Annotated in this window: 51 protein-coding genes (2 of these 51 only partly in view); 22 read left to right on the forward strand and 29 right to left on the reverse strand. The window is 64.0% G+C overall.

Features of this window, described 5'->3' with window-relative positions:
* Together IGS61_RS17880 and IGS61_RS17885 are read right to left on the reverse strand one after the other, a co-directional pair.
* A protein-coding gene (locus tag IGS61_RS17880; RefSeq protein ID WP_442908079.1) for a patatin-like phospholipase family protein crosses the window boundary here: on the reverse strand, positions 1-237 show its 5' end (the start). It extends 879 nt beyond the left edge of the window; only the first 237 of its 1,116 coding nucleotides appear in the window; the start codon lies at positions 235-237; the stop codon falls past the left edge of the window.
* Between the two features lie 311 nt (positions 238-548).
* Positions 549-1,460, reverse strand: a complete 912-nt coding sequence (locus IGS61_RS17885; RefSeq protein ID WP_230540909.1) for a LysR family transcriptional regulator — start codon at positions 1,458-1,460, stop codon at positions 549-551.
* 107 nt (positions 1,461-1,567) lie between these two features.
* Between IGS61_RS17885 and IGS61_RS17890 the strand changes: the two genes are divergently transcribed.
* The 12 genes from IGS61_RS17890 (at position 1,568) to IGS61_RS17945 (ending at position 20,024) form a co-directional block, all read left to right on the forward strand.
* On the forward strand, positions 1,568-3,133 hold the full coding sequence (locus IGS61_RS17890; protein WP_230540910.1) for an MFS transporter: 1,566 nt from the start codon (positions 1,568-1,570) through the stop codon (positions 3,131-3,133).
* 221 nt (positions 3,134-3,354) lie between these two features.
* A complete protein-coding gene (locus IGS61_RS17895; protein WP_230540911.1) occupies positions 3,355-4,575 on the forward strand; it encodes a maltoporin in 1,221 nt (406 codons plus the stop codon).
* Between the two features lie 313 nt (positions 4,576-4,888).
* Positions 4,889-5,899: a substrate-binding domain-containing protein gene (locus IGS61_RS17900; protein ID WP_230540912.1), complete on the forward strand. Its 1,011-nt coding sequence runs from the start codon at positions 4,889-4,891 to the stop codon at positions 5,897-5,899.
* Positions 5,900-6,137: 238 nt separating this feature from the next.
* The gene (locus tag IGS61_RS17905) at positions 6,138-7,775 is read left to right on the forward strand and encodes an alpha-amylase family glycosyl hydrolase (protein WP_230540913.1); all 1,638 of its coding nucleotides are present in this window, start codon (positions 6,138-6,140) and stop codon (positions 7,773-7,775) included.
* An 84-nt stretch (positions 7,776-7,859) separates the two neighbouring features.
* A complete protein-coding gene (locus tag IGS61_RS17910; protein ID WP_230540914.1) occupies positions 7,860-8,945 on the forward strand; it encodes an ABC transporter ATP-binding protein in 1,086 nt (361 codons plus the stop codon).
* A 110-nt stretch (positions 8,946-9,055) separates the two neighbouring features.
* Positions 9,056-10,276 (forward strand): maltose/maltodextrin ABC transporter substrate-binding protein MalE, encoded by a 1,221-nt coding sequence (gene malE / locus IGS61_RS17915; protein WP_230540915.1) that lies wholly within the window; start codon positions 9,056-9,058, stop codon positions 10,274-10,276.
* A 129-nt stretch (positions 10,277-10,405) separates the two neighbouring features.
* Complete coding sequence (gene malF / locus IGS61_RS17920) at positions 10,406-11,917, forward strand: maltose ABC transporter permease MalF (protein WP_230540916.1); 1,512 nt, start codon at positions 10,406-10,408, stop codon at positions 11,915-11,917.
* A gap of 10 nt (positions 11,918-11,927) precedes the next feature.
* Positions 11,928-12,818: a maltose ABC transporter permease MalG gene (gene malG / locus IGS61_RS17925; RefSeq protein WP_230540917.1), complete on the forward strand. Its 891-nt coding sequence runs from the start codon at positions 11,928-11,930 to the stop codon at positions 12,816-12,818.
* Positions 12,819-12,820: 2 nt separating this feature from the next.
* Positions 12,821-14,467, forward strand: a complete 1,647-nt coding sequence (locus tag IGS61_RS17930) for an alpha-amylase family glycosyl hydrolase (RefSeq protein ID WP_230540918.1) — start codon at positions 12,821-12,823, stop codon at positions 14,465-14,467.
* Positions 14,464-15,375 carry a carbohydrate kinase family protein gene (locus tag IGS61_RS17935; RefSeq protein ID WP_230540919.1) on the forward strand — a complete coding sequence of 304 codons (912 nt, stop codon included), beginning with the start codon at positions 14,464-14,466 and terminating at the stop codon, positions 15,373-15,375. The genes IGS61_RS17930 and IGS61_RS17935 overlap by 4 nt, the downstream gene beginning before the upstream one ends.
* A gap of 101 nt (positions 15,376-15,476) precedes the next feature.
* Positions 15,477-16,763, forward strand: coding sequence for an O-acetylhomoserine aminocarboxypropyltransferase/cysteine synthase family protein (locus tag IGS61_RS17940; RefSeq protein ID WP_070259189.1), 1,287 nt, complete (start codon positions 15,477-15,479; stop codon positions 16,761-16,763).
* A gap of 564 nt (positions 16,764-17,327) precedes the next feature.
* Positions 17,328-20,024 carry a TonB-dependent receptor gene (locus IGS61_RS17945; protein ID WP_230540920.1) on the forward strand — a complete coding sequence of 899 codons (2,697 nt, stop codon included), beginning with the start codon at positions 17,328-17,330 and terminating at the stop codon, positions 20,022-20,024.
* 159 nt (positions 20,025-20,183) lie between these two features.
* Here the strand turns inward: IGS61_RS17945 and IGS61_RS17950 are convergent, their stop codons facing one another.
* From IGS61_RS17950 to IGS61_RS18030, 17 genes are all read right to left on the reverse strand, one after another.
* Positions 20,184-21,215 (reverse strand): AAA family ATPase, encoded by a 1,032-nt coding sequence (locus IGS61_RS17950; RefSeq protein ID WP_230540921.1) that lies wholly within the window; start codon positions 21,213-21,215, stop codon positions 20,184-20,186.
* A complete protein-coding gene (locus tag IGS61_RS17955; RefSeq protein ID WP_230540922.1) occupies positions 21,212-22,591 on the reverse strand; it encodes an AMP-binding protein in 1,380 nt (459 codons plus the stop codon). The genes IGS61_RS17950 and IGS61_RS17955 overlap by 4 nt, the downstream gene beginning before the upstream one ends.
* Positions 22,588-23,181: a hypothetical protein gene (locus tag IGS61_RS17960; RefSeq protein ID WP_230540923.1), complete on the reverse strand. Its 594-nt coding sequence runs from the start codon at positions 23,179-23,181 to the stop codon at positions 22,588-22,590. The genes IGS61_RS17955 and IGS61_RS17960 overlap by 4 nt, the downstream gene beginning before the upstream one ends.
* A gap of 1 nt (position 23,182) precedes the next feature.
* A complete protein-coding gene (locus IGS61_RS17965) occupies positions 23,183-24,973 on the reverse strand; it encodes a VWA domain-containing protein (protein ID WP_230540924.1) in 1,791 nt (596 codons plus the stop codon).
* Positions 24,970-25,941: a hypothetical protein gene (locus tag IGS61_RS17970; RefSeq protein WP_230540925.1), complete on the reverse strand. Its 972-nt coding sequence runs from the start codon at positions 25,939-25,941 to the stop codon at positions 24,970-24,972. Before IGS61_RS17970 ends, IGS61_RS17965 begins: the two co-directional genes overlap by 4 nt.
* Positions 25,942-25,950: 9 nt before the next feature.
* On the reverse strand, positions 25,951-26,424 hold the full coding sequence (locus IGS61_RS17975) for a hypothetical protein (protein ID WP_230540926.1): 474 nt from the start codon (positions 26,422-26,424) through the stop codon (positions 25,951-25,953).
* Positions 26,421-28,001 (reverse strand): AAA family ATPase, encoded by a 1,581-nt coding sequence (locus tag IGS61_RS17980; RefSeq protein WP_230540927.1) that lies wholly within the window; start codon positions 27,999-28,001, stop codon positions 26,421-26,423. The genes IGS61_RS17975 and IGS61_RS17980 overlap by 4 nt, the downstream gene beginning before the upstream one ends.
* Positions 28,002-28,049: 48 nt before the next feature.
* Entirely contained in the window at positions 28,050-29,201 is a 1,152-nt protein-coding gene (locus tag IGS61_RS17985) for an ABC transporter permease (RefSeq protein WP_230540928.1), read from the reverse strand.
* Entirely contained in the window at positions 29,198-30,379 is a 1,182-nt protein-coding gene (locus tag IGS61_RS17990; RefSeq protein WP_230540929.1) for an ABC transporter permease, read from the reverse strand. Before IGS61_RS17990 ends, IGS61_RS17985 begins: the two co-directional genes overlap by 4 nt.
* Positions 30,380-30,385: 6 nt before the next feature.
* Positions 30,386-31,360 carry an HlyD family secretion protein gene (locus tag IGS61_RS17995; protein ID WP_230540930.1) on the reverse strand — a complete coding sequence of 325 codons (975 nt, stop codon included), beginning with the start codon at positions 31,358-31,360 and terminating at the stop codon, positions 30,386-30,388.
* Positions 31,361-31,362: 2 nt separating this feature from the next.
* Entirely contained in the window at positions 31,363-32,772 is a 1,410-nt protein-coding gene (locus tag IGS61_RS18000; RefSeq protein ID WP_230540931.1) for a TolC family protein, read from the reverse strand.
* A gap of 177 nt (positions 32,773-32,949) precedes the next feature.
* Entirely contained in the window at positions 32,950-34,554 is a 1,605-nt protein-coding gene (locus IGS61_RS18005) for a bifunctional aspartate transaminase/aspartate 4-decarboxylase (RefSeq protein WP_230540932.1), read from the reverse strand.
* Between the two features lie 72 nt (positions 34,555-34,626).
* Complete coding sequence (aspT, locus tag IGS61_RS18010) at positions 34,627-36,315, reverse strand: aspartate-alanine antiporter (protein WP_230540933.1); 1,689 nt, start codon at positions 36,313-36,315, stop codon at positions 34,627-34,629.
* A 56-nt stretch (positions 36,316-36,371) separates the two neighbouring features.
* Complete coding sequence (gene aspT, locus IGS61_RS18015) at positions 36,372-38,054, reverse strand: aspartate-alanine antiporter (RefSeq protein WP_230540934.1); 1,683 nt, start codon at positions 38,052-38,054, stop codon at positions 36,372-36,374.
* A 29-nt stretch (positions 38,055-38,083) separates the two neighbouring features.
* Entirely contained in the window at positions 38,084-38,272 is a 189-nt protein-coding gene (locus IGS61_RS18020; protein ID WP_230540935.1) for a hypothetical protein, read from the reverse strand.
* A gap of 53 nt (positions 38,273-38,325) precedes the next feature.
* Positions 38,326-38,493, reverse strand: coding sequence for a hypothetical protein (locus IGS61_RS18025; RefSeq protein WP_230540936.1), 168 nt, complete (start codon positions 38,491-38,493; stop codon positions 38,326-38,328).
* 226 nt (positions 38,494-38,719) lie between these two features.
* Positions 38,720-39,136: a hypothetical protein gene (locus IGS61_RS18030; protein WP_230540937.1), complete on the reverse strand. Its 417-nt coding sequence runs from the start codon at positions 39,134-39,136 to the stop codon at positions 38,720-38,722.
* 249 nt (positions 39,137-39,385) lie between these two features.
* Here IGS61_RS18030 and IGS61_RS18035 point away from each other — a divergent pair, with 249 nt between their 5' ends.
* On the forward strand, positions 39,386-39,649 hold the full coding sequence (locus IGS61_RS18035; protein WP_077402408.1) for a heavy-metal-associated domain-containing protein: 264 nt from the start codon (positions 39,386-39,388) through the stop codon (positions 39,647-39,649).
* Positions 39,650-39,672: 23 nt separating this feature from the next.
* On the opposite strand, the gene ubiT is transcribed toward IGS61_RS18035, so the two are convergent.
* The 3 genes from ubiT to ubiU all read right to left on the reverse strand — a co-directional run bounded on the left by ubiT (position 39,673) and on the right by ubiU (position 42,293).
* Positions 39,673-40,212, reverse strand: coding sequence for a ubiquinone anaerobic biosynthesis accessory factor UbiT (gene ubiT, locus IGS61_RS18040; protein ID WP_230540938.1), 540 nt, complete (start codon positions 40,210-40,212; stop codon positions 39,673-39,675).
* Positions 40,213-40,232: 20 nt separating this feature from the next.
* A complete protein-coding gene (gene ubiV, locus IGS61_RS18045; protein ID WP_230540939.1) occupies positions 40,233-41,129 on the reverse strand; it encodes a ubiquinone anaerobic biosynthesis protein UbiV in 897 nt (298 codons plus the stop codon).
* A gap of 126 nt (positions 41,130-41,255) precedes the next feature.
* Positions 41,256-42,293 carry a ubiquinone anaerobic biosynthesis protein UbiU gene (gene ubiU / locus IGS61_RS18050; RefSeq protein ID WP_442908080.1) on the reverse strand — a complete coding sequence of 346 codons (1,038 nt, stop codon included), beginning with the start codon at positions 42,291-42,293 and terminating at the stop codon, positions 41,256-41,258.
* A 162-nt stretch (positions 42,294-42,455) separates the two neighbouring features.
* On the opposite strand from ubiU, the gene IGS61_RS18055 reads away from it, so the two are divergent.
* The 7 genes from IGS61_RS18055 (at position 42,456) to IGS61_RS18080 (ending at position 51,478) form a co-directional block, all read left to right on the forward strand.
* On the forward strand, positions 42,456-42,872 hold the full coding sequence (locus IGS61_RS18055; protein WP_230540940.1) for a hypothetical protein: 417 nt from the start codon (positions 42,456-42,458) through the stop codon (positions 42,870-42,872).
* Between the two features lie 118 nt (positions 42,873-42,990).
* Positions 42,991-44,739, forward strand: a complete 1,749-nt coding sequence (locus IGS61_RS18060) for a ribonucleoside triphosphate reductase (RefSeq protein WP_268993930.1) — start codon at positions 42,991-42,993, stop codon at positions 44,737-44,739.
* Positions 44,736-44,933 carry an anaerobic ribonucleoside-triphosphate reductase gene (gene nrdD, locus IGS61_RS27875; protein ID WP_268993931.1) on the forward strand — a complete coding sequence of 66 codons (198 nt, stop codon included), beginning with the start codon at positions 44,736-44,738 and terminating at the stop codon, positions 44,931-44,933. The genes IGS61_RS18060 and nrdD overlap by 4 nt, the downstream gene beginning before the upstream one ends.
* On the forward strand, positions 44,926-45,630 hold the full coding sequence (locus tag IGS61_RS18065; protein ID WP_230540941.1) for an anaerobic ribonucleoside-triphosphate reductase activating protein: 705 nt from the start codon (positions 44,926-44,928) through the stop codon (positions 45,628-45,630). Before nrdD ends, IGS61_RS18065 begins: the two co-directional genes overlap by 8 nt.
* 148 nt (positions 45,631-45,778) lie before the next feature.
* The gene (locus IGS61_RS18070) at positions 45,779-49,834 is read left to right on the forward strand and encodes a Pls/PosA family non-ribosomal peptide synthetase (RefSeq protein WP_230540942.1); all 4,056 of its coding nucleotides are present in this window, start codon (positions 45,779-45,781) and stop codon (positions 49,832-49,834) included.
* Positions 49,835-49,843: 9 nt separating this feature from the next.
* Entirely contained in the window at positions 49,844-50,371 is a 528-nt protein-coding gene (locus tag IGS61_RS18075; RefSeq protein WP_230540943.1) for a 4'-phosphopantetheinyl transferase family protein, read from the forward strand.
* A 198-nt stretch (positions 50,372-50,569) separates the two neighbouring features.
* On the forward strand, positions 50,570-51,478 hold the full coding sequence (locus tag IGS61_RS18080) for a LysR family transcriptional regulator (protein ID WP_230540944.1): 909 nt from the start codon (positions 50,570-50,572) through the stop codon (positions 51,476-51,478).
* Here IGS61_RS18080 and IGS61_RS18085 read toward each other — a convergent pair.
* A complete protein-coding gene (locus IGS61_RS18085; RefSeq protein WP_230540945.1) occupies positions 51,475-52,152 on the reverse strand; it encodes a phosphoribosylanthranilate isomerase in 678 nt (225 codons plus the stop codon). The genes IGS61_RS18080 and IGS61_RS18085 overlap by 4 nt on opposite strands.
* 127 nt (positions 52,153-52,279) lie before the next feature.
* Here IGS61_RS18085 and IGS61_RS18090 point away from each other — a divergent pair, with 127 nt between their 5' ends.
* Together IGS61_RS18090 and IGS61_RS18095 are read left to right on the forward strand one after the other, a co-directional pair.
* Positions 52,280-52,507, forward strand: a complete 228-nt coding sequence (locus tag IGS61_RS18090) for a hypothetical protein (protein ID WP_086138321.1) — start codon at positions 52,280-52,282, stop codon at positions 52,505-52,507.
* Between the two features lie 73 nt (positions 52,508-52,580).
* Positions 52,581-52,985, forward strand: a complete 405-nt coding sequence (locus IGS61_RS18095; protein ID WP_230540946.1) for a hypothetical protein — start codon at positions 52,581-52,583, stop codon at positions 52,983-52,985.
* An 89-nt stretch (positions 52,986-53,074) separates the two neighbouring features.
* Here IGS61_RS18095 and IGS61_RS18100 read toward each other — a convergent pair whose 3' ends face one another.
* The 6 genes from IGS61_RS18100 to IGS61_RS18125 all read right to left on the reverse strand — a co-directional run.
* Positions 53,075-54,109: an RNA methyltransferase gene (locus IGS61_RS18100; RefSeq protein WP_230540947.1), complete on the reverse strand. Its 1,035-nt coding sequence runs from the start codon at positions 54,107-54,109 to the stop codon at positions 53,075-53,077.
* Between the two features lie 64 nt (positions 54,110-54,173).
* Positions 54,174-54,515, reverse strand: a complete 342-nt coding sequence (locus IGS61_RS18105; protein WP_077402365.1) for a zinc ribbon domain-containing protein YjdM — start codon at positions 54,513-54,515, stop codon at positions 54,174-54,176.
* A 91-nt stretch (positions 54,516-54,606) separates the two neighbouring features.
* The gene (gene dmeF, locus IGS61_RS18110) at positions 54,607-55,569 is read right to left on the reverse strand and encodes a CDF family Co(II)/Ni(II) efflux transporter DmeF (protein WP_230540948.1); all 963 of its coding nucleotides are present in this window, start codon (positions 55,567-55,569) and stop codon (positions 54,607-54,609) included.
* A gap of 10 nt (positions 55,570-55,579) precedes the next feature.
* Positions 55,580-55,855 carry a metal/formaldehyde-sensitive transcriptional repressor gene (locus tag IGS61_RS18115; RefSeq protein ID WP_086138316.1) on the reverse strand — a complete coding sequence of 92 codons (276 nt, stop codon included), beginning with the start codon at positions 55,853-55,855 and terminating at the stop codon, positions 55,580-55,582.
* A gap of 75 nt (positions 55,856-55,930) precedes the next feature.
* Positions 55,931-56,755 (reverse strand): TlpA disulfide reductase family protein, encoded by an 825-nt coding sequence (locus IGS61_RS18120; protein ID WP_230540949.1) that lies wholly within the window; start codon positions 56,753-56,755, stop codon positions 55,931-55,933.
* Between the two features lie 69 nt (positions 56,756-56,824).
* Positions 56,825-56,949, reverse strand: the final stretch of a protein-coding gene (locus tag IGS61_RS18125; RefSeq protein ID WP_230540950.1) for a DUF2325 domain-containing protein. Its footprint extends 559 nt past the window's final position; 125 of the gene's 684 nt are visible here — the last part of the coding sequence; its start codon lies beyond the right edge, outside the window; the stop codon is at positions 56,825-56,827.

Consider the following 56,949-nt stretch of genomic DNA (forward strand, 5'->3'; position numbering starts at 1 on the left):
GCTTTGCAGCGCCTGGCGCGGCGTGGCTTCGTGCGGCGTCGTGTAAAGCAAACCCATCAGCACACCGGCGCCCGAGGCCGAGATGACGTCGAATTCGATGCCTTCGTCGAGAAACGCGGCCAGCGCGCCCGCGATCAAGGTGGAATTTGGTGCACCGCCACCAAGCAGCAGGCCCGTCTTGCGGGCCGCTGTCGCGGCTGGCGCCGGCTGTGGCGGCATCGTGCTTACTGTCTTCATGCACACTCCCTGAACGGAACCGGGCTCACGCCCTAATTGTTGGTTACTACATGCTTATTGCGCCTCATCTTGCACTTATCTCCACAACCATAAAGTTGATGCAATGTTGCGGAAACAGATATTAAATTAACATAAATAAATTCCTTATGGCAATTTAATTAACGCATGATAGGTATTCAGAAAGGGTATAAGTTGACGGCACGCGGCGTAGCGTGGTGCATCGCAGCAAATAAATATGCGGCAGTGTTAGGAAAAATCTCTTTGGGGTAGGAATATTCCTCAACCGGCCTCCACGGCGGTTGCCAGGCCGTTCAGGGGACGGGAGGTGGGGCTGAAAAATGCAGGTGGGTACACAAATGGTCAACAAAGACGCGGATTTTCGGTGACAGATGGCGGCTCGATGGCCACAGCACCCAGAACTTGCTCGAGTACGCCAGATACTCACCCAGCACTGCTTGCAGTTCGCCACGCGCGATCGCGTCGCGCACGATAAAGTCAGGTAAATAGGCCAGGCCCACGCCCTGCGCGGCGGCGCCGATCAGGGCTTCGATATTGTTGCAGGTCAAGGCGGTCGGCAAGCGCAGTTCGCCGCCGTCGCCCTCGGCACGCTGCAGTGCCCATTCCTGCAACTTGCCCGTGGTGGGAAATTTATAGCGCACGCAGGCATGGCCTTCCAGCGCGCGCGGCGTGGCCGGCACGCCATGGCGGGCAAAATACGCGGGAGAGCCGACGATGGCAAACGCAAACGGCCCCAGTTCGCGCGCCATCAGCCGCGAATCCGTCAAGGTGCCGCTGCGCACGGCCACGTCGATGCCTTCGGCTACCACGTCGACCAGGCGGTCGTTGAAGTCGAGGTCGAGCTCGATCTCCGGGTACTGCCGGGTAAAGTCCGCCAGCAGGGGCAGGATGATGCGGTAGCCAATCACGGGCAGGCTGACGCGCAACTTGCCGCGTGGCGCCTCGGCCAGGTGCGACAATTCCGCCTCCGCATCGCCGAGGTCGGCCAGGATGCGCTGGCAGCGCTCATAGAACAGCGCGCCCTCGTTGCTCAGGCTGATGCGCCGCGTGCTGCGGTTGAGCAGGCGCACGCCCAGCTTTTCTTCCAGCCGCGCCACGCTCTTGCCCACGGCCGAGGCCGACACGCCGAGCAGCCGCCCGGCCGCCACATAACTGGAAGTTTCCGCCGCGCGCACGAAGGCGGCGATGCCGTTCAGATTATCCATATCTTCTCAATTAAGGAATATTTGTCCGTTATGAGTGGATTTTCAGCCACTTTTTCATGGATTGCGTCCATATTATCATCGAATCCCCTCTTTCTGGAATCAATCCCATGGATACGAATCTTCCCGCGCATGTCCCGGACCAAGCGGCTGCACGGCGTCTGCTGGTGCTGGCCGCCGTTTGCCTGGCGGCCCTGTGCATGCCGCTCAGTTTTACGGGCCCGGCCATCGCCATTCCCGCCATCGCCGCCGAACTGCACGGCAGCCCGCTGGCGCTGGCGTGGATCACGAATGCCTTCATGCTCAGCTTTGGCGGCTGTCTGATGGTGGCCGGCGCGCTGGCCGACCGCTATGGCCGCAAGCGCGTGTTCTTGCTGGGCATGGGCGTGTTTTCCGCCGCCGCACTGGCGCTGGCGGCGGCGCCGTCCATTGCCCTGCTCGACGTGCTGCGCGCCGTCCAGGGCCTGGGCTGCGCCATGGCCCTGTCGAGCGGACTGGCGGCCCTGGCGCAGGAATTCGACGGCCCCGCCCGCGCGCGGGCCTTCAGCCTGATCGGCACGGCCTTCGGCGTGGGCCTGGCCTTCGGCCCCTTCCTGGCCGGCATCTTGATCACGCACACGGGCTGGCGCGCCATTTTTGCATCCACGGCCGTGGCCGGCCTGGCCGCCCTGCTGGCCGCCGCGCGCGCCATGCGCGAAACGCGCGACCCGCAGGCGCAAGACGTCGATTGGCCCGGCGCCCTGACGTTTACAGGCGCCTTGTCCTTGTTTACGTATGGCTTGCTGCAGGCGCCGCACAAAGGCTGGAGCAGCGCGGCCAGCCTGGGCCTGCTCGGCGGCGCGGCCTTGCTGCTGGCCGCGTTCATCCGCGTGGAACGGCGCGCCGCGCGGCCCATGCTGGACTTGACCCTGTTCCGCCTGCCCGCCTTTGCCGGTGTGCAATTGCTGGCGGCCGCGCCCGCGTTTTCCTTTGTCGTGCTGCTGGTATTGTTGCCGGCCCGCTTCATCGGCATCGAAGGCTATAGCGCGCTGGAGGCGGGACGCATGATGATCGCCCTGTCGGCGCCCATGCTGGTGCTGCCAGTCCTGGCCGGCATGGCGGCGCCGCGCATTGCCTCCGCGCACATCTGCGCCAGCGGCCTGCTGCTGGCGGCGGGCGGCCTGCTGTGGCTGTCGACATGCGCGCCGGGCCAGCCGTCCGTCAGCTTGCTGGGTCCGCTGCTGCTGATCGGCTGCGGCATCAGCCTGCCCTGGGGCTTGATGGATGGCCTGGCCATCAGCGTCGTGCCCGTCGAGCGGGCCGGCATGGCGGCCGGCATCTTCAATACGACGCGCGTGGCGGGCGAAGGCCTGGCGCTGGCCATCGTCAGCGCGCTGCTGGGCACGCTCACTGTCGCGGCGCTGGGCGGCGCCGGCATTCCCGGCATCGGCGCGCAACAGGCGGCGCACGCGGGCCCCTTCCTGGCGCTGGGCGAGCTGCGCCATGCGGCCACCCTGTTGCCGCAGGCGGGCGCGGCCGAACTGGCGCACGCGTATGGCGCCGCCTTCCGCCACTTGCTGTATGTGCTGGCCAGCATCACGACGGCGTCGGCCCTGCTGATCCTGGCCTTCTTGCGCCATCCGGCCGTTGCCGCAACGGACACGGCCGCCCTGTCCGCCTGCAAGGCACAGCAATAATTCACGACCATCATTCCGTCTGCCGTACACGGCGGCGCCCATGTGCCGCCGCCCTCCCTGATGTTTCTCCGCAACACCTAAAAAGTTTTCAAAGATAAAACCAGTTTACTCATCAAAGCGCTTTGAACTATACTCAAAGCGCTTTGAAACATAACTAAAGCGCTTTGGCTGTGCGAATTTATGCGCACCGATCCCACACCTATAAAAACACTGGAGACGCAATGAACCAACATTTCTTGAAAACTTTGCCTGCCGCCGTGGCGTTGGCCTTGAGCGCTTCGGCCGCCCAGGCCGCCCTGCCGATCGATTTCGGCGGCTACATCCGCTCGGGCTTCGGCACCAGCAGCGAAGGCGGCAAGGAAGCCTGTTTCGGCCTGGCCGGCGCCTCGTCCAAGTATCGTCTGGGCAATGAGTGCGAAACCTACGGCGAGCTGAAATTCGGCGGCGAAGCCTTCAAGGCAGCCAACGGCACCACCTTCCGCATCAACACCCTGGTGGCGTTTTCCGTCAACCAGAACCAGGACTGGGAGCAATCAGACCCGTCGTGGCGCGAAATGAACGTCGTCGCCGACAAGATCGGCACGGGCGCCTTCGCCGAAGCGCGCGCCTGGGTCGGCAAGCGCTACTACGACCGCCAGGACGTGCACATCACCGATTACTACTTCTGGAACAACAGCGGCCCCGGCGCCGGCCTGGAAAACATCGACCTGGGCGCCGCCAAACTGGCCTACGCCGTCGTGCGCACGGCCGATGACGGCGACAGCAAGCGCATGGGCCTGTCCCACGACTTGCGCTTCTCCGGCATCAAGGTCAACCCGGACGGCGAACTGACGCTGGGCCTGCAATTCAACCAGAAACGCAATGCACAAGGCGCGGCCCCCATCGCCAGCGGCCACTTGCTGACCATCATGCATACGCAAGGCAATCTGCTGGGCGGCTTCAACAAGGTGGCATTGCAGTACGGCAAGGGCAGCGCCGCCAACACGGGCGGCTTCAGCCTGGGCGCCGACAAGGACGACAAGGTCGTGCGCCTGACGGAACAGATCATGATCCAGCCCAAAGGCGCCTGGTCGGGCATGGGCACCTTCGTCTATGAAGACAAGGAATCGGCCGGCGTGAGCAGCAAGTGGACGTCGATCGGCGCGCGTCCCGTGTACCACTTCACGGACAACTACAGCCTGGCCGTGGAACTGGGCCACGACATCGTCAAGCCGGAAGGCGGCGAGAGCCGCAACCTGACCAAGCTGACCATTGCCCCGCAACTGTCGGCCGGCAACAGCTTCTGGTCCCGTCCCGTACTGCGCGCCTTCTACACCTACGCCAAATGGAACAAGGCAGCCCAGTCGGCCGCCGCCGCGGAATCGGCGCTGTCGTCGACTGGCGTGTTCGGTGGCAAGACCAACGGCAGCTCCGTCGGTTTCCAAGTGGAAAGCTGGTGGTAAGCGCGGGACTCTAGGACGTTGGCAAGCGTCCCCGGACGCTTGCCGGTGGCAGCAACACCGCCCGCTTATCCAGGGGCAAGTAATATCCGGATCCACCATTTCGCCGCTGCACGCGATGGCCGGCAGCTTCACTGTAGTGATTCAGCAGTATCCTCTTTTAGCGCGGGCGCCCCTGGGTTTGCCCGCGTATTTTTTTTTGGCGCCGCCGCCGCTTGCCATGACCCTGATCAATCCGGCATTTATCAGATAAACTACCCGTCATCGCACCGCATCGCTCCCGACCCACCCTGGATAGACCCCAACCGCAGCATCCATGAACCTCAAAAATCTCGCCAAAACGCTAGGAATATCCGAAACCACCGTCAGCCGCGCCTTGAATGGCTATCCGGAAGTGAGCGAACGCACGCGCGAACGGGTGCTGGCCGCCGCGCAGGCGGCCGGCTACCGTCCCAATCCCATGGCGCGCAGCCTGGCCGTGGGGCGCACGAACATCGTCGGCATCATCTACCCGCTGATGCCGAACGACCTGGCCGACCCCATGTTCATCGACATCGTCGGCGGCATGTCGGAAGCGCTTGAAGCGCAGCAGATGGACATGATGATCGCGCCCGCCTCGGCCACCAATGAATTCCACACGTATGAACGCATGGTCAAGGGCCGCCGCATCGACGGGCTGATCGTCGGGCGCACGAAGCCGTTCGACGAGCGCATCGCCTACCTGGCCCAGCAGGGCATGCCGTTCGTCGCCCATGGCCGCACGCAGCTGAACCAGCCGCACGCATGGTTCGACTATGACAACGAGGCGGGCATGCGCCTGGCCGTCGAGCGCCTGGCGCAGCTGGGCCACCAGCGCATCGGCCTGATCAGCGCCACGCCGGACCTGAACTTCGTGCGCCAGCGCGTCGAGAGTTTCCAGCACGCCATGCAGGCGGGCGGCCTCGCCGTCGACCCGGACAACCTGGTCGACAACGCGCACGACCGCCGCGCCGGCTACCAGGCCATGCAGCGTCTGCTGGCCCGCTCGCCCCGCCCCACGGCCGTCATCGTCGACAATCACATGTCGGGCGTGGGCGCCGTGCGCGCCCTGCTCGACGCGGGCATCGCCATCGGCCGCGAGATGTCGCTGATCGTCTGGGGCGTGATGGAAGATTCGCTGGCCGGCCACAACGTCACCACCGTCGTCCAGCCCGACCCGCGCGGCGCCGGCGCGAAGATGATCCACATGCTGCTGGCCCTGATGGACGGCACGCCCGTCACCGACCTGCAGGAACTGTGGCCGTGCGAACTGTTGCCGGGCGAGTCGGCGGGCCCCGTGCCGCACTAGCCATTTCCCTACCCCCGGCACCGCCGGCCGCCTGGCCGGCGCTGCCATCTTGTTGTCCTGAATCACCCTCATAAAAAAATCGTATGTCTGGCGCGTGTATCGCTTTACTTTTCAAAGCGCTTTGAACTATACTCATTTCATACCCAAAGCGCTTTGAATTTTAAAATAAGACGTTCGCCTACCAACCAGCAGCGCGCCCTGATAGCCAAGGCTACAGGCAACTTTTAAGAAATCATTCATGCCGACCATCCAGAACAATCTCGCCCACCTGCCCGCCGACTGGTGGCGCAGCGCCGTCATCTACCAGGTCTATCCACGCAGCTTCCTCGACAGCAATGGCGACGGCATCGGCGACTTGCCCGGCATCACCTCCAAGCTCGATTACATCGCCGCCCTGGGCGCCGACATCGTCTGGATCTCGCCCTTCTTCACGTCGCCGATGAAAGACTTCGGCTACGACGTGGCCGACTTCTGCGACGTCGACCCCATGTTTGGTACCTTGGCCGATTTCGACCGCCTGGTGGCGCGCGCCCATGAACTGGGCTTGAAAGTGATGATCGACCAGGTGTTGTCGCACTCGTCCGACGTCCACCCATGGTTCGTGGAAAGCCGTTCCAGCCGCGACAATCCCAAGGCCGACTGGTACGTCTGGGCCGACCAGAAACCGGATGGCACGGCGCCGAATAACTGGCTGTCCGTGTTCGGCGGTTCCGCCTGGCAATGGGAGCCGCGCCGCGGCCAGTACTTCCTGCACGATTTCCTCGCCAGCCAGCCCGACCTGAATTTCCATAACCCGGCCGTGCAGCAGGCGCAGCTGGACAACCTGCGCTTCTGGCTGGAACGCGGCGTCGACGGTTTCCGCTTCGACTCCTGCAACTTCCCCTACCACGACCAGTTGCTGCGCGACAATCCGCCAGCAGCGCAGCGCGACGCCAGCAGCGTGTCGGCCATCAACCCGTATGGCATGCAGGCGCACGTGTACGACAAGACGCAGCCGGAAAACATCGCCTATTTGCAGCGCGTGCGCGCCGTGCTTGACGAATATCAAGCCATTTCCATCGGCGAAGTGGGCGACGACAATGCGCTGGCCACCATGGCCGCCTACACGGGCGCCGACAAGCTGCACATGGCTTACAGTTTCAACTTGCTGACGGCGGAGTTTTCCGCCGCGCACATCCGCACCCAGGTGGAAGAATTCGAAGCGCAAGTGGCCGACGGCTGGGCTTCCTGGTCCGTGGGCAACCACGACAGCGTGCGCGTCATGACGCGCTGGGGCGGCGAGAATCCATCGCCGTCGCTGGCCAAGGTGGTGCTGGCCGTGCAGGCGGCGCTGAAAGGCACGCCGTGCCTGTACCAGGGCGACGAGCTGGCCCTGACGGAAGCGGACATTCCTTTCGAGGCGCTGCAAGATCCCTACGGCATCCCGTTCTGGCCCCAGTTCAAGGGCCGCGACGGCTGCCGCACGCCGATGCCATGGGTATCTGACGCGCCGCATGGCGGCTTCAGTTCGGCAAAACCCTGGCTGCCCGTGCCGCCGGAGCACCTGGCGCGCGCCGTTGACGTGGAAGAAAACGATGCCGCTTCCCCATTGCAGTTTGCGCAGAACATCCTCGCCTGGCGCCGCACCCAGCCGCAATTGTTGCGCGGCGATATAGTCTTCTTCGATGCGCCGGAACCCGTGCTGGCCCTGCGCCGCGACTTGCCGGGCCAACCGTCCGTGCTGGCCGCCTTCAACCTGGGCACGCAAGCGGTCACCTTCGCCTGGCCTGACGCGGCACCAGCGAGCGATCTGGCCGGTCACGGCTTGCCAGGTAGCAAAGATGGCCAGCAGATCAGCCTGCCACCGCATGGCGGCTGGTTCGGCACGCACGCTTAAACAGTACCCTTTGGCGGCCATGCCGCCAATTACAATAACGAGCCCCGCGCATCAGCGGGGACGGATTGACACAGTGAGGACGACATGGCAGGACTGAAATTAGCAGGGCTGAAGAAGGCATATGGCGACGTGCAAACCCTGCACGGCATCGACCTGGAGATCGCCGATGGCGAATTCATGGTCTTCGTGGGCCCGTCGGGTTGTGGCAAGTCAACCTTGCTGCGCAGCATCTGCGGCCTGGAAGAAATCAGCGGCGGCGACTTATTCATCGGCAAGACGCGCATGAACGACGTGCCGCCCGCCAAACGCGGTATCGCCATGGTGTTCCAGAGCTACGCCCTGTACCCGCACATGAGCGTGGCGCAAAACATGGCGTTCGGCCTGAAACTGGCCGGCATGAGCAAGGTACAAATTGCCGACGCCGTGCAGCGCGCCGCGCAAATCCTGCGCATCGAACCTTTGCTCGAACGCAAACCGAAAGACTTGTCGGGCGGCCAGCGCCAGCGCGTGGCCATCGGCCGCGCCATCGTGCGCAAGCCCGACGTTTTCCTGTTCGACGAACCGCTGTCGAATCTGGACGCCTCGCTGCGCGTGCAGATGCGCATCGAACTGGCGAATCTGCACCGCGAATTGCGCTCGACCATGATCTACGTCACGCATGACCAGGTCGAAGCGATGACTCTGGCCGACCGCATCGTCGTGCTCAACGCGGGCCGCATCGAACAGGTGGGCGCGCCGCTGGAGCTGTACCACCATCCCGCCAACCTGTTCGTGGCCGGCTTCCTCGGTTCGCCCCGCATGAACTTCCTCAAAGGCAAGATCCACAGCTACGTCGACGGCGTGGCCACCATCGCCACGAATGCGGGCGGCATGCTGCAGGCGGCGTTGACGCAGCCGCTGGCCAGCGGCACCCCCGTCACCATCGGCGCGCGCCCGGAGCACGTGCAGGCATGCGCGCCCGGCGCCACTGCCGCCATCACGGCTACCGTGCAGGCGGTGGAAAAACTGGGCGACATCAGCTATCTGTATGTGCACGTGCCTGGCGGCGACGAGCCGCTGGTGGTGCGCGCCGATGCCGATACGGATTGGGCGATTGGCCAGTCCGTGGCGCTGCAGGTGGCGCCCGCCCGCGTCCACGTGTTCGACGAGCACGGCCAGACCCGTACCTGATCTATCCGCTTTAGGGGCCAGGCGCTACAGGCGCCGCCTGGCCTGGTTGCATCGTTTCAGCCTTGATACTCAACATAAACTTAGCATAAAAAAAGATACTGGAGATTGACATGTCCTTCACGCACCCGAAACGCAGCTTCATCAAAACCACGCTGATCGCCGCCGCCCTGGCCGGCATCGGCAACCTGGCCGCCGTCAGCATGGCGCACGCGGCCGAAGCAGGCACCCTCTTGATCTGGATCAATGGCGACAAAGGCTACAAGGGCCTGGCCAAGGTCGGCGAGGAATTTACCAAGAAGACGGGCATCAAGGTCGTCGTCGAGCACCCGGAAGATGCGCCGAACAAATTCCAGCAGGCGGCCGCCGCCGGCAAGGGCCCGGACATCTGGATCTGGCCGCATGACCGCATCGGCGGCTGGATCGACGCCGGCTTGCTGCAGCCAGTGACGCCAAGCAAGGAAGCGCGCGCCGCCATCCTGCCGCTGGCGTGGAACGCCTTCACGGTGGGCGGCAAGACCTGGGGCTACCCGATCTCCATCGAAGCCGTCGCCCTCGTCTACAACAAGGACCTGGTGCCGACGCCGCCAAAAACCTTCGAAGAAATCGCCGCGCTGGACAAGAAACTCTCGGGCCAGGGCAAGAAAGCCATCCTGTGGGATTACACGAATACCTATTTCACGTGGCCACTGCTGGGCGCGGGCGGCGGCTTCCCGTTTGAAGTCAAGGCCGATGGCCGCTACGACGCGGCGAAAACCGGCGTGAACAATGCCGGTTCGCAGGCGGGCGTGAATGCACTGATGACCCTGATCAACAGCGGCGCCATGCCGAAGGGCGCCGGCTATGCCGAGATGGAAGCGGGCTTCAACCAGGGCAAGATCGCCATGATGATCAACGGCCCATGGTCGTGGGACAATGCGCGCAAATCGAAGATCAATTACGGCGTGGCAACGATTCCTACCGTGGCCGGCAAGACGGCCACCCCGTTCGTGGGCGTGCTGGGCGCGATGATTTCGAAAGCCAGCCCAAACAAGGACCTGGCGACGGAATTCCTGGAAAACCAGATGCTGCAGCTCAATGGCCTGAAAACCATCAACGCCGACGTCCCGCTGGGCACGCCAGCTAATAAAGTGCTGTTCGCGGAATTGAAAGCCAATCCGAACATTCAGGCGACGATGGAAAGCGCACAAGCGGGCCGCCCGATGCCGAACAACCCGGAAATGGGCCGCTTCTGGTCGTCGATGCAATCGGCGCTGGAAAACATCACCCAAGGCCGCCAGAGCACCAAGGATGGCCTGGATGCGGCGGCGAAGCGGATTACGACCGCCAATTAAGCCATCTTTTGATTGAGCGTAGGTCGGATTAGCGTGTAGCGCGTAATCCGACATGTGCCGCCAACAATGTTGTCGGATTACGGCCCTTTGGGCCTGATCCGACCTACGTATCATTACAGGTATCCCATCGTGCGCAAGTTTATAGGCCCTACGGTATTGACCATCAGCATGGCGCTGGGTCTGTATCTGCTCTTCATGTTGTACATTTCCGGCCAGACCATGCTGGCCGCCGTTTTCCTCGGCTTGCTGACCCTGACGACGTTTGTCTTCACGTCGCCGCGCGCCTATGCCTACCGTTATCTGTTTCCCGGCATCACGGCGGTGATCGTCTTCGTGCTGCTGCCGATGGTGTACACGGTGTCGATCGGCTTTACCAATTTCAGTTCGCGCAACCTGCTCACCTACGACAGGGCCACGCAATACCTGCTCGACGAGACGCAGCGCGTGGAAAGCGCCGGCTATGCCATGACCGTGCATGCCGACAACAAGGAATACCGTTTGCGCCTGGAAAGCCCGGACACGGGCGAAGTGCTGTTGACGCCGCCGCTGGCCCTGAAGCGCGCCGTGCCCCTGAACGTGGACGTGGCGCCGGCCGACCCCGTGCAAGCGCCCGTGCTGGCCCCGCCGCTGCCCATCAAGGACATCATCGCCCTGCAAAAAGATTTGAAGCTGCTCACCCTCGTGCTGCCGAACAAGATCGAGCTGCGCATGGTGGGCTTGCGCGAATTCGGCCCCGTCGCGCATGTCTACAAGCAACTCCCCGACAAGACCCTGAAGAAAGTCGCCACGGGCGAACTCGTGACACCGAACTTCAAGACGGGCTTTTATGAAATGCCGGATGGCACCAAGCTGGAACCGGGCTTCAAGGTCAACGTGGGCTTCGCCAACTTCGTGAAAATCTTCTCCGACGAAGCGTTCCGCGGCCCCTTCCTGCGCATTTTTGTGTGGACCATCGTTTTCGCGCTGATCAGCGTGGCCACCACGACGGGCCTGGGCATGGTGCTGGCCGTGCTCTTGAACTGGGATGCGCTGCGCTTCCGCGGCCTGTACCGCACCCTGCTGTTCCTGCCGTACGCTGTGCCCGGTTTCATTTCCATCCTGGTCTTCAAGGGCTTGTTCAACAACAACTTCGGCGAAATCAACCTCGTGCTCGACGCCCTGTTCGGCATCAAGCCCGCCTGGTTCTCGGACACCACCCTGGCCAAGGCCATGATCCTGATCGTCAACACCTGGCTCGGCTACCCTTACATGATGGTCGTGTGCATGGGCCTGATCAAGGCGATTCCGTCGGACCTGTACGAAGCGTCGGCCCTGGCCGGCGCGGGACCGCTGACGAATTTCTTCAAGATAACGTTACCCCTGATCATCAAGCCGCTGACGCCGTTGATGGTGGCCAGCCTGGGTTTCAATTTTAATAACTTCGTGCTGATCAGCTTGCTGACGGGCGGGCGTCCCGATTTCCTCGACACGACCTTACCGGCCGGTACGACGGACTTGCTCGTGTCCTACACCTACCGCATCGCGTTCGAGGATTCCGGCCAGAACTTTGGCCTGGCCGCCGCCATCTCGACCCTGATCTTCTTCCTCGTGGCCGCGATTTCGCTGGTCAACATGCGCCTGACGCGCATGAACAAAGCATAAAGGACAGCATATGGCTATCGTTGTCGACCGTTCCAACCGCTGGCGCATCCTGGCGGCCCACGTCGCCGTGATCGCGCTGATCGCACTGGTGATGTTCCCCTTCCTGATGATCCTGTCGATTTCTTTGCGCCCAGGCAACTTCGCCTCGGGCAGCTTGATACCGCCCGAGATCAGCTTCGAGCACTGGCGATTGGCGCTGGGCATGTCCTACCAGGCGCCCAACGGCGCCCTCGTCGAGCCGGACTTCCCCGTGCTGCTGTGGCTATGGAATTCCATCAAGGTGGCCAGCATGAGCGCCACCGTCACCGTGCTGCTGTCGACCACCTGCGCATATGCGTTCGCGCGCATGCAATTCCGCTTCAAGTCGCAGACGCTGTCGGCGCTGATGCTGCTGCAGATGTTCCCCGCCGTGCTGGCCCTGGTGGCCATCTACGCCATCTTCGACGTGCTGGGCAACTACGTGCCGTGGCTGGGCATCGACCACCACGGCAGCCTGGTGCTGGCCTACACGGGCGGCATCGCCCTGCATATCTGGACCATCAAGGGCTACTATCAAACCATCCCCATCGAGATCGAGGAAGCGGCCAAGGTCGACGGCGCCACGCAGTGGCAAGCCTTCGTCTACGTGCTGCTGCCGATGACGGTGCCCATTTTGATGGTGGTATTCCTGCTGTCGTTCATCGGCGCCATCATCGAATACCCGATCGCGTCCGTGCTGCTGCATGAACAGAACAACCTGACCCTGGCCGTCGGCTCGAAACTGTTCCTGTACGAGCAAAAATACCTGTGGGGCGACTTCGCCGCGGCGGCCATTTTGTCCGGCTTGCCCATCACGGCCGTGTTCCTGCTGGCGCAAAAATGGATGATCTCCGGCCTGACGGCTGGCGGCGTGAAGGGCTGACCATGCGACGCTCCCTGACTGCGCTGGCTGCCCTGTTACTCAGCGCTTCGGCGCAGGCAGGCAGCGTCAGCTTCGCCGACAACCCCATCGTCTACTTTGCCGTGACGGACCGTTTCGCCAACGGCAATCCCGGCAACGACCACAGTTACGGCCGCGCCGCCGACCCGCAAGGCGGCGACGTGGGCAGCTTCCACGGCGGCGACATCGCCGGCATCACGCAACAGCTGAAAGCCGGCTATTTCAAGGACCTGGGCGTCAACGCCCTGTGGATCACGGCGCCGTATGAACAGATCCACGGCTGGGTGGTGGGCGGCAAGCAGCAATTCCAGCACTACGCCTATCACGGCTACTGGGCGCTCGACTACACGACCATGGACGCCAACATGGGCACGCGCGAAGAACTGCGCGAGATGATCGCCACGGCGCACGCGCAAGGCATCCGCGTGCTGTTTGACGTGGTGCTGAACCACCCGGGCTACGCGGACTTGCGCACCCTGGCCGAATACAAGGTGCCCGTGCTATGGCCCGGCCACGAAAAAGCCACCCTGCGCGACTATCATAGCTTCATCGACTATAACAACTTTGATTTCGCACAATGGTGGGGCCCGGACTGGGTGCGCGCCGGCTTGCCCGGCTACCCCGATGGCGGCCAGGACGACTACACGATGCAGCTGGCCTACCTGCCCGACTTCCGCACGGAAAGCGCCAAGGCCGTGGGCTTGCCGCCGATTTTGCAGCGCAAGATGGATACGCGTGCCGTCGCCCTGCCCGGCACCACGGTGCGCGGCTACCTGGTGCACTGGCTGGCCGACTGGGTGCGCGAATTCGGCGTCGACGGTTTCAGGGCCGACACCGTCAAGCACGTGGAACCAAACAGCTGGCTGGCCCTGCGCGCGGCGGCCACGGAGGCATTACAAGACTGGAAAACGCGCCATCCCGAACAGAAGATCGATGACGCGCCGTTCTGGATGACGGGTGAAGCGTGGGGCCACGGCCCCGAGCGCAGCAGCTGGCATGATGCGGGCTTCGACTCGATGATCAATTTCGATTTCCAGGCCCGCGCCGGCGGCGGCTGGAGCAGCATCGATGGCGTGTACCGCCAGTACGCGGGCCTGCTGGGCAAGCGTATTGGCAATGCGCCCCGCTACGACATCCTGTCGTACATCTCCTCGCACGACACCAGCCTGTTCCCGCGCGATCAATTGAAACATGGCTTGTCCGCCCTGCTGCTGGCGCCCGGCGGCGTGCAGCTGTTCTATGGCGATGAAAGCGCGCGCCAGCCTGGCGCGGCGCCCGTCGGCGACGAACAGCAGGCCACCCGCTCCGACATGAACTGGGGCTCGCTCGATGCGGCGACGCTGGCGCATGCGCGCAAGCTGGGCCAGTTCCGGCTGCGCCACCCTGCCCTGGCGCGCGGCGAGCATCGCCTGATCGACGAAAAACCGTACGCGTTCGCCCGCGTGACGCAGGACGACGCCGTCATCGCCGTGCCCGAAGCGCAAGGCGCGCTCTCACTGAAGGTACACGGTGTCTTTGCCGATGGCACCCTGCTGCGCGACGCCTATACGCAGCAAACCTACACCGTAAAAAACAGCGCCGTCGCGGTGAACGCGGCCGGCACCGTCCTGTTAGAAAAGGCTGCACCATGAGTACCTATGACATATTAGTGGTCGGCGGCGCCGGCATCGACACCATCGTGCGCGTCCCCGACCTGCAACTGCCCGTCGCCGATTCGCTGCACGTGCCCCCCATCCGCGACTACGTGGCGCATACGGGCAACGGCGTGGCGCTCGGTTGCCACGCGCTGGGCTTGCGCTGCAAATTCATCGACTTCATCGGCGACGATGCGCAAGGCGCGGCCATCCTGCAGCGCTACAAGGAAGCCAGGCTCGATTTTTCGCATCTCGTCGAGCCCTCGGGCACGCGGCGCAGCGTCAACCTGGTCGACCCGCAGGGGCGCAGGATGTCGCTGTACGACGGCCGCCATCCGGAAGACCTGCGCATGCCGGCCGCATTTTACCTTCCCTACCTGGGGCCGGCGCGCCATGCGCACTTTTCCATCATGGGCTGGGTGGCCGAACTGTTTGACGATGCGCAAGCGTGCGGCACCACGGTGTCGACCGATCTGCACGACTGGGATGGCGTCAACCCGCACCACAAGGTCTTTGCGCTGCGCGCCGACCTGGTGTTTCTCAGCACGGCGGCGCTGGGCGAGCGTCGGGACGACGTCATGCGCGCGATAATCGCGGAAGGCCGCGCGCAAGCCGTCATCGCCATGGCCGGCGCGCACGGCGCCTACCTGCTGGAACGGGGCAGCGCGTCCGTGCGCCACACTCCGACGGCGGGATTGAAGCTGCCCGTGGTGGACACGAATGGCGCGGGCGATTCCTTCGTGGCGGCCTTTTTGCATGCCTGGCTCGATGGCGCGGGCATCGACGCCGCCATGCGCCGCGGCGCCATCGGCGGCGCATTCGCCTGCGCCCAGCATGGCACGCATGAACGGTTTATCGGCCAGGAAGAGCTGCATGACTTATATCAAGACAGCACTAGCTTATGACTTAATATTCTATCAAGCGTAGCATCGAGCTAACGGGCGCATGGCACAATGGCTGCGAATTTCAAACGCTTCACCATCGCAGACCGAGAACCGGAGACCACATGAGAATCGAAACCCTGGCCGTGCACGCCGGCTACACCCCCGACCCGACCACCAAGGCCGCCGCCGTCCCCATCTACCAGACGGTGGCCTACGCCTTCGACAATGCCCAGCATGGCGCCGACCTGTTCGACCTGAAAGTGGCCGGGAATATCTACACGCGCATCATGAACCCGACGCAAGACGTGCTGGAAAAGCGCGTCGCGGCGCTGGAAGGCGGCGTGGCCGCGCTGGCCGTGGCGTCGGGCATGGCGGCGATCACCTACGCGATCCAGACGATTGCGGAAGCGGGCGACAATTTCATCTCCGCCAGCCAGCTGTATGGCGGCACTTACAACCTGTTTGCCCACACCCTGCCGCAGATCGGCATCGAAGTGCGCTTCGCCGATGCGCGCCAGCCCGAGACCTTCGCCGCGCTGATCGATGCGCGCACCAAGGCCATCTTCTGCGAATCGATCGGCAACCCGCTGGGCAATGTGACGGACGTAGCGAAACTGGCCGAAATCGCGCACGCGCACGGCATCCCGCTGATCGTCGATAACACGGTACCGAGCCCCTATCTGTTCCGCCCCATCGAGCATGGCGCCGACATCGTCGTCCATTCGCTGACCAAATACCTGGGCGGCCACGGCACCACCGTGGGCGGCGCCATCGTCGACAGCGGCAAATTTCCGTGGGCGGAGCACAAGGAGCGCTTCAAGCGCCTGAACGAGCCGGACGTGTCATATCACGGCGTCGTCTACACGGAAGCGTTCGGCCCCGCCGCCTTCATCGGCCGCGCCCGCGTCGTCCCGCTGCGCAACATGGGCGCGGCCATTTCTCCGCTCTCCGCCTTCCAGCTGATCCAGGGCATCGAGACCCTGGCCCTGCGCATGGACCGCATCTGCGACAACACCCTGGCCCTGGCCAGACACCTGAAGCAGCATCCGAAAGTCGCGTGGGTCAATTACGCGGGCCTGGAAGACCACCCGGACCACGCGCTGGTGAAAAAATACATGAACGGCCGCGCCTCGGGCATTCTATCGTTCGGCCTGAAGCTGGCTGCCGGTGAAGATCCGCGCGCGGCCGGCGCCCGCGTGCTCGATGCCCTGCAGCTGTTCACGCGCCTGGTCAACATCGGCGACGCCAAGTCGCTGGCCACCCACCCGGCCTCCACCACGCACCGCCAGCTCAATCCGGAAGAACTGGCCAAGGCGGGCGTGTCCGAAGACATGCTGCGCCTGTCCGTGGGCATCGAGCATATCGACGACTTGCGCGAAGACCTGGAACAGGCCTTGAACGCGGCCTGAATCAAGCTGAAATCAGGCTGAAATCAGCCTGCAAGCCTGTCCCGGCACATGCATGCCACCCCTGCCGGGACAGGCGCGGCCCTGGTGCCTGCATCTTTTCTGCGAGCTGCAGCCTCCTGCTGAGCGCCTTGCACACGCCGCGCAGCATGCGGTGATTCCATCCCGACATGCCATCTCTCCTTCAAGCGATATCCGGTTAGACCACGTTCGTGGCAAAAAACACCCGTCAAGCGACATGTGCCGCCCTGATTTTTTTTGCGCCTGGGAGGACCCGGTGTGTCTGGTGCCCGGCAAGCCAGGCGAGGAATTCATTCATACCGAAAAATATTGCCTAAATATATATATTGTTTTCGTTGTTTATAAGCAACATTATGCAAAACGCAGCCAGTCCGAAGTTGTATAGTTAACTAAGCCTTATGGAAAAGACTATCTAAAGTCCATCCATGAGCTTCTCGGCAAAAACCAAGCAACAATAATTTCAGTAACGGATCGTTCAATGATACCGGTGGCTTGAATTTTGTTGTTTATTAAATGCAATCAACTATTTATCAAGGCTCGGAGAATATGATTTTTCAAGAAAAAAAGAGCGTTCATGCGGTTAAAATCGCGTTGAGCGTCATGGCAGGAACCATTCTCATCGCCAGTCAAGTGCAAGCGCAGCAAGCCGACGTCGCCAACGATAAGATTCAGCGCGTCGTCGTCACGGGTTCGAATATTTCGCGCGTCGACATGGAAGGCCCGACCCCAATCGAGGTCGTCAAGCGCGCCGACATCGCCAAGTCCGGTGCCTCCACCGTGATCGAATTGTTAAGCAAACTGCCATCGATCTCCGTCGCCCTCGACGGCAACAGTAGTTCCACCTTCGCCTCCGGTGCCTCGTCGGCCGCCTTGCGTGGCCTCGACTCCAAGTACACGCTGATTTTGCTGAATGGCCGCCGCCTGGCCAACTACGGCTTTGCGATCGGCGCGGAGAATTCCTTCGTTGACTTGAACAGCCTGCCTTTGTCGGCCATCGAGTCGGTAGAAATCCTGCGCGATGGCGCTTCGGCTATTTATGGCTCCGACGCCGTCGCTGGCGTAATCAACTTCAAGACCCGCACCAACTACCAGGGCGTAGAGGGTACTGCAAACATCGGCGCCAACCAGCAGGGCGACGGCGAGACCGGCAACGTCAGCCTGACCTCAGGTTGGGGCGATCTGGAGAAGGATGGGCGCAACCTGCTGTTGACGCTGGACTTGTACCGCCGCAATCCGCTGGTGTCGAACAAGCATTCGAACCTGGCGGCGAACGATTTCCGCAAGTTCGGCGGCTCCGACAAGCGCAGGACCAACGAGTACATGGGCTGGATCCGCAACCAGAGCAGTGGCGACAAGGGTTATGTGATCCCAGGTTGCCAGGGTACGGTGGGTGTCTCCAGCACCGGAGACAATGTCTGCTTCACCAATCCGGCTTCGAACCTGACGCCGAAGCAGGAGCGCGCCGGTATTTCTTCCATTTTCACGCAGCGCCTCAACAGCACCGATGAATTGTTCCTGGAAGCCGCCTACACCCAGAACTCGTCGACCTTTATCGGTGGCTCCCCCAACTTTAGCAGCGCCAACTACCGGACGGCCGGCTCGACCAACCCCGGTCTGGCGACGCTGCCGGACGGCAGCGATGGCACCGTGAACGGCTTCATGCCCGGCGATCAGGTGCAGGTTTTCCGCAACGTCTACGAGGCCGGCAAGCGGACCTCGAAGGTCACCAGCAAAACCACGCGCGTGGTCGGCGGCTGGCGCGGTACGCTGGGCAAATGGGATAGCGAAGGTGCAATCAGCCTGAACCAGAACAAGCTGAGCGACGATGCCGACAAGCAATCGTTGCTGGACAAGTCGACGGCGGCCTTGCAAGCCGGCTTGCTGGGCAAAGCGGGTGGCTACGATCCCTTTGTCTTGAATAATCCGGAAAGCGCCTACTTGCCTTTCCTGACAACAACTTCGCACCGCTCAACCTCCAAGCTGAGCAGCGCCGAATGGAAGATGAGCACGCCTGAATTGTTCACGCTGGGCGGCGAACCAGTTGGCTTCGCCTGGGGCCTGCAGGGCAGCCACGAGTCGATCGACGACGTCGCCGATCCACAGATGAAAGCGGGCAACATCGTCAACTTTGGCGCAACCAGCAGCAAGGCCAGCCGCACGGTGTATTCCATATACGGCGAGTTGAACGTACCAATCGCCAAGCAGGTTGAAATGCAATTGGCGCTGCGCGGCGACCATTACAGCGATTTCGGCAATTCCTATAACCCGAAAGTGGCGCTCGCATGGCGTCCGAACCAGCAAGTGATGTTGCGCGGTTCGGCCACGACCTCGTTCAAGGCACCGACCCTGCCGGAGGTCGCCTCGACCACCACCGGCTACGCCACCGTGGCCGACTGGGCGCGTTGCGGACCGCTGGGTTACACGGGCGTGCAATGCTCCTACGGTCCCAAGGTTTACCTGTCCGGCAATCCTGACCTGAAGGCGGAAAAGGCGAAGAACTTCTCCTTGGGTATCGTCTTGCAGCCGATCAAGGACCTGTCGGCATCGCTGGATTGGTATAGCGTGCGTCAAAAGGACACGATCCAGACCCTGGATGCGCAATACGTGCTCGATCATGAAGACACGATTCCCGGCTTCGCGGAACTGATCGGCCGCGATCCGCGCAATCCCGTGCTGGAAGCGAATAATCCCGGTTTGAACAAAGGCCGTATCAAGGACATGAAACTGCCTTTCCAAAACGTTGGCAAAACAAATGTCGCAGGCCTGGATCTGGATGTGAAGTACTCATTCAAAGTGGGTGATTACGGCACCGTGAAACTGCGCGAGTCCAATAGCTACAATTTGAAGTATGAGCAAAGCATCGCGCCGGGCGCCGAGCCGACCGACCGCCTGGACGGCACTTACCATCCAAAATGGTCGAACACACTGCGTATCGGCTTCGAGCGCGATGACAAGGAAGTGGCTCTGACCGCCCGTACGTACTCCAGCACGAAGAATATTGACGATCCGACGAAACTGCAGGACGCTGCCATTACCAACAAGCGTATTGGCTCGTACACGGCGTGGGACATGAATATCCACTTCAAGCCCGTCAAAGACCTGGATGTGAGTTTCGGCGTCAACAATATGTTAGACAAAGGTACCGTGTACTCGAACAGTGCGTATGTCGATACCTACGTCAATGCGATGAACGATATCGTCGGCCGCTATATTTACTTGAACGCACGCTACAAGTTTAAATAATCGCCGATTTCAAGTGGCAGTCTCCGGACTGCCACCGCTGACAATCCTCGCCTGCGAGCAAATGCCGTTCAGTTCACACTGGACGGCATTTTTTTTGCCGGCGACCCGGCCAGTCTCCTGCATGCATCGTCATGCCGTCGGCCATAGCGGGTGCCGCGTTTACGCCACCAGCACCTTCGCCACCTGCCTGACCCTGTCGTCCACAGCACCAGATACATCGATAAAAGCGATCCCCCGCCGCGCCAGCTCGGCCTGGTACCACGCATGCTGGCGCGCGCGGAACTCCCCGTCGCGGCGCGTGCCGTCCTGGATGAAGGGGAAATCGGGGGCGCACAGCAACACCAGGTCATAGCGGTGTTCGGCCAGCTGCGCCAGTTCCTGCTCGGCCCTGCCGAACATCTCGACGCAGTAAAAATACGTGGTCATGGGCGAGGTATCGCAAAACAGCCAGCGCCGCGCGGCCATGGCCGCCTGCGCTTCGCGGCGCAGCTGTTCCCGGCCGATCCTGAGCAGATCGTCATAGCGCAAGATGCCATCCTGGCTTTCCCACAGTTCGCGGCCATATTCGGCCACCCAGCTGGTATCGAAATGCGCCGCCAGCGCTTGCGCCAGGGTCGTCTTGCCGCTCGATTCGCCGCCCAGCACGCACACACGCGTCACAAAATCGGCGCGCACGACGGGCGACAAAAAGGCGCCGTGCGCCTGCGGATCTTGCCGCACGAGGGTGCCGGACACGGGCACCAGGGACCTCGCCTGGTCCACGCTCACGTGCGCCACCGCGCCCACCGCATAATGCCGTTCCAGCACGCGCGCAAAGCCAGGGCCGTAGTCTTCGCTGGTGAAGACGGCGTCGACGGGCAAGCCCAGCACCGTCCAGCACAGCCAGCCCATGAAGTGGCGGTGCAGTTCGCCATCGTCGTCGTTGTGCGGCAAAAGGCGTGCTGGCACGCCGCGCGCCGCGCACAGGGCGGCCAGCCGTGCATCGTCGAGCACCACGATATGCGCCTGCGGAAACCGCGCGCGCAGCCAGGCTTCCCGGCGCGCCGGTTCCAGGCCTGGAAATTCGGGCCTGGTGTAGCTGACCACCAGCAGTTCCTCGCACCCGTCCGTGGCGCGCTGTATCAATAGTTCATGGCCCAGGTGCAGCGGACAGAATTTTCCCACTACCAGGCCCCGCTTGTATCTGCTCATACTGCCGCTTCCCGTAAATCCGAGGTGTATTGAATGATCTTGTCTTCCGCCAGCAAGGTCTCGACCGCGATGTCGCCGAAAAAAGGCGCCAGCAAGGCGCGCGCCCTGTCAGCCTGCGGCATGGCGCCCGGCGCCAGGCGCAGCGCGACGGCGCCGTCGCCATGCTGGTGCACGCCGAACAGGGCGATGGCCAGCGGTTTCAGGGCGTGCGTGATGTCGATATTATTGATCCATGCGCCCTTGAGCGTCCTGTAGCGCAGGGGGCTGCGTCCCGCCAGGCCCACCAGCACGGGACCGTCTGGTCCATGCGCCAGCGAAGCGTAGTCGCCGGTGCGGTAGCGCACGAGGGGCAGGCAAAAATTGAAACCGCCCGTCACGGTGATCTCGCCACGGACTCCATCAGGCACGGGACGGCCATCCGCGTCGAGGATTTCCACGTACAGCCGGTGCTGCAGCAGCACGTGGCCGCCGGCCCGCTCGTCGTACACGGCCACAGGCCCCACTTCATTGAGCGAATAGATGTCGAGCACGGGACAGCCGAAAGCCGCTTCCAGGCGCGCGCGCATGCCGGGCAACAGCATCATCGAGACGGACAGCAGCGCGGCCGGCTTGTGCGTCATGGGCAAGGTCAGCAGCTCGGCGAACGAGATGGGGTCGCCCGCGATCAGCTCGGGCGCCATGGCGTCCAGGTAGCGCGCACGGTCTTCAGGCTGGCGCCAGTCGTCCGGGTGCAGGTTGATCTTCGCCAGACCCGATTCGTTCATCGTCGGCGTGACGGAGACATAGGTGAAGCAGCGGCGCTGGTGCCCCAGCAGCATCACACCCACCTGGCCCGCGCCATGGCGCAGGGTGACGCCGAAGCGGCGCAGCGCGCGCTTGTGGAAGGCCAGGTAGCGCCCCGCCACCAGCGGGTGCGAAGCGATCAGCAAGGGGTGGCCCGTGGTGCCCGTCGTCTGGAAATTGATCATGCGCGCCAAATCCGCATCATCGGGCACGAAGGCGGCGATATCGTGCGCCAGTTCGGCGCGGCTGATGGGCGCCACGTCCGCAAGGCGCGCAGGGGGCGAGCCGCAGGCGCGGTAATGCGGCACCGTGGCGTAGGCCGTCCTGAGAAAATCCGCCAGCCAGGGCGGCGGCGCATCGGCGCTCCAGCCGATCGCCGCGTCCATCACTTCGCGTTCATATGCGCGCAGGGCGCCGACTTCCGCCGCCTGCAGCTTGTTGCCGCTGCGGTTGCGGTACCGGGGCGCGCAAGGATGGCTGCGCAGCTTGTCCAGCATGCGCGCACCCGCCGGCGTCAGGGTGGGACAATAGTCGCGGTCCGATTCCCAGGCGCCGCCCGGCAGATTGACGTCAGGTTTGCCAGCGAGCGTCATTCGCGCGACCACTTGTCGGCCGATTCCTCGGCCGCCTTCTTCGCCAGCGCCTCGCGGATTTCCCGCGCGCGCTGCTCGGCCAGCCGGCTCGCTTCAAGCAGGCGGCGGCGCTCCGTGCCGCTGATGGCGGACAATCTGTCCGTCGCCTGCGCCACGCTTTCGTCGCGGGGCCGAAAGCCCAGGCGCGCCAGCACGATGCGCGCCAGTTCCTCGCGCCGCTCCGGGTCTTGCGTGAACTGGTGCGCCGGCGTACTGGCAGCCAGTTCGCGCGCCGCCTCGCCCAGTACCTGCAGCAGATCATGCTGCGGCAACTGCTGGCTGATGAACCACTCGTCGGCCAGCAGCCAGCTCAGGATCATGGCCAGCGCCAGGCGGTTGCGGTCGGCCTTGACCTGCGCGCCGATAAAACCCTGCAGTGACGTGGCCGGCGCGCGCGCGCCATGCAGCAGCAAAATGTCGTTGACCAGCGCGGCAACCGCCACGGCCTGCGCGTTGGCGACGCCGGCGATGCGAGGCTCGGCGAGGAATTCGGCGGGCGTGTCGGCCAGGCGGTGGGTCAGAGTTTCGAGGTGGGGTCCGGGGGTCTGCATGTCATGGTTGTATATAGTGGCGCCGGCTGAACGCCCGCGCAAAGTCCAGCAAGTCCTCGTAGCGCTCGACGGCGTGGATATCCCAACCCTGCTCGCGGCGCGCGCGTTTCAAATCGTCATAGGTCTGCTGCAGCCACTTGTGGCTCGCTGCGCCTTCCCAGTCGCGCTCCAGGTTCAGGGCCATGGTGCCGCCCGCGCCGCCCTGGGCCAGCGCTTTCGCCGAGATATCCCAGCCGCTGTTGCCCAGTTCATCCTTGTCGAACATGGTGGTGATGCCATCGTCGGAAATCATCAGGATGTGCGCGGGCCGTTCGCGCTTGCCCGCATAGGTCTTGCGCAGACAATGGATGGGGAAACAGGTGCCGCCGCCAAAAAATTCCGTCAGCACGCCCAGGATCAGGTCTTCGTCGCGCACGAAACCGGGCGTCTGCATCACCTCCTTCTTGCCGCTCCACAGGGTCACCTGCACTTTCGCGCCGGCGCGCAGGGCCGACAGGGCGATGACGGCGCCGGCCAGGGTCAGGAACGAGGTGTGCGCCTGCGGATTCGGCATGGAGCCGGAACTGTCCACATACATGTCCAGGTCGACGGGCACCGCGTCGATGGCGCGCGCCGGTTCGCGGCCGTACACGCGGCGCACGGTCGTCACGCCCGGCACGGGGCGCGGCGACTGCATCACGGACTGCAGCCAGTCGATGTCTTCCAGCGGGTCGCCGATTTCCCACGGCTCCAGTCCCTCCATCTGCGGCTCCTGCGACTCGGGCGCGGGGCGGCTGGGAAACGCCACCAGATGCGGCAAGGCCCGCTCGCGGTAGTAGCGGATGGCGATTTCATGGTCGCTCAGATCGATGCCCGAGGCCTTCAAAATGTCGCCCAGCTCGAACGGTTCGCGCAACTGGCCGCCGCTGGGCCTGGCCAGCGCCTCGGTCGCAGGTTCGGCGGCAGGCTCCTCGCCATCGAGGCCGGAAATGCGCTTGTCGTGCACGGGATGGATGGCGCCGCCCTCCTCGTCATCCTCGATCTGCTGCGCGCCATACGTCTGGCAGCCCCGGGCCGCGTCGCGCGTGTCCTGCAGATAGCGGCTCGGGCCCAGGGCATCCGTATCGTCGACCAGGTAGGGCAGCAGCAAGGTGGCGAAGCGGCCCGCCGCCAGCATCCAGTCGTTCGCATACACGCGTATCAGGCGCGCGCCCAGCCAGGCATCCGTGTCCAGGCGTTCGTCGGCCTCGTTCTCAGCCCCTGCTCCGCCCAGCTCTCCCTTTTCCAGCTGCCACAGGTTTTCATAGATGCGCATGTACAAAGTCCACACGCCGCCGCTTTTGGCGTCCGCTTGCACCTCGCGTCCCTGCTGCAGCTTGCGGTAGATGTCGGCCATGCGCAGATTCGCCTGGCGCTGCAAGCGGTCGTTGATGAACAGGTCCGTGTACAGATTGGCCACCATGGGCGCGTGCTGCTCCAGGGTGGGCAAGGCGCGGCGCATGCGCGCCAGCAAACGGAACTGGTCGCCGGCGCTGCCCGGCGCGAGGATATGGTGGCCGATTTCATGCGCGAGGATTTCCAGCGCATAGTCGTCCAGTCCCAGCTCCGTCACCAGCGGCAGATCCACCACCACGCTCTGGTCCAGCAAACGGATCATGGCGAAGCTGCCGGACAAGCCCTGCTTGCTGGCCTCGACGCGGCTGGCGCACAGGCTGGGGTCGCGCAGGCGCGTAAATTTGCTCCATACGGCCAGGGCCTCGGGCCAGGCGGCGCGCCAGGCCTCGATCAGCGCGGTGTCGGCATCGTTCTTCATGCGAGCGGCAGCAGGCGAATCGCATGCGTCCAGGGCGAGGTGACGGCCAGCGTGCTCGCATTGGCGGCAAGGGCGATGTCGCCGGCCGGCACATCGAGTTCGATGCGGCGCGCGCCAATCTGCACGCTGGCGCCATCCACGCGCACGGACGCCGGCATGCCCGTTTGCGCCTGCTCAAACTCCTGCGCCGTGGCGCCATGCAGCACGGCGCCATAGGCGTCGGCCACCAGCAGGTAATGGCGCTCGGCGCTGCGCACGACAAATCCATCCGGCGTGGCGCGCACCTGCGGCGGCGTGCCGAAAGCGCCGCCCAGGCCTGTGAAGCTGCCGAACTCCCTGCCCTCCGTATTGCCGCGCCACGGATTGCCCAGCAACTGCGCATGCACCTGCGGCCATTGCGCACCGGGTTCATCGAAGGCGGCCAGCGCCAAGGCGGGCGGCAAGGTATCGGCGGCAGCCAGCGCGCCCAGGCGGAAATGCGCGACGCCCGCGCGCCAGGCCAGCACCTGGCCCACTGCGCGCAGCTGCGCCAGCGTGGCGATCTGCGGCGCCAGGGCGGCCAGCTCGCGCTGCCACTGCGCGGGACGCGCGCCCGCCACGGAGGCGATGTGGACGGCGGCGTTGCTGAGCATACCCAGCACCTCGACGGGGGCCGTCGCCAGCAGCGGCGCAAACTGCGGCGCCAGCTCGCGCCAGACGGTGTTCAGGAACGGGTTTTTTGCGGCCGGACCGGCCAGGCCGTGGCCCACCAGTTCCAATGCCATATCATAGGCGGCCAGGGTCGCGCCGCCCACGCGCTCAGGCGCGGCGGCGGCCACGGCGACCACCAGCGGATCGACGCCGTCGCGCAAAAAGGCGCCGAAGGCGGCCATGTCGAGCGCGGGAAAGCGCCGGCGCGCTTCCAGTGCGCGCGCATTGAACTGGGCGCGGCCGCTGGCAAGGATCGAAGCAAAGGCAGGAGAGATCATCGAGGCCCGTCAGTCGCTGTGCGAAAAGTGCAGCAGATAGCGCTCGCCATCACGCTCGAACGCGATCTCGTCCCAGTGGATCGCGTACCAGAAACCGGCGGGCGGTGTCATCGTCACGGCGTACGGCGAAAAACCGCCCAGCGCCTCGTCGAGCGACTCTGTGAACGCGGCCACCAGCTGCGCGCGGAAGCGGCCGGCCGGCGCCGCCTGCATGTGCCGCGACGAGAAAAACCAGCGCTGGCACACCTGTTCCAGCTGCGCACGTGCGCACGGCGCCGCCTTGATATGCCACAAGGCCGCCGGCAAGTCGCGTGCGGGTGCTATGACGTTCAAGGCATAATCCTCGACGCGCAAGCCCAGCGCCGTGGCAAGGTCCGGCGCATCGGGCAGGCGTGATAATTCGTAGCTGGCGCACAGGTCGCTGGCTTCACCATTCAGTAGCACCAGCGCTTCCAGGAAGCCTTGACAGTGCAGGACGCTCATTGCGAACGCAGCCAGCTGCGGTAATTGGTATAGCGCTGATGCAGGTATTTGAGCTTGAGCAAATCGTCGTACAGGGGGCCGTACAGCTTGCGCCCTTTCGTACGTTCGCCGATCAGCTTTTCGATGCGGTTCAGGCGCGCCAGGGTTTCGCGCTCGCTGACGCCGTCGAGGCCCAGGTCGAATTCGGCCGACAGCGCGCCCACGGGATCGTCGCGGTCCAGGTCCAGGCGGTTGAATTCATCGTTGGACAGGTCGAACAGGCGGCGCAGCCAGCCCAGCCTGTCGCTGCGGTAGGCGGCGTTTTCCGGCAGCGCGAAAAACGGCGCGTCCGGGTCCGGCTGCAGCTTGTTGTGCAGGACGAAGGGCAGTACCTGGCGCAAGTCTTCCAGCGCCACCTCGCCATTGCCGCGAAAATATGCCATGGCCTTGGCGTAGATCATGAGCGCCATCAGGGTGCGCACGGAGATGCCGTTCAAGGTCTGGCAACCGAGATCCTTCAAACGGTCGCGCCCATTGTCGGCCGCCTGCGCGGCGCCACGGTCGGCGCCGGCCAGGCGGGCCGTATCCTTGGTCATGTACTCGAACTGGCCACCGGCCGTCTCGAACAGCTCGAACTGGCTGGCAAAGAATTCCAGGCGGCGGCGCACGGCGTCGGGTATGCCCACTTGGCGGATCGCCTCGCCGATCTGGTCGACCTCCCCTTCCGTGAAGATGATATCGGGCGGCACCAGCTCTTCGGGGCGCACGTTTTCTTCCACGCGCAGCAGCAGTTCATTCAGGAAGCGCGGATTGAAGGCCAGCGCCTGCACCGTCACGTCGACCCGGTCGCGCAGCGCCTCGATCACCTGGTAGGTCCCGCCGCCCTGGTCGTCGTTGGCCGTCAGATACCAGGCCGCTTCCGGGCATTCATAGATATGGTTCAGCACTTCCGCGTAATTGTCGCCCATGACGGTGAGCAGCGCGCTTTGCGTGCGCGTGGGGATGCGGTTGTATTCATCGACGATCTTCACGCGCATGCCCAGCCAGGCGCGCCAGGCGATGCGGATATCGTCCATGCTTTGCGCGTTGACCAGGTCCGCCGGCAGCGGATTGCCCAGCAAATCGGCCACCGTCATCTGCGGGTGGCCGTGCTGCATGGCGCGTTTCACCTCCTTGACGGTGGAACCGGCGAGCACGCCCATCAGCAAGGCGCTGGCCGTCTTGCCCCGCCCCGGCCCGCCGACGAACAGGCATTTTCGGCGCGTGGCAAACGTCAGCAGCGGCAGCAAAATAAAACTGGAATAGCTTTGTGCCGACGGCAAATTCAATGTACGGCGGCTGTCGCCCACGGAGTAGGTCTGCGACGGGCCGTCGTTGTACTCGATGTCGTAGTGGGGGCTGATGATGGCGTGGTTGACGATCCAGAAATACGCCTGGCGCAGCTTTTCATCGAAAGGCCGCGCTTGCGCCTCGCCTTCCGCTCCCAGCGCGATGGGGCCCTGGTACAGGTCCGCCACGTCGAACTGCCGCGCAACGGGCGCGGACTTGGGCTTGGTGGGGGCTTGTGAAAGACGCTGGAACAAGTTAAAGGCTGACATAATGTACAGGCAACGTGAGGGAAACGAAATTATTGCATATCGTTCCCACTACGCCTTGTTCAAATCAACAACCGTTTCCTCCAGCTTGCGCCAGCGCCACCAGCCCAGCGCCACGCAGGCCAGCAGCAAGGCCAGCAAGCCCGCCACTTCATGGCGGATTTCATGCAGCGAGGCACCCATTTGATTGAGCGCAACAAAGCCCTGGATGCCGGCCGTGGACGGCAGCAGCCAGCGCAGCCATTGCAGCACGACGGGCATGGACGACACGGGCCAGGTCAGGCCCGCCAGGAACAGCACGGGCATCGAGGTGGCGATCATCAGCTGCGTGCCCCGCTCGCGCGTGCGGAACAGCATGCCCAGCAGCATGCCGAAGGCCGCTTCCGCCAGCGAGAACAGCACCAGCAGCAAGAGCATGCCGCCAAAGTTGCCGCCACGGGGGTAATCCTGGAACCAGAAGACGAAGCCGAAGAAATAGCAGCAGTTGAGAAAGGCGACGCAGGCAAACGCCAGCAGCATGCCCGCATAGCCGCCCGCCGTGCGCCGGCCTGCCAACGGGAAGCTCTTGCGCTGATACCAGGTACCGAACAGCATGGTCATGCCGATCAGCAAGGTCTGTTGCACGATCAAGGTCGCCACGCCCGGCACGACATACGCGCCATAGCCTTCCTTGACGTTAAACAAGGGCACGGCGTCAAAGGCGATGGGCGAGCGCTGCTGGTTGGCCTGGATGGTGGACGGCGTGCCCGCGCCCAGGCGTTTCAACTCGATGCCGGCCGACACCGTGCCCACCACTTCGGCCAGGCCATTCAAGGCCACCTTGTTGAGCATCAAATACAAGCCATTGCCCGCCACCTGCGCGTGGGCGGCGCGGCCGGCCAGCACGTCCGTCTGCAAGCCGTCGGGAAGGATCAGCACGCCCATGACCTTGTCGCGCCACAATAAATCCTGCGCGACGGGCAAGTCCGGCGTGACGGCGATCACCTGCAATGAGGGATGGGCCATGGCAAAGCGCGTCAGCTGGCGCGACATGGCGCTGCGGTCCTGGTCGACGACCGCCACGGGCACGCGCTGGACGATTTCCGTCGAGTATGGCAAGGGATAGAAGAAGGAATAGATGATGCCGCCGACAAACAGCAAGGTCAGCGCGCCCTTGTCCGTCAGCATGGCGCGCCAGGTGGCGAGAAAGGCGCTCCACATCATGCGCGCCCCCAGGCGGCAGGCGCATTCGCGCGGCGCGCCAGCAGGAATACGCCCACGGCGCCGCAGCCGAGGGCAAAACCGGCCAGTATCAACATTTCCTGCACGCCATAGCGCCACGGCGCGCCGGCCAGCCAGTATTTCGTTTGCAATTGCAGATAATGCGTGAGCGGCAAGGCTTCCGCCCAGGCGCGCGCCGGCGCCGGCATGGCCATCAAGGGGAAAGCCTGGCCCGCGAACGCGAAGGCCGGTGCGGTAATAAATGCCGCGCCCGACAAGGCCAGGCGCAGGGATAGCGTGGCGGCGATCAGCAAGGTTGCCAGGCCGCAATACGCGAGCACCAGCAGCAGCATGCTCAGCAGCAAGGCCGGCAAGCTGCCCGCCACGGCCCAGCCCCGCGCCAGGCTGAAGAACAGCAAGTACAGCAGCGCCAGCGCGCAGTAGGCGATCACGGGAAACAGCAGCTTGGCGCCGACGGCGCGCAGCCAGCTGCCATGGACCGAGGCCAGCCATTGCGGCACCGTGCCGTCGCGCAACTCACGCCCGATGCTCGTGACCACGGCGACGACGATGAAAATCTGCAGCATGGCCGGCATCAGGGCCAGCGTCAGAAACGCTTCATAGCTGATGTTCTCGTTATATAAACTGTTCAGTGTCGTGCGTATCGGTTCGAACTGGGCCGCCGCCTGCACGCCCGACATACCCTTCTTGACGCGCGCCGTCATCTCGATGCCGGCCGACAAGGTCGTGCTGACCGTGCGCACGTCGCGCAGCAAGGCGCCTGCGTGCGAGGAAAACTGCGCGTTGTACAGCCATTGCACGGTGGCTTGGCGGCCGCCCAGCAGTTTCTGTTCGAAATCGTTCGGGATCAGCAGGTAGCCGTACGCCGTGCGTTCGCGCAAGCGATGCAGGGCTTCGTCGCTGGACGCCACTTTCGCCGCCACCTGGACACCGGGCGAAGCGTCGAGCCAGCGCGTGAGCTGGCGCGACAGGGTGGAGTTGTCGTTATCGATGACGACGATGGGCAAGTCGCGCGCGATGCCGGCGGAAAACACCAGCCACAGCATGCCGCACAGCACGACGGGAATCCAGCTGAGCATGCCCAGATCCCAGAAATCGCCGCGCAGCCGCGCCCACTCGCGCGCCAGCGCTGAAACCGGCCCCTTATCCGCTTCGTTCATCGCGTATCAGAGCGGTGGAAACACGACCGACATGCCCGGACGCAAACCCTCGACCTTGATGGCGGGACGCAGCCGGATTTCAAACGTGCGCAAATCCGTGCCGCCCGGGCGCGCCGCGCGCCACGTGGCAAAATCGGGCAGCACGGCCACGGAACTGACCTTGAAGCTCACTTGCTGTTTCAGCGCCGGCACATTGGCCGTATGCGTGCTGCCCATGGCGAACGCGGCCATTTCATCTTCGCGCACCTGCAGCACGGCCCAGGCGTCGTCGAGGTTCACCAAAGTGATTACCGGAAAACCTTGCGGCGCCAGTTCACCCGGTTGTATCTGGATCTTGCTGACCTGCCCGGCCACGGGCGCGGCGATCTTCGTTTCGGCCAGGGCGATCTGCGCTTCCGTCAGCACGGCGCCCACCTGGCGCGCCTGCGCGGCGGCGGCCGTCTTGTCTTCCGGACGGGCGCCTTTTTGCGCCATGTCATATTGCGCGCGGGCCGCTTGCGCCAGCTGGTCGGCGGCGCGCCATTGCGCCTGCGCCTCGTCGCGTTTCTGCTGGGCAATCACGCCTTGCTCGTACATATTGTTGACGCGGGTATACGTGGTCTTGGCGATGGTGGCGCCCGTTTGCGCCCGCTCCCAGTTCGCTTTCGCGGCGGCAATTTCCTCGGGCCGCGCACCCGCTTGCGCCTTTTGCGCCACGGCATCGGCTGCCTGCGTGGCGGCCGTCGCTTGCGCGACCTTGGCATCCACTTCCGGACTCGTCAGTTGAAACAGCAGCTCGCCTTTTGGCACCGTCTGGCCCAGCTTGACGTACAGCTGGCCCACCCTGCCCGGCACTTTCGATGACACATTGACTTCCTGCGCATCCATCTGTCCCTGCAAAGGCAGGCGCTGCGGCTGGAACGCCTGGTACAAGCCCCAGCCCACGAAGCCCAGAACGATGACAGTGGCGACTATGGCCAATGGTTTTTTGGAAGTACTCATTATTATTTGTCCACAGGTAATTGGATATCGGCCGCGGCGGCCAGGCTGCCCAGGCGCTGCGTCTCGCCCGTCGCTTCCAGCAATTGCGCCAGCCCCATCACGTAGTTATAGGCCGTCTGCGCGCGCTGGGTCTCGATCTTCGCCAGGTTCAGGCGCGCGTCGACCACTTCCAGCGACGTCACTTGCCCTTGCTGGAAGGCAACTGTTTGCAAGCGGATATTCTCGCGCGCCAGTTCCACCGACGAGGCCGTGGACAGGTACTGGATGCGCGCGTTTTCCAGCGCGCGCCAGTTCTTTTCGATCAGCGTGGGAATGTCGCGCTCGGCCTGGCGCGCCACCACTTCCACGCGCTCCTGGTCCAGCTTGGCGGCGGCGATCATCTTGCCCGTGTTGATGCGGTGCACCAGCGGCACGGCCACGACGAGGCCGATGGCCCAGTTCGAACGCACGAGTTTTTCATTGCCGCGATTCAAATTGTAATTACCGATGGCAAACACCGTGGGCGCGTATTCCTTGCCATGCAGCTTCAGGGCTTGCTCGGCCTGCACGCGCTTGCTGTCGATCTTTTTCCAGTTCGCATTTTCGCGCATGCCCGTGCTGATGAACGATTGCAAAGTACCCACGGGCAAGCTGTTGACGAACAAAGGCGTGCTGGGAAGCACTTGCGTATTGACGGCGAGCAAACGGTCAAGCGCCACCTGGGCGATTTCCTCGTCGCTGCGCGCCTGCGCCTCGTCGCTGCGCGCGCTGTCCAGGGCCACGTCGGCACGCAGGCGTTCCGCGCGCGAAATCAGGCCGCCCTTTTCCAGCCGGGCCGCGTCGCGCTGGTGCTGCGTCACGCCGGCCGTCACTTCAGCCCGCACGGCCACCACGCGTTTGGCCAGCAGCAACTGGAAATAGCGCTGCGCCACCAGGGTGGCCAGTTGCTCTTCCGCTTCCGCGCGCTCGGCCTGCGCGGCCAGGGTCAGGCTCGAAGCGAGGCCCTTGACGGCGTCCAGGCGCCCGCCCGTGTAGATGGGCCACATGCCCAGCAAGCCGAACGAGGTCAGGTCCGTCACCACTTCCCGGCTCAGGGAATTGGGAATCTGTGGCTTGGGCAAGCCGGGAATCGACGGCAGCACGGATTCGATGCCGCCCACCACGCCAGACAAGCCGCTCGTATCGATGTTCAAGTCCGTCGACAGGCGGCCGCGAAACGCCGTCAAGTCCACGGAGGGACCGTCGATGTTCGACAACGCCTCGGCCTTGAGGGTTTTCGCGCGCACGTCGAGCGCGGCGCCCTGCACCGTGCCCGAAGCCTTGGCCGCCTGCTGCAGCGCTTCGTTAAATGTCAGCGGTTCCGCCAGGGCGGGCATGGCCGCGCCCAGCGCGCCCGCCAGCAATAATGATAAGTGTCCTTGCAATCTGCCCATGTAGCGTCCAGTCAATGAATGAGGGGAAAGCACGGGGTTGCCATGTTTATACTTTCACAATAGCAATTATATCCATGGATGTCTATTCCAGCCTGCACTATTGGTTACGCAAGCTGACAGACAAAAACGGGCGCCTCATGCGGGGCGCCCGTTTACTCAGCCTAAGCTTCTAGCGGCTTACTTCTTGGCCTTCTTGCCGCCCTTTTCCTTTTCAAACACGGCAAAGAACTCGGACGCCATGCCGCGGATGGCGCGGCCGATGTTGGCGTAGTCGTATTCGTTCAGGTTGGCCAGCGACACGCGCCCCGACGGATGCGTGGTGCCGAAGCCGCGCCCCGGCAGCAGGATGACGCCCGTTTCCTCGGCCAGGCGGAACAGCGCTTCGTTCGGTTTGAGTTTTTTCAGCAGCCACTGGGAGAATTCCTCGCCATGCATTTGCGCGGCCAGCGATTCCATGTCCAGCAAATGGTAGTAGCGCACGGAATTGGCGTCGTGCACCATCGGCAAGCCCAGTTCGCGGTACAGCGCCTGCTTGCGGCGCAGCACGATATGTTTCATCGATTGCTTGTACTTTTGCTCTTCATCCATCAGCGAGAACAAGGAGAACAAAGTCATCTGCGCCTGCACGGGCGTGGACAGGCCGGCCGTGTGGTTCAGCGCCACGGTGCGGCTGTCGGCCACCAGGCGGTCGATGAATTTCAGCTTGCGCGGCTCCGTGGTGATGGAGTGGTAGCGCGCGTCGAGCTGCTTCTTGACGGTTTCCGGCAACTTGGCGATCTTTTCGTCCAGGATATTGTTTTCGTGCGTGGCCACCACGCCCATGCGCCAGCCCGTCGCGCCGAAATATTTCGAGAACGAATACACGAGGATGGTGTTGAACGGGCAAATGGCAAACAGCGAGACGAAATTGTCGGCGAAGGTGCCGTACACGTCATCGGTCAAAATGATCAGGTCCGGGCGCTTCTTGATGATCTTGGCGATGTATTCCAGGGTCTCGTCGTCGATCTTGACGGATGGCGGATTGCTGGGGTTGACGAGAAAGAAAGCTTTCACTTTCGGGTCCAGCAGCTTGTCCAGCTCTTTCTTTGTGAATTGCCAATTGTTCGATTGCGGCGCATCAATATGCACGGTGTTCAGCTTGTAATCATTGAGCTGCGGAATCTCGATGTAGGGCGTGAAGATCGGCATGCCCAGGGCGATGGTGTCGCCTTCCTGGATGATGTGGTTCGATTTCAGGCTGGCGAACAGATAGGTCATGGCCGCCGTGCCGCCCTCGACCGCGTACATGTCGAAATTGCCGACGAACGGGTGCTCGCCGATCATTTCGCGATGGATATACTGGCCGACGATTTTCTCGGACAGGCGCAGCATGCGGTCCGGCACGGGATAGTTGCAGCCGAGAATGGCTTCGCACATTTCATAGATGAAGTCGCCCGCGCTCAGGCCCAGCTGGTCGCGCACATACGATACGGCCGCCTCGATGAAATGCGCGCCCGGGTTGCCTTCGTGTTTACGCACGAAGATTTCAAAGCGCGCCTCGATGCCCTCGCGCGTGGGGAAGCCGCCCACGCCCTCCATGTACACGTAGGAGCGTTCCGCCTCCGTCATCGCGAACTGGCCGAACTGGAAGAAGCCGTGGCGCGGCGTGGTCGCCAGGAAATTCGGGTTGCCGCGGCCCGCATTGAGCATCAGACGGTTGCTTTGCTTGGCCGTCTGGATCAGCGCATCCTTCAATTCGAAGGGACTCAACAGGGCGAGTTTGCTTGGGTTACTGAAATCCATTTCTGCTACTCCTTATTAGACAAGTGAGGAGGCCCCGTGCGGGCGGCCTGGATAGTACGGATACTCGCTGACTCAGACGAAGGCCACGACTAGCGGCCCCAGCAAGGTCAGGAAAACGTTGGCCAAGGCATAGGTGATGGCAAAGGGAACGGTGGGAATCGAGTTTTGCGCCGCGTTCAGCACTTCGCCGAACGCGGGATTGGCGCTGCGCGAGCCGGACAAGGCGCCCGCAAAGATGGCCACGTTGTCATAGCGCAAGATGTAACGGCCGATGAGCATGGTCAAAATCATCGGCAGGATGGTCACCACCACGCCCACGCCGAACAGGGTCAGGCCGTGTTCGCGCACGGTTTGCACGGCTTGCAGGCCGGACGTGAGGCCGACGACGGCAACGAAGCCGGCCAGGCCCAGGTCCTTGAGGATTTGCACGGCGCCGCTGGGCATGTAGCCAAACGTCTGGCGCTTGGCGCGGAACCAGCCGAACACGAGGCCCGACAGCAGCACGCCGCCGCCGCTGCCCAGGGTCAGCGGAATCGAGCCGATGCGCGCCACCAGCAAGCCCACGAGCAGGCCGACGACGAGGCCGGCGCCCATGTAGACGAAGTCCGTCTTGGCGCTCGGCACGATCATATAGCCCACTTCGGCCGCCACGCGCTTGACGTCCTGCTCGGCGCCATAGATGGTCACCACGTCGCCCGTCTGCACGACGGTTTCCGATTGCATGGGCAGGATCTTGCCCATGCGGCTCAGTTGCACGACAAAGATGCCGTGACGCACGCCTGGCGCTGTCGCGCTGCGGATTTCGCCCACCGTCTTGTTGTGGTAAGCCTTGTTGGTCAGCACCATGTCGCGGCGCTGCATCACCAGTTCCATGCCTTCGACGGCATGCAATTCCTTGCCCAGCTGGGAAGACACGCTGAGCATCGCTTCGCGGCGGCCTACCAGCAGCACGATATCGTCGGCTGCCAGCACCAGGTCCGGGCTGACGTCGATGATCTGGCCATTGCGCTTCACGCGCTCGATGGTAATCGCCGTGTTCGGATTGGCGCTTTCGATTTCCGCCACCGTACGGCCGGCGCCCGGCCCCACGGCATAGATGCGGCCGATCAAGTCGGGCGCGGCCGGCGTCTGGCCCGGCCCCAGCACCTGCACGCCCGCCTGCAGCGCCGTTTCCGCCTTGATCGCATCTTCGCGGATGGTGCGCCCCATGAGCTTGGGCAAGATGTTGACGCAGACGATGATGGCGCCAAACGAGCCGAACACATAGGTGACGGCATAGCCGACGGCCACGTTGCCCTGCAGGCGCGCCACCTCGTCGGCCGCGAGGCCCAGCTTGGTGATCGCATCGCCGGCCGTGCCGATGATGGCCGACTGCGTCAAGCCGCCCGCCGCCACGCCGGCCGCCAGGCCCTTGTCCAGGCCGAACACCTTGGCCATGATGACCACGGTCAGCAGCGCCGTCACGGCCAGCACGACGGCCAGGATGATTTCGCGCACGGACTGGCGGCCCAGGGAATTGAAGAACTGCGGCCCGCTTTCATAGCCGACCGCGTAGATGAACAGCGCAAACAGCACCGACTTGACGCCGGGATCGATGGCCACGCCCACCTGGCTGACGAGGACCGCCACCAGCAGTGAACCGGCGACCCCGCCCAGCTGGAACGAGCCGAACTTGATCTTGCCGATGTAGTAACCCACTGCCAGGGAGAGAAACAAGGCAATTTCAGGCGACTTCTTGAATAACTCGTGCAACCATTCCATGCTGACCGCCTTTCATGTTGAAGGAATTCTTTACTGCGTGCGCCCTTGCGGGCAGCTTATGCGTGCACCGAGCCGGCCAGGGCCACGATGAGCGGCCCCAGCAGGGGCAGCACCACGTTCGAGATCGCATAGGTGATTGTGTAGCCCAGCAAGGGCGTGGAATTGCCGGCCGCGTTCTGCACGGCCGACAGCGCCGGCGTGCTGCACTGCTGGCCGGCGATGGCGCCCAGCAGCACGGGCGCTTCCAGCTTCAGGAAAAAGTGGCCTACCAGCAAGGAAATCGAAGCGGGGATGACGGCGATCAACACGCCCATCAAGGGCAGCGACAGGCCGTACTGGCGGATCAGGTCGATCGCCTGCGGTCCCGACGCCAGGCCCACGCAGGCGATGAAGGTGGCCAGGCCGATATCCTTCATCATGTCGAGCGCGCTGGGGTGGATGCCCGGCATGCCAGGTTTTCGCGCCTGGTACCAGCCGAACACGAGGCCCGTCAGCAAGGCGCCGCCGCCCGTGCCCAGGGAAAACGGAATGCCGCCCAGCCTGGCGGTAAAGCCGCCGATATACACACCGAGCACGATGCCGATGCTGGCGTAGACGATATTGCTGCGCTCGCCCGTGGGCACGCGCTTGCCGATGGCGGCCAGCGCCGTGTTCAGCTCGCGTCCTTCCGTCGTGCCATACAGGCGCAGCACGTCGTCGCGCTGCAGGGCCAGGTCGGGCAGCGGCGGCATGCTGTGCTCGCCACGGACGACGGCCGCCACGTGCACGCCGGAAGGCAAGGCCAGCTGGCGCAAGGGCTGGCCCACCAGCGCGGCTTGCTGCAGCACCACTTCGACGGCGGAAACGGCCATGTTCAAGCCCGTCGTATCGGCAAATTCCTCACCCAGGACGGCTTCGGCCGCCACCAGCGCGGGACGGTGGCCGATCACCAGCACCTCATCATTGTTGCGCAGGCGCAATGCCGGTTCCAGTGCCAGTACCTTGCCGTGCCGGCGCACGCGCGTGATGCTGGCGCGGCCCGCAAAAATATGCTGCAAGGCATCGAGGCGGCGCCCGCCCCCCCGGCTGATGCGGTAGGCGCGGCCCACCATTTCCGGCGTCGCCTGCACCCCATCGCCGTCGGTTTGCGCGCCGCCCATCTTTTCCCACAATTTATCGGCTTCTTCGCGCAGGTTGACGCGCAGCAACAGCGGAAAAACCTGGCTGGTGACGATGACGATGGCGATCAGGCCGAAGATGTAGGTAATGGAATACGCGGTGACCACGTTCGCTTGCAGCTCGGCGATGCGGGCCGCCGGCAAGGCCAGCTTCGAGATCGCATCCGTGGCCGTGCCGACGACGGCCGATTCCGTCGCCGCGCCCGCCATCATGCCGGCCGCCGTGCCCTGGTCCAGGCCGAGAAAACGCGTGGCCAGCAGCACCAGCGCCAGCACCACCACCACTTCGATCAGGCAAAGTATGCCCAGGCGCAAGCCCTTGGCATTCAGGTTGGCAAAGAACTGGGGACCGCCCGCGTAGCCGAGGGCAAAGATGAACAGCATGAAGAAAACGTTCTTGACGCTGGCGTCCAGCGTGATGCCCAGCTGGCCGATCAGCAGCGCGGCGATCAGGGTGCCGCACACGCCACCGAGCTGGATGGGACCGAAGCGTATTTGCCCTACCGCGTAACCCAGGGCCAGCGCCAGGAACAAGGCCAGTTCCGGAACCTGGTGCAATACCGACGCGATCGAATCGAGCATGGGCGAACCTTCGAAAAGATAACGGATGGTTACAAGGAAACAGAGCGCTCGGCGGTTGGCGGCGGCTGGCTGTTGAACGGGCGCACGGCTTCCACGCGACAGCCGTCATGGCGGCTTTCGCTGGGAAAGTATTGCAAAGTGTTGCAAATTGGAATTATGTTCGGCGAAAATTTTATAAGTGTCAACAGGTGTTCTGTTGAACTCGCTTTGCGTTTCATCAAACATCCTGCGCACGATTGCGGCGGCTGTTTGACATAGATCAACAAAACTATTAGTAATATTTTTGGCGATACCAAAGTGCCTTGCGCGCCAGCGGCGTCTCTTCCGGCAAGTCGGGATTGGCCAGCTCCAGCAGGTACCGATGGGGCAGTTGCAAAGCCTCCGCCATGCGGCCGAAATGGCGCTGAAACAGCTGCGCAAAACTGCCATCGGCCAGCATGGTCTCCAGTCCCGTTTCGATGTGGTGCGCCAGTTCCGGCCGGTGCCGTCCGACAAAAAAATACAGCGCGGCCGGGTAGCGGATGACCAGATGGGTGTCTAAGTAACCCCCAATAAATTATTGTGATTTCTGACTTCCATAACCGGCGCTCTGCTGTGTTGCCCGCTGCTAGCAGTGCTCGCACTGCGTCGCAGCGGGCGCCTTGCATAGCATCCGGTTCTGTTCGTCATAAATTTACAATAATTTCCTGAGGATTACTTAGCGCCAGCGGCAATTGCGCGTGGCTGGCCAGCTCGCTTTGGGCCTCGATCACGGAGCGGGGAAAGTAGTCGATGCGCCCCGCCGCCAGTTGCTGGAACAGGCCTTCGCGCTCCCGGCTCGTCATGGCCCAGACGACATCGACGCTGCCCGACGCCGTGGCGATTTCCTGCATGGCGCGCGCCTGCACCATGCGCAGTGCGGAGCGGCGCAAGGCATATGCCTGGCCCGAACGGGCCAGCGCCTGTTGCAGCAGGGCCGTCACATAACCTTGCTGCGGATCATTGAGCGCCTGATGGCGCGGATACACGAGCGGCAGCGGCGTGCCGGCGGCAGCGCCCAACGGCCACAGGCCGGCCAGCATGAGCAGGGTGCGGCGCTGCATGGCCCCTCCTTTCCAGCGCTTTCCTCAGCGTTCTTATCAGAATGACAGTATCACGCAGCAGAGTACGCTTGTCGACTGGAATAGGGAAACTGTGTTTAAAACAACAGCAGTTTCAGGCAGTACTGGAGGGGCAGGAATTAATCCAGATCAATAAAACCGCAAATACAAAATAAATCCTGCGTGCTGCTCTGGACGGCATGCGCACCCCTCGCCTACGCTGTTTTTTTATCTGAAAAACAAGAGGAACCCATGCAGACAGCGCGCTTGAATATTATTGGAATGGATCACGAAGGCTGCGCCGACAGGTTGACGGGCGCGCTTGAGGCGGTCACGGGCGTGGCCACCGTCTGCGTCTCGCTGGCGCGCCACGGCGCCACGGTGCAATTCGACGAACGGCTGGCCACGCAGGAACGCTTGCTGGCCGCCGTCAACGACGCCGGCTTCATGGGCGAAGCAACGGATGAGGAACAGCTGGCCTCGTGCAGCGGCGCCTGCGGCCACTGCCGCCACTGAACGCCCTGCCGGCAATTCCCCGCTCAGCCTTCCCGCGCGCCCCGGTCGCGCAGATGCGCGAGCACGCGGCGCGGTCCCAGCGCCTGCAGGTCGAACGGCGGCAATTCGATGGCGTCGAGCGTGTTCTTGAACAGCAAGCCCAGTTCCGTATCGCCTTCCAGGCTCAGGCGGCGGCTGAAGAACAGGGTATCCGGATCTTCCTGGCGCCGCGCCAGCAGCATCAAGTCATGCACGCTGGCGGCGATGCACAGGTCGGGCACGTCGACATAGCGCTCGGCCACGAACACCGTGCCCTGCCACTCGAAATCGAAGGCGATGCCCGCGTCCAGCAGGCGCAAACGCAAGCTGCGCCCTTCCAGGCTGCGCCGCACGTCGTCGGGCAATTGCGGCGCCAGCAGGCGGTTCAAGCCTTGCACGAACAGCCAGGAGGCGGGATACGGCGGCAGCTTGGACAGCAATTCGGCCAGCGGTTCGGGCAGCCGGTACGACATGGCGGGCTTGCTCAGGCCGGGTTTGGCCGGAACCGGGGCCGGGACGGGCAATCTTTCCAGTTGATCTTGCATGGTGCTTCCTTTCGAGGCGTTCAATGGGCGGCGTGCTGTTCCATGCCAGGCTGGCCGTGCCAGTAACCGTCGCAGGCGCCGGCTGGCTGGCAGGCCGCCAGCTGGGCCTGGGCGCCCACGCCGCTGACCTGCCCTCGGCGGGCACGGTCAAAGATGGCGATCACCTGTTCCGTATGCATGGCCTGCGGGCTGATGCGCGCCACCGACACGCCCATGTCGCGCATGGCGTCCAGTTCGCGCACCAGGTTGTAGACGAGCGCCGACTGCGTCTGCGTGCCGTTCAATACGAGGAAGGGCACTTCGTCGCGCGTGCGCAGCAGCAGGCCGTCCGGCTCTTCCAGGCAGCTGTAGCCGCAATCGTCCTTCGGCAGGTTGCGGTTGCGCGCCGTGAAGCAGCGCGCGGAAAACGCCAGCGGCATGCGGCCGTAGGCGAACACCTCCGTCTCCAGCCCTTCCGGTTTCTGACGCTGCATCTCGGCCAGCGCCGTCTGCCCCATTTCCAGCGGCATCACCCAGCGCCGCGCACCGAGGCGCGCCAGCAGTTGCAGGCTGGGACCATTGAACAGGTTCAGATGGGGACCGGCGACGAAGGACGTTCCCTTTTCCATGCAGTGCACGGCGCCCATGTCGTTGGCCTCGACGCTGTAGCGGCCATTGCCCGTGATGCGGCGCAGCGTCGCCAGTTCGGCGCCCGCCTCGATCAGCGCCTGCGTCGACAGCACCACTTCCTTGCCGGCGGCGGCCAGCATGTCGGCAATATCGAGCCAGTCGGCCAGGCGCAGCTCATGCCGGCGCGAACAGACGGTTTCGCCCAGGTACACGATATCGACGGCGGTGCCGGCGATCTGCTGGTAAAACTCGAAGACGGTGGCGCGCGGCCAGTAGTACAGCAAGGGGCCCAAAGAGAGTTTTAGCATGCCTTTTCCAATATTTTTAAAGTGACAAAACCGTAGCGAGCGGCTCGCGGCGGGGCCGAGAAGCGCAGCCGTGCTCCAGCACGGTGAGCATCGCAGGCCGCGCCCCGGGACGCGCAGCAGGTTTTGCTATTTCCAGGAGCGGTGATACGCGCCCAAGGTGTGCTGCTGACCCTCGGCCAGCTTGTCCATGGCCGCCATCCAGCCTGGCTTGACGGCGTAGCGCGCATTGCCTTCGCGGCAGGCGTCGATCGCCTCGCGCCATACGCGCGTCACCTGCGCGACATACGCGGGGCTGCGCTGGCGCCCTTCGATCTTCACGGCGCGCACGCCCATGGCGATCAGTTGCGGCAGCAGCGCCAGCGTGTTCAGGCTGGCCGGCTCCTCGATGGCGTAATACTCTTCGTCGTTGACTTCGAAGCGCCCCTTGCACAGGGTCGGGTAGCTGGCGTTTTCACCGGGTGCGTAGCGGTCGATCAGCACGCCGTTCAGGCGCGATTCGAGGCCGTTCGGCGTTTCCAGCCAGCGCACGGATTTCGCCGGCGAGCACACGCCGTGGGTGTTCGGCGCCTCGCCTGTCGCATACGAGGACAGCGCGCAGCGCCCCTCGACCATCACGCACAGGCTGCCGAAGCCGAAGACCTCGATCTCGACTTCCGTCTTGCTGATCAATTGCTCGACCTGCGCCATCGACAGCACGCGCGGCAGCACGGCGCGGGCGATGCCGAAATGTTCGTGGTAAAAATTGATGGCTTCGTAGTTGGTGGCCGAGCCCTGCACGGACAGGTGCAGGCGCAGCTGCGGGTGGTGCTGGGCCGCGTAGGCCATCAAGCCCGGGTCGGCGACGATCATGGCGTCGATGCCGGCCTGCGCGGCGCGGTCGATGGCGCTGCGCCACACGGCCCAGTTGTGCGGCTGCGGATAGGTGTTCAGCGCCAGCAGCACCTTGCGTCCATATTGATGGGCGTAGCGCACGCCCTCGGCAATGGCCTTCTCGTCGAAATTGAGGCCGGCGAAATTGCGCGCATTGGTGGCGTCGCGAAAGCCCAGGTAAACGGTGTCGGCGCCATTGTCGACGGCCGCTTTCAAGGCGGGCAGGCTGCCGGCGGGGCAGACCAGTTCCAGCGGTCCGGCCACGCGGGTGGCGGTGGTTGATTCAAGCATCATGATTTCACAGTCCTGTATCGGCTCAGGGTGCAGACTATAGCCCCGCCCATGCCGCCCAGTCCTTGACGCAGGTGAAGGAATGCATGCATGGCCGGCGCGCCTTCAACTTGCTTGACCTGGCTGTAAAATGCCCCCCCTTTTCTCCCTCTTCGATTGCCCGCCATGACCCGCAAACCGCTGCTGATTTTTCTTCTGACCCTGTTCCTCACCGCGCTGCAAGTACAGTGCGCCGGCCCGGCCGATGGCTATGACGCGGGGACCATCTCCGTGCTGTCGCCCGAAGTGCTGGGCGCCTATCCGGGCGTGCTGCTGCTGTTCCTGCTGGCCGTGTTCGCGCGCCGCCAACTGCCGCTGCTGCGTCAGGCCGCCATCTGCACGGGCCTGCTGGCCATCTACTGGCTGCTGGCCAATTACGTCACCTTCGACGCGCGCGTGGCCAGCTGGAGCACCTACTCGCCGCTGGAAATCTGGGCCCACGTGCTGCCCGCCTCCATCGCCAGCATCGCCGCCTGCGGCGCCGCGTTCTTTTTCGCGAGCTGGCTGATCCTGCGCGAAACGCGCTGGAACAAAACCGGCTGAGGTGTATTTTTCACCTGCATCAAGGATTCGCCACGCAACTGCACGCGCCCTTTGACGCCACTATATTTAGTGATTAATCTCCATTAAAACACCGCATGTTGTGTTTATTGGAGGTTTCATGACGACAAATGCAGTTCCATCCATGCGCGGCCAGGTCGACGTCGCCGCGTCCATCAATGAATACCTGGACCGGCGCGACTGGCGTGTCAACGCCAACGCCAACCAGGGTTACTCGCTGGGCGGCCTGATACTCAACGTGTCGGGCAAGGTCATCGCCAACTACTGGCTGGACCAGGTGTATCCGCCGGAAGTGGGCGCCGCGCACCGCGAAGCGGCGCTGCACATCCACGACCTCGACATGCTGGCCGGCTATTGCGCCGGCTGGTCGCTGCGCACCCTGCTGCACGAAGGCTTGAATGGCGTGCCGGGCAAGATCGAATCGGGCCCGCCCAAGCACATGTCGAGCGCCATCGGCCAGATCGTCAACTTCCTCGGCACCCTGCAAAACGAGTGGGCCGGCGCGCAGGCGTTCAGCTCCTTCGACACCTACATGGCGCCCTACATCCGCAAGGACAGCCTGCGCTACGAAGACGTGCGCCAGTACATGCAGGAGCTGATCTTCAACCTCAACGTGCCATCGCGCTGGGGCACGCAGACGCCATTCACCAACCTCACCTTCGACTGGGTCTGCCCGGACGACCTGCGCGAGCAGATTCCCGTCATCGCCGGCCAGGAAATGGACTTCAGCTATGGCGAGCTGCAGGCGGAAATGGACATGATCAACCGCGCCTACATCGAGATCATGATGGCGGGCGACGCCAAGGGCAGAGTCTTCACCTTTCCCATCCCCACCTATAACATCACCGAGGATTTCGACTGGCATAGCGAAAACGCGGAACGCCTGTTCGAGATGACGGCCCGCTACGGCCTGCCCTATTTCCAGAATTTCATCAATTCGGAGCTCAAGCCGAACATGATCCGCTCCATGTGCTGCCGCTTGCAGCTGGACTTGCGCGAACTGCTGAAACGGGGCAATGGCCTGTTCGGTTCCGCCGAGCAGACGGGTTCCCTGGGCGTGGTGACGATCAACTGCGCGCGCCTGGGCCATTTGTGGCGCGGCGACGAACCAGCCTTGATGGCGGACCTGGACCGCCTGCTGGAACTGGGCAAGAGCAGCCTGGAAATCAAGCGCCGCACCATTGAGGAATTGATGCAGCAAGGCCTGTTCCCGTACACGAAGCGCTACCTTGGCACCCTGCGCAACCACTTTTCCACCTTGGGGGTGAACGGCATCAACGAGATGATCCGCAATTTCAGCGGCGACGCCTGGGACATCACGTCCGCCGAGGGCCATGCGCTGGCGATACGCCTGCTCGACCACGTGCGCGCCCGCATGGTGCAATTCCAGGAAGAGACGGGGCATATGTACAACCTGGAAGCGACACCGGCCGAAGGCACGACGTACCGCTTCGCCCGCGAAGACCGCAAGCGCTATCCCGCCATCCTGCAGGCGGGCACGCCGGACAATCCGTATTACACGAACTCGTCGCAGCTGCCCGTCGGGCATACGGACGACCCGTTCGAGGCGCTGGAATTGCAGGACGCGCTGCAGCGCAAGTACACGGGCGGCACGGTGCTGCATTTGTACATGACGGAAGCGCTGTCCGACGCGAACGCCTGCCGCGAGCTGGTAAAGCGCGCCCTGAGCCGCTTCTCGCTGCCCTATATCACCGTCACGCCCACGTTTTCCATCTGCCCGCGCCACGGCTACCTGGCCGGCAAACATGAATTCTGCCCCACCTGCGACGCGGAGCTGATCGCCCGCAAGCAGGCCCACATTGTTCCATCACTTGAGGAAACGCCATGAATGCACGTCCCGACTTCACTCCCGCCATCACCCTGCTCGACACCGAACGCCAGCGCTGCGAAATCTGGACCCGCGTGATGGGCTACCACCGCCCCGTCGCCTCGTTCAACATCGGCAAGCAGGGCGAATTCCACGAGCGCCAGTACTTTACGGAAGCGAGCGCCCGGGTAGGCCTGCCCGCCTGCCATGGCTGAGTTGAAAGTGGGCGGCCTGACGCCCTTTTCCGCCACCGACTACCCGGGCAAGCTGGCGGCCGTGGTCTTCGTGCAGGGCTGCCCCTGGCGTTGCGGCTATTGCCACAATCCGCACTTGCAGGCGCGCACGCCGGCAGGCGCCATGCCGTGGCAGGACGTTCTGACCTGGCTGCGCCGCCGCGTGGGCCTGGTCGACGCCGTCGTCTTCAGCGGCGGCGAGGCGTGCATGGACCCGGCGCTGGGGCGCGCCATGCTGGACATCAAAGCGCTGGGTTTCGGCATCGGCCTGCACACGGCCTGCATCTATCCGCAGCGCCTGCAGGAAGTGCTGCCCCTGGTCGACTGGGTCGGCTTCGACATCAAGGCGCCGTTTGCCGACTATCGCCATGTGACCCGCGTGGCCGGCAGCGGCGACCCGGCGCGCGCCTGCCTGGACGCCATCCTTGCCAGCGGCGTCGCCTACGAATGCCGCACCACGACGCATCCCGACCTGCTGCCGGACGCACAACTGCTGGCCCTGGCCGCCACCCTGGCCGCCAAAGGCGTCGACAACTACGTGCTGCAGCAATTCCGCGCCGACGGCTGCGTCGATGCGGCGCTGTCCGGCCGGCCCCTGCACGGCTATCCGGCGGCGCCTACTTTGGCGCAAATCGGCGCCATGTTTCCGCAATTTACATTCCGTAATCATGGCAGTTGAGCCTGCCGCCACATAATTGCTGAAAGATCCACAAAATTCCCCGTTCTGCAACGCTGAAATGCCTTGCGTGCTGTAATGTATCAACTGTGCCGCGCACCATGCGCAGCACAGCAGATTCCTCCTACAGCATTACAGATAAGCGTCATCCATGAACGATTTCACCGCAGTCAGTCCAGGCACCCCGTCCACCCACGCCGACATCCTGTACGGCCCGCCGCGACCGGATTTGCTGCACGAGGAAGTGCTGGCCGACCTGCTGGAAGCGACGGCCCGCCGCTGTCCCGAACACATCGCTCTGATCGACGGCGAACGCCGCATCAGCTATGCCGAACTCGATGCGCAAGCGGGCCTGGCCGCGTCGCGCCTGGTGGCGGCCGGCGTCAAGCCCGGCGACATCGTCGGCCTGTGGCTGCCGCGCGGCGCGCATTTGCTGCTGATGCAGGCGGCCATCGCCAAGGCGGGCGCCGCCTGGCTGCCCGTCGACGAAGACACGCCCGTCGAGCGCCTGCAGGTGTGCCTCGATGACGCCAACGGTGCCGGCGTCGTCAGCTGCGCGCAGTTCGCGCCGCGCCTGGAGCAGGCCGGCGTCCAGCGCCCCGTGTGGACGGCGGAAAGCCTGCTGGCCCCCGCCGCGCCGGGCGAACTGCTGCCCGCGCGCGGCACAGTCTTGCCCGAACACCCGGCGTACGTAATCTACACGTCCGGCTCCACGGGCAAGCCCAAGGGCATATTGATCAATCAACGCAGCATCTGCCACTTCCTGCGCAGCGAAAACGCCGTGCTGGAAGTGACGCAAAGCGACATCGTCTATCAGGGCTTTTCCGTCGCCTTCGACATGTCATTCGAGGAAATCTGGATCGCCTACCTGGTGGGCGCCACCCTGTGGCTGGGACCGAAGGAGATTTCGGGCGACCCGGAAGCCTTGCCGCGCGCGCTGGCCGAGAACAAGGTCACCGTTCTCCACGCCGTGCCGACCCTGCTGGCCCTGTTCGCCGAGGAAGTGCCCAGTTTGCGTTTGATCAACCTGGGCGGCGAGATGTGCCCGGAATCGCTCGTCGAGCGCTGGTCGCGCCCGGGCCGCGCCATGTTCAACACCTATGGCCCCACGGAGGCGACCGTCTCGTGCAGCCTGGCGCGTTTGCGGCCCGGGGAACCCGTCACCATCGGCACGCCGCTGCCCAACTACGGCTTGCTGGTGCTGCAGGTGGCCGAGTCCGGAGAAAACCGTCCCTTGACATTGCTGGCGCGCGGCGAAACGGGGGAATTGTGCATCATCGGCCCCGGCCTGGCCGAGGGCTACCTGGGCCGGCCCGACCTGACGGTGGAAAAATTCCTGCCCAATCCCTGGGCGAGCACCGACGACGACGCGCGCCTGTACCGCACGGGCGACCTGGCACGCATCGATGCGGACGGCCAGGTGCTGTGCCTGGGCCGCGCCGACGACCAGGTCAAGATACGCGGCTTCCGCGTGGAACTGGGCGAGATCGAAGCCGTGCTGGCGCAGCAGCCGGGCGTGGGCACGGTGGCCGTCCTGCTGCGTAAGGATGACGGCATCGACCAGCTGGTGGCCTACATCGTCGGCAGCGACGAGGCGCCCGAGGACGCCCTGGCGGCGAAAACCCTGCGCGCGGCCCTGAACCTGCATTTGCCGCCCTACATGGTGCCGGGCCGTTTCGAATTGCTGCCGCTGATGCCGCGCCTGACCTCCGGGAAAATCGACAGGAAAGCCTTGAAAGCCATGCCCCTGTCCGCGCCGCCGGCCGGCGAGGCGGGTGTATCGGACGTGCCGGAAACGCCGGCCGAAGCGGCCCTGTTCGCCGCCCTGGCCAAGCTTTTCCCCGGCCAGGCGATCTTGCGCCAGCTGGATTTCTTCAGCGACCTCGGTGGCCACTCCTTCCTGGCCGCGCGCCTGGCATCAAGCCTGCGCGCCGATCCGGCCTACGCCCACATGACGGTGCGCGACATTTACCAGAACCGGCAGATCGGCAAGATCGCCGCCATCTTGAACGAAGTGCCCGCGCTGGCCACGCCGGAAGCGGATTGGACGCCGCCGTCGGCCTGGAAGCGCTGGATCTGCGGCGCGGCCCAGGCGGCGGCCGTGCCGGGCCTCGTCACCCTGCGCATGGCGCAGTGGATGGCGCCGTTCTTCACCTACCACTTCTTCACGGGGGACACGGGCGACACCGTGCCGCGCGCCATCGCCGCCTCGATCGGCGTGTTCTTGCTCGCGACGCTGGCCGAATTTGCCATTGCGATTGCCGGCAAGTGGCTGATCGCCGGGCGTTTGAAACCGGGCAGCTATCCGCTCTGGGGCGTCACGTATTACCGCTGGTGGCTGGCCGACCGCCTGGTCGAATCGGCGCCCGCGTATCTGCTCAGCGGTTCATCGCTGAACAGCTGGTGGCTGCGCGCGCTGGGCGCGAAAGTGGGCAAGGAAGTGGTCATCGGCTCGATGACCCTGCGCGCGCCCGACTTGCTGTCCATCGGCGACAACGTCAGCGTGGGCAATGCCGTCAACTTTGAAAACGCCAGGGTGGAACGGGGCCGCTTGCTGCTGGGCCGGATCCGCATCGGCGACGATGCCTGCATCAGCTCTTACGCTATCCTGGAAGGCAATACGCAAGTGGGTGCCTTCGGTCACCTGGAGGGGCAATCGGCGCTGGCCGATGGCGCGGCGGTGCCCGACGGACGCGTGTGGACAGGATCGCCCGCGCGCGACATCGGCCCCTACGACCGGGCCAGCCAGCCGCCGCGCCCCGCCGTCTCACGCCTGCGCCTGACGGGCGAAACCGTGTTCTTCTGCTTCGGCATGGTCCTCATCGCCGTGCTGTTCTTCATGCCCGTCTTCCCCAGCTTCGTGCTGATCGACTGGTTCGACGAACGTGAAATGATGCCGTGGCTGCAGGGGCGCGACGTGACGACCCAGCTGGCCCGCTACTTCCTGCTGGCCTTCCCCGCCAGCGCCGTGCTGATCGTGCTCACGGCCCTGCTGTCGGCCGCCATCCGCTGGGGCGCGCTGCCCCGCCTGAAGCCGGGCAGCTCGCCCGTGCACAGCAATCTGTATTGCGCCAAGTGGCTGGTCAGCCATATCCAGGAATCGAGCCTGAACGTCCTGCACGGCATTTACGCCACCGTGTACGCGCCGTACTGGTACCGCCTGCTGGGCGCCAAGGTGGGCAAGGGCGCGGAGATTTCCACGGCGCTGGGCGTGGTGCCCGACATGCTGACCCTGGGCGACGACACCTTCATCGCCGACGCCGTCATGCTGGGCGACGAGCAGATCGACGGCGGCTGGATGACCATGCGCCCCACCGTCGTCTCGCACCGCAGCTTCGTCGGCAACGGCAGCTACATCCCGGACGGCACCGTGCTACCCGAACACGTGCTGATCGGCGTGCACACGCACGCGCCGCGCAATGAGCAGATGCACGGCGGCGACACCTGGCTCGGCTCTCCCCCCATGCATTTGCCCGCGCGCGAACAGGTCAGCGGCTTTGCCGAGCACCTGACCTTCAAGCCTTCCATGCTGCGCCGCCTGGGCCGCAGCCTGATCGAAGCGTTCCGCATCGTCGCGCCGCACGCGGTGGTGATCGCCGTCGGCTATACCCTGGTGCTGGACGTGATGCCGATCGCGGGCGCCGGGCGCTGGGGCGAAGTGGTGGGCGACCTGGCCATCGCCGGCCTGGCTTACGGCATCGGCAATTTTTTGGTGGTCGTGCTGTTCAAGTGGCTGCTGCTGGGACGCTACCGCAAGCATGCAGCGCCTATGTGGACGCCGTTCGTGTGGATTTCGGAAGGCGTGACCAATCTGTACGAAGGCATCGCCGTGCCCAACTTCATGCGCTACCTGCGCGGCACGCCGTGGCTGCCGCTGGCCTTCCGCCTGTTCGGCTGCAAGATCGGCCGCGGCGTCTACATGGATACGACGGACATCACGGAATTCGACTGCGTGCATATCGGCGACTACAGCGAATTGAATGCGCTGACCTGCCCGCAAACGCATTTGTTCGAAGACCGCGTGATGAAGATCGATCACGTGGAGATCGGCCAGCGCGTCTACATGGGCCCGCGCAGCTCCGTGCTATACAGCGCCAAGGTGGGCGACAACGCGCGCCTGGGACCGTTGACCCTGGTGATGAAGGGCGAGCACATCCCCGCCGGCAGCAACTGGGCGGGATGTCCGGCCGCGCCTTTGCGTAGCTGATTGCAGCTGATGGATTTTACGGTGCTCTGGTCGGGCGACGGCGTGCTGGCGATCGGCATCGTGCCGCCGCCGTCACGTATCGAAGCACGCGCGCACCTGCGCCAGGCCGTACGCGAGGCGGCGGCGCAATGGCGAAACCTGGACATCGAGGCGATTTCAGTGGAATCGACGCCGGGCGCCCCTCCCCGCTTGCTGCTGGCCGGACGTATAGCCAGCCTGTCGTTCAGCCATGACGAGGGCATCTCGCTGGCTGCCGTCCACCTGCATGGCGCCGTCGGCATCGACGTGATGCGCGCGCAGGATATTGCCGACTGGTTCAATCTGGCGCGCGATTACCTGGGGCCGCAGGTAGTAGCGGAACTGGCCGCCAGCCCCGCCGAACAGCGGCCCTTGGCGCTGGCGCGGGCGTGGACGGCGCGCGAGGCGGCGCTCAAGTGCGCGGGCTTGCCGCTGGCGGAATGGGACGGGATCGCGCCAGCTTGCCGCCTGCAAGCTTTGAGCTTGTCGGCACCGTATGTAGCGACGCTGGCATATTAGTCCTCCTTGCCCTCGGCCGCCCCGCCGATCTGGACGAAAATCAGTTTTACGATAATACTGATGAGCAGTCCCAGTACCCCGAGCAATTCCAGCATGGTCTTTCCTTTGCAGTGACGGCAGATCAATCCACTGTAGCGTGAACGCCGGGGCAAGGCTAATATCAAATCAGGCAGTCTCCGATCTCGAAAAGGCATACGATTGATTTCCATCAAACAGTTCCGCTATTTTGTCGAAGTCGTCGATGCGGGCAGCTACTCGCGTGCGGCGGAAAAGTTATATATCGCGCAGTCGGCCCTGAGCCGGCAGATCAAGGAACTGGAAAGCGAGGTGCAAGCGCTGCTGCTGACGCGCGACGCGCGCCATATCGAACTCACGCCGGCCGGACAGGTATTCTACGAACGGGCCAAACGCATCCTCGACGACATCGACGAAACCGTGCGCCAGACACGCCACGTGGAACAAGGGGCGCAAGGCATCATCCGCCTGCTGCATTCGAGTTCCGTCACCCTCACGCCCGCCATCGGCGCCGTGCTGAACCGCCTGCTGGCGCAATTCCCCGGCGTTTCGCTCGATGTATCAAAGGGATCGTCGGAAAACCAGGCGTTTGATATCGAGGAAGGCCGCGCCGACCTGGGACTCGTGCGCCTGCCCACCCTGCGCAAGCACGCCAACATCGTCGTGCGCGAACTGTACGCGGAAAAGCTGGTGGTGGCCGTGTCGTCGGCCTCGCCGCTTGCTGCCCTGGAGCGCACGACGATCGCCGCCCTGCGCGATGAAGCCTTCGTCTCGATCCCGCACAAGGACCGCGGTGGCCTCAGCTACCTGGTGGCGGGCCTGTGCCTGGCGCAGGGCTTCTTTCCGAAGGCGGCGCGCGCCCTGTCGCGCAAGACGTCGCAGCTGAACCTGATCGAGGCCAACATGGGCATCGCCATCGTCCCCGACAGCATGCGCCTGGTGGCGCCGCCCGGCGTGCGTTTTATCGCCCTGCCAGAAGAGGAATCGCACTCCGTCGTGGGCCTGATCTCGCCGCGCGCGGCCAGCGGCATGGTGGCCGCGTTTACGGAAGCGTTCGTGCGCGAGATGAACGCGTCGGCAACGGCGGCTTAACCTTCCGCATACAGCGCCGCATCCGCGTCGCGCACGGCCGCCATCAGCAAGGCCAGCTTCATGACATCGAGCTTGCCGTCCGTGCGCACGCGCGAGCACAGGTCGATGCCGTAGGGGCGCACCTGGCGCAGGGCCTCCATCACGTTGTTCGCATCGAGGCCGCCAGCGAGGAAGACGGGACGGGGACTGGCGCGCACGAAGCGCGCGCTGATGGACCAGTCGTGCGTGCGGCCCGTGCCGCCCAGTTCCGGGACCGGCGCGCCAGGGCGGCCCGAATCGAGCAAAAAGGCATGCACGTGGGGCGCATAGGCGGGAATCAACTCCAGCGCCTGCGGCCCTTCCACGTGGATCACCTGCACGCGCCGCACGTGCGGCAGCAGGCGCGCCAGCTCAGCGACTTCGCCGGGATCGACATGCCCGACGATCTGCACGGTGGATGGCTGCGTGGCGTGCACGTGTTCGACGATGGCTTGCGCCGTCGTTTCGGACGTCAACAGGAAGGTGGCCACGGGCGGAGGCGTCCAGGCGGCGATCTGCGCGATGCGCGCGTCGGGAATCGGGCCAGGGCCGGACGGCATGGCCGCCACCAGGCCCAGCGCGTCGGCGCCGGCGGCAATCGCCAGTTGCGCTTCGTCGATGGAAGCGATGCAGCAGATCTTGATGCGGGTTCTCATGGCCTTGCGTGTTCAAATGAAATGATCAACATTACAACACAGGGCGGCGCACGCGCCAAGACACGCGGTCAAGGCCCCGCACGATAGTGTGCCAGAATGGCGTCATTACCCACTTCACGAGGAATCCATGGCCGACTACAAGAACCCCAGCTACGTGGCCCGCTCCATGCACCCGCGTTTCGATGAATTGACGTCGCCCGGTGAAGCCGTGCCGTATTCGGGCATCTACCGCTGCGACGGCTGCGCGCACGAAATCGTGTCGACGGAAGGCCACGTCATGCCGCCGCAAAACCACCATCAGCACAGCAGCGAGCAGGGGCCTATCCTCTGGCGGCTGATCGTCAGCCCGCGCTGATTGACAGGCGCCAAATGGCGGACGATACTGGATTTATCCCGGATCGCCATTGGAACGTCACTGGAACACCAGCATGCGCATCGTCGATTTTGAAGTCCGCAAGGAGTGTCCGCCGCAGCTGTGCGACTGCGAACGCGAGCGGCTGCTCGACGATGCGCAGGCGGACCTGTCCATCCTGCGCCTGAACCTGGCGGAAGAAAAGCGCCTGCTGGCGCATATCGAGGGCATCGCCACCTATGCACAGCTGCAGAAGCTGCAACTGCTGTTGAAGAGCAACCTGGGCGTGGAATTGCAGATTGCACCGGGCAGCGGCGAAGTGCGCAGCGTGCGCGGCTTCCAGATCCGCCTGCTGGAGCAACCGGGCCTGTGCCGCAAGACGCGCGCCGCCATTCCGGCCGCCGTGCGGCGCTGCCTGGCCGCGCACCCCGAGATCGCGTTTGCGATTTTGAATGAAAACGATTTGCTCGGTGGGGTGTGAGCCGAGTAGGTCGGATTAGCGGGCACCGCGTAATCCGACATCATTGTTGGCGTATGGGCGAATGTCGGATTACGCTCCGCTAATCCGACCTACGCCGTCACGCTGGCACGGATGGGAATGACCCTGCCCTTCGCTTCGCGCGCCCTTAACTGCCCGCATCCCCCTTCCACGTCCTGCCCGGCTGAATCGCGCAATTTGGTCAGCACGCCCCGCGCGTGCAGGGCGGCGGCGATCGCCCGCGCCTTGTCCCAGCTGGGGCGCCTGAACGGCAAGTCATCGATGGTGTTGTACGGGATCATGTTCAGCACGGCGTACTTGTCCTGCAAGAGCGCCACGATGCCGTCCATCTCGTCCTCGCCATCATTGACGCCTTCCATCAGGGTCCATTGATACTGCACCGGGTAGCCGGTCAGGCGCGCATACGACTCGCCGAAGTCCACCAGCTCGCGCGGGGATAATTTGGGCGCGCGCGGCAGCAACTGTTCGCGCAGCGCCGGCTTGGTCGTGTGCAGCGACAGGGCCAGCGCTGGTTTGACACGCCCCTGCGGCAAGCGCTCGAAGGCGCGCGGGTCGCCCACGGTGGAAAACACGAGGTTCTTGTGGCCAATATTGCCCTCGGTGCCCAGCAGCTCGATCGCTTCCATCACATTGTTCAGGTTATGCGCCGGTTCGCCCATGCCCATGAAGACGACTTTTTTCACGGGACGCAGAGTGCGCGCCAGCACCACCTGCGCCACGATTTCGCCGCTGGTGACTTGCCGGATCAAGCCGTCGCGGCCCGTCATGCAGAACTGGCAGCCGACGGCACAGCCCACCTGGCTCGACACGCACAGGCCGTCGCGCGGCAGCAGCACGCTTTCCACCGTCTGCCCGTCGTGCAGCCCCACCAGCAGGCGCGCCGAACCGTCCGCGCCCGGATGGCTGCTGAGCAGTTTCAGCATGCCCTGCAATTCGAGGTCGAGCGCGGGCAGGGCCTCGCGCACGGGCAGCGGCAGGAAGTCCTCGGCGCGGCGCCGGCCCTGGTCGTGCGGCTGCCCTTGTATCCAGTCGCGCAGCACGCGCTGTTCGTGCAGGGGCTTGGCGCCCAGGGCGCGCAGGCGCTGGCGCAGATGATCGATTTGCATGGAGTCTGAATAAAAAAACGGCGCGCAGGAATGAAGCCGGCGCGCCGTGTTACAGGTAAAAGCCTTACACCTTCTTGACGAACTCGGTTTTGAGGCTCATGGAACCGAAGCCGTCGATCTTGCAGTCGATATCGTGGTCGCTGTCGACCAGGCGGATGTTCTTGACCTTGGTGCCCATCTTGACGACACCGCCGCCGCCCTTCAATTTCAAGTCCTTGATGACGCTGACCGTGTCGCCATCCTGCAGGATATTGCCGGCCGAATCGCGGTACACCTTGGCGCCCTCTTCCGCCGCTTCTGCAGCCGTGGCCGACCATTCATGCGCGCATTCAGGGCAGATCAACTGGCTGCCGTCTTCGTACGTGAATTCGGATTGGCATTGCGGGCATGGTGGTAATGTGCTCATTTTCTTCTCTGTCTGGTGAACAGCGCGTGCTGTAAAAGCCGACATTATACGGCCTACGCCCCGCATCAGCGTGCTTTTTTCCCCATCATTATCAAGGCCGGCGAATAATTTCGATGGTGCTGTGGACGATTTCCTCGTGGATGCCGATGCGCGCGCGCAGCTGGGCGGCCGTCAGGCTGGCATCGCGGCTGACGACGGACAAGGCGCACGAATACAGCTGCTTGCCCACTCGCCACACGTGCAGGTCGACGATGCGCGGCGTGTCGCCGGCGCTTTCCACTTCCACCACCTCGCGGATTTCGTCCACCACGGGATGGTCCATTTCGCGGTCCAGCAAGACCTTGCCCGTCTCCTGCATCAGCTTTTTCGCCCACAGGGCCACCAGCACGGCACCCGCGATGCCCATCACGGGATCGAGCCACTGCCAGCCGTAAGCCCACGCGCCGGCCAGCGCCACGATGGCCAGCACGGAGGTGGCGGCGTCGGCCAGCACGTGGATGTAGGCGGCCTTCATGTTCAGGTCTTCGCCATGGCCGTGATGGTCGTGGTGGTGGTCATGGCCGCCGTGGTGGTCATGCCCGTGATCGTGGTGGCCACCGAGGATCAGCGCGCACACGAGGTTCACCAGCAGGCCGAAGGCCGCCACCGCCATCGCCTGCGGATAATGGATGGGCTGCGGCGAGAACAGCCGCTCGACGGAAGCGGCCACCATCAGCACGGCCACGCCCAGCAGCAGGATGGCGCTGGTGTAGCCGGCCAGCACCTCGATCTTCCACGTGCCGAAGGCAAAGCGGGGGTCGCGCGCATAGCGGCGCGCCGCCGCATACGCAAAGGCGGCCAGGCCGATGGCCAGCGCGTGCGAACTCATATGCCAGCCATCGGCCAGCAGGGCCATGGAGTTGTACCACCAGCCGGCGACGATTTCCAGCACCATGGTGGCCAGGGTGATCCACATGACGATGCGCGCGCGGCGTTCCGCCTTGCCATTGCTGCTGTCAAAAACGTGTTCGTGCTGCCAGGCGGAGAGGTCTTCGCTCAGGGATGGCGTTTTCATGACGATCTCCTTATTTGAGGTAGGTGCGCAGGATGCCCGCGATGTCGTCGGCGCCCCTGGCCCGCTCCTCGCCGGAGATATCGGGACTGGCCACGTGCTCGCGCAAGTGCTCTTCGATGACTTCCGCCATCAGGCCATTGACGGCGCCGCGCACGGCGGCGATCAGCTGCAGCACTTCGCCGCAGTCGCGGCCCTCTTCCAGGCCCCGCTCCAGGCCTTCCACCTGTCCCTTGATGCGCTTGACGCGATTGAGCAGCCTGGTCTTGTTGTGTGCCGTGTGGCCCATGATTCACCCCGATAAATACTATAGGGGGGTATACTATCAGAAGCCGCCACGGTTACGTCAAAAGGCATACCCGCCTCAGGGAACGGGCGTGATCTTCTGCAGCTTGCTGGCCAGCGAGGCGTCGGACAATTCGCCCAGGTGGGTGTCGACCAGGCGCCCTTGCGCGTCATAGAACAGGGTGGTCGGCAAGGCCGAGGAGCCGGCCGCCTTGCCCAGCGCCGCCTCGCTGTCGAGCACCACATTGCGCAAGGTCACACCACTCTTGTCCAGAAAAGCGCTGGCGGCAGCCGCATCCTCGCGCTGGTTCGCGTAGACGAAGACGATATCGGCGCGCGCCTGCTGCGCGGCGGCCAGCACGGGCATCTCGCGCCGGCATGGCGGGCACCAGCTGGCCCACAGGTTGACCACCATGGGCTTGCCGCCGGCCAGCGCCGCCAGGGTCGTTGGCGCGCCGTCGAGCGCCTGCAGCGCCACGGCCGGCAAGGCTGCCGGCTTGTCATACGCCAGCCCCATCCCTGCGCTCAGCACGCCCCAGGCCAGCGCGCCGGACGCCACGCTGATGACGAGAGGACGGCGCATGGCCGCCATGGCGGGACGCCGGCAGCGCCACGCGGCGATGGCCAGCGCGGCGGCGATGCCGGCCGGCGCCAGGAAGCCGCCGTCGCGGATATTCAGGATGGACCAGGGCGCGGCCAGATACTGTTCATGCCAGCGCAGCACGAACGCCAGCCGCGCCGCCAGCAGGCCGGCGATCAGCATGTCGGAAACGAGGGGACCGGCGTCGGGCAGCTGGCGGTAGCGCCGCAGCCACCACGCCGCGCCGTAGGCGACGCACAGGGAGAAGAACAACAGAACCAGGCCCGTGGGCAGGGCCAGGTGGCCGATTTGCAGGGACAGCATGGGCGCTTTCTATGACGTCGAATGGTGGCCATTCTGCCCCATGCGGATTAAGCCGGCATTAATCCGGAATCAAAAAGCAGCCAGCGCTTCCTTGCGCACGAAATGCATGGCTTGCGGCTGGTCCACCAGAACGCACTGCTTGCCCGTGCGCTTGCAGTGGTCATGCACGCGCCAGTAGGCATCGTGGCTGACGC

Source organism: Janthinobacterium sp. FW305-129 (assembly GCF_020858115.1).
Lineage (GTDB): Bacteria > Pseudomonadota > Gammaproteobacteria > Burkholderiales > Burkholderiaceae_D > Janthinobacterium.

Excerpts from the sequence above, each read along its gene's own strand:
- IGS61_RS17885 (WP_230540909.1), bottom strand. The coding sequence starts at position 1,460 with ATGGATAATCTGAACGGCATCGCCGCCTTCGTGCGCGCGGCGGAAACT.
- IGS61_RS17890 (WP_230540910.1), top strand. The coding sequence starts at position 1,568 with ATGGATACGAATCTTCCCGCGCATGTCCCGGACCAAGCGGCTGCACGG.
- IGS61_RS17895 (WP_230540911.1), top strand. The coding sequence starts at position 3,355 with ATGAACCAACATTTCTTGAAAACTTTGCCTGCCGCCGTGGCGTTGGCC.
- IGS61_RS17900 (WP_230540912.1), top strand. The coding sequence starts at position 4,889 with ATGAACCTCAAAAATCTCGCCAAAACGCTAGGAATATCCGAAACCACC.
- IGS61_RS17905 (WP_230540913.1), top strand. The coding sequence starts at position 6,138 with ATGCCGACCATCCAGAACAATCTCGCCCACCTGCCCGCCGACTGGTGG.
- IGS61_RS17910 (WP_230540914.1), top strand. The coding sequence starts at position 7,860 with ATGGCAGGACTGAAATTAGCAGGGCTGAAGAAGGCATATGGCGACGTG.
- malE (WP_230540915.1), top strand. The coding sequence starts at position 9,056 with ATGTCCTTCACGCACCCGAAACGCAGCTTCATCAAAACCACGCTGATC.
- malG (WP_230540917.1), top strand. The coding sequence starts at position 11,928 with ATGGCTATCGTTGTCGACCGTTCCAACCGCTGGCGCATCCTGGCGGCC.
- IGS61_RS17930 (WP_230540918.1), top strand. The coding sequence starts at position 12,821 with ATGCGACGCTCCCTGACTGCGCTGGCTGCCCTGTTACTCAGCGCTTCG.
- IGS61_RS17935 (WP_230540919.1), top strand. The coding sequence starts at position 14,464 with ATGAGTACCTATGACATATTAGTGGTCGGCGGCGCCGGCATCGACACC.
- IGS61_RS17940 (WP_070259189.1), top strand. The coding sequence starts at position 15,477 with ATGAGAATCGAAACCCTGGCCGTGCACGCCGGCTACACCCCCGACCCG.
- IGS61_RS17945 (WP_230540920.1), top strand. The coding sequence starts at position 17,328 with ATGATTTTTCAAGAAAAAAAGAGCGTTCATGCGGTTAAAATCGCGTTG.
- IGS61_RS17950 (WP_230540921.1), bottom strand. The coding sequence starts at position 21,215 with ATGAGCAGATACAAGCGGGGCCTGGTAGTGGGAAAATTCTGTCCGCTG.
- IGS61_RS17955 (WP_230540922.1), bottom strand. The coding sequence starts at position 22,591 with ATGACGCTCGCTGGCAAACCTGACGTCAATCTGCCGGGCGGCGCCTGG.
- IGS61_RS17960 (WP_230540923.1), bottom strand. The coding sequence starts at position 23,181 with ATGCAGACCCCCGGACCCCACCTCGAAACTCTGACCCACCGCCTGGCC.
- IGS61_RS17965 (WP_230540924.1), bottom strand. The coding sequence starts at position 24,973 with ATGAAGAACGATGCCGACACCGCGCTGATCGAGGCCTGGCGCGCCGCC.
- IGS61_RS17970 (WP_230540925.1), bottom strand. The coding sequence starts at position 25,941 with ATGATCTCTCCTGCCTTTGCTTCGATCCTTGCCAGCGGCCGCGCCCAG.
- IGS61_RS17975 (WP_230540926.1), bottom strand. The coding sequence starts at position 26,424 with ATGAGCGTCCTGCACTGTCAAGGCTTCCTGGAAGCGCTGGTGCTACTG.
- IGS61_RS17980 (WP_230540927.1), bottom strand. The coding sequence starts at position 28,001 with ATGTCAGCCTTTAACTTGTTCCAGCGTCTTTCACAAGCCCCCACCAAG.
- IGS61_RS17985 (WP_230540928.1), bottom strand. The coding sequence starts at position 29,201 with ATGATGTGGAGCGCCTTTCTCGCCACCTGGCGCGCCATGCTGACGGAC.
- IGS61_RS17990 (WP_230540929.1), bottom strand. The coding sequence starts at position 30,379 with ATGAACGAAGCGGATAAGGGGCCGGTTTCAGCGCTGGCGCGCGAGTGG.
- IGS61_RS17995 (WP_230540930.1), bottom strand. The coding sequence starts at position 31,360 with ATGAGTACTTCCAAAAAACCATTGGCCATAGTCGCCACTGTCATCGTT.
- IGS61_RS18000 (WP_230540931.1), bottom strand. The coding sequence starts at position 32,772 with ATGGGCAGATTGCAAGGACACTTATCATTATTGCTGGCGGGCGCGCTG.
- IGS61_RS18005 (WP_230540932.1), bottom strand. The coding sequence starts at position 34,554 with ATGGATTTCAGTAACCCAAGCAAACTCGCCCTGTTGAGTCCCTTCGAA.
- aspT (WP_230540933.1), bottom strand. The coding sequence starts at position 36,315 with ATGGAATGGTTGCACGAGTTATTCAAGAAGTCGCCTGAAATTGCCTTG.
- aspT (WP_230540934.1), bottom strand. The coding sequence starts at position 38,054 with ATGCTCGATTCGATCGCGTCGGTATTGCACCAGGTTCCGGAACTGGCC.
- IGS61_RS18020 (WP_230540935.1), bottom strand. The coding sequence starts at position 38,272 with ATGAAACGCAAAGCGAGTTCAACAGAACACCTGTTGACACTTATAAAA.
- IGS61_RS18025 (WP_230540936.1), bottom strand. The coding sequence starts at position 38,493 with ATGCTGGCCGATGGCAGTTTTGCGCAGCTGTTTCAGCGCCATTTCGGC.
- IGS61_RS18030 (WP_230540937.1), bottom strand. The coding sequence starts at position 39,136 with ATGCAGCGCCGCACCCTGCTCATGCTGGCCGGCCTGTGGCCGTTGGGC.
- IGS61_RS18035 (WP_077402408.1), top strand. The coding sequence starts at position 39,386 with ATGCAGACAGCGCGCTTGAATATTATTGGAATGGATCACGAAGGCTGC.
- ubiT (WP_230540938.1), bottom strand. The coding sequence starts at position 40,212 with ATGCAAGATCAACTGGAAAGATTGCCCGTCCCGGCCCCGGTTCCGGCC.
- ubiV (WP_230540939.1), bottom strand. The coding sequence starts at position 41,129 with ATGCTAAAACTCTCTTTGGGCCCCTTGCTGTACTACTGGCCGCGCGCC.
- ubiU (WP_442908080.1), bottom strand. The coding sequence starts at position 42,293 with ATGATGCTTGAATCAACCACCGCCACCCGCGTGGCCGGACCGCTGGAA.
- IGS61_RS18055 (WP_230540940.1), top strand. The coding sequence starts at position 42,456 with ATGACCCGCAAACCGCTGCTGATTTTTCTTCTGACCCTGTTCCTCACC.
- IGS61_RS18060 (WP_268993930.1), top strand. The coding sequence starts at position 42,991 with ATGACGACAAATGCAGTTCCATCCATGCGCGGCCAGGTCGACGTCGCC.
- nrdD (WP_268993931.1), top strand. The coding sequence starts at position 44,736 with ATGAATGCACGTCCCGACTTCACTCCCGCCATCACCCTGCTCGACACC.
- IGS61_RS18065 (WP_230540941.1), top strand. The coding sequence starts at position 44,926 with ATGGCTGAGTTGAAAGTGGGCGGCCTGACGCCCTTTTCCGCCACCGAC.
- IGS61_RS18070 (WP_230540942.1), top strand. The coding sequence starts at position 45,779 with ATGAACGATTTCACCGCAGTCAGTCCAGGCACCCCGTCCACCCACGCC.
- IGS61_RS18075 (WP_230540943.1), top strand. The coding sequence starts at position 49,844 with ATGGATTTTACGGTGCTCTGGTCGGGCGACGGCGTGCTGGCGATCGGC.
- IGS61_RS18085 (WP_230540945.1), bottom strand. The coding sequence starts at position 52,152 with ATGAGAACCCGCATCAAGATCTGCTGCATCGCTTCCATCGACGAAGCG.
- IGS61_RS18090 (WP_086138321.1), top strand. The coding sequence starts at position 52,280 with ATGGCCGACTACAAGAACCCCAGCTACGTGGCCCGCTCCATGCACCCG.
- IGS61_RS18095 (WP_230540946.1), top strand. The coding sequence starts at position 52,581 with ATGCGCATCGTCGATTTTGAAGTCCGCAAGGAGTGTCCGCCGCAGCTG.
- IGS61_RS18100 (WP_230540947.1), bottom strand. The coding sequence starts at position 54,109 with ATGCAAATCGATCATCTGCGCCAGCGCCTGCGCGCCCTGGGCGCCAAG.
- IGS61_RS18105 (WP_077402365.1), bottom strand. The coding sequence starts at position 54,515 with ATGAGCACATTACCACCATGCCCGCAATGCCAATCCGAATTCACGTAC.
- dmeF (WP_230540948.1), bottom strand. The coding sequence starts at position 55,569 with ATGAAAACGCCATCCCTGAGCGAAGACCTCTCCGCCTGGCAGCACGAA.
- IGS61_RS18115 (WP_086138316.1), bottom strand. The coding sequence starts at position 55,855 with ATGGGCCACACGGCACACAACAAGACCAGGCTGCTCAATCGCGTCAAG.
- IGS61_RS18120 (WP_230540949.1), bottom strand. The coding sequence starts at position 56,755 with ATGCTGTCCCTGCAAATCGGCCACCTGGCCCTGCCCACGGGCCTGGTT.